The 57,357-nt window shown below is 73.6% G+C and carries 49 protein-coding genes and 1 rRNA gene; 14 read left to right on the top strand and 36 right to left on the bottom strand.

Going from position 1 to position 57,357, the window contains the following annotated elements; translation table 11 throughout:
* Window positions 1-109 precede the first annotated feature (109 nt).
* Both ACIRPP_RS15430 and ACIRPP_RS15425 read right to left on the bottom strand, forming a co-directional pair.
* Complete coding sequence (locus tag ACIRPP_RS15430; protein WP_403642297.1) at window positions 110-1,078, bottom strand: DNA polymerase thumb domain-containing protein; 969 nt, start codon at window positions 1,076-1,078, stop codon at window positions 110-112.
* Window positions 1,075-4,752 (bottom strand): DNA polymerase III subunit alpha, encoded by a 3,678-nt coding sequence (locus ACIRPP_RS15425; RefSeq protein ID WP_403642295.1) that lies wholly within the window; start codon window positions 4,750-4,752, stop codon window positions 1,075-1,077. Before ACIRPP_RS15425 ends, ACIRPP_RS15430 begins: the two co-directional genes overlap by 4 nt.
* Window positions 4,753-4,906: 154 nt before the next feature.
* Between ACIRPP_RS15425 and ACIRPP_RS15420 the strand changes: the two genes are divergently transcribed.
* Complete coding sequence (locus ACIRPP_RS15420; protein WP_403642292.1) at window positions 4,907-5,941, top strand: DUF3533 domain-containing protein; 1,035 nt, start codon at window positions 4,907-4,909, stop codon at window positions 5,939-5,941.
* A 70-nt stretch (window positions 5,942-6,011) separates the two neighbouring features.
* Here the strand turns inward: ACIRPP_RS15420 and ACIRPP_RS15415 are convergent, their stop codons facing one another.
* The 4 genes from ACIRPP_RS15415 to ACIRPP_RS15400 form a co-directional block, all read right to left on the bottom strand.
* Window positions 6,012-7,094: a S1 family peptidase gene (locus tag ACIRPP_RS15415; RefSeq protein ID WP_403642290.1), complete on the bottom strand. Its 1,083-nt coding sequence runs from the start codon at window positions 7,092-7,094 to the stop codon at window positions 6,012-6,014.
* Window positions 7,095-7,370: 276 nt separating this feature from the next.
* Entirely contained in the window at window positions 7,371-8,324 is a 954-nt protein-coding gene (locus tag ACIRPP_RS15410; RefSeq protein ID WP_403643053.1) for a slipin family protein, read from the bottom strand.
* Between the two features lie 222 nt (window positions 8,325-8,546).
* On the bottom strand, window positions 8,547-9,452 hold the full coding sequence (locus ACIRPP_RS15405) for a S1 family peptidase (RefSeq protein WP_403642287.1): 906 nt from the start codon (window positions 9,450-9,452) through the stop codon (window positions 8,547-8,549).
* A gap of 334 nt (window positions 9,453-9,786) precedes the next feature.
* Complete coding sequence (locus ACIRPP_RS15400) at window positions 9,787-10,968, bottom strand: DUF5685 family protein (RefSeq protein ID WP_403643051.1); 1,182 nt, start codon at window positions 10,966-10,968, stop codon at window positions 9,787-9,789.
* 289 nt (window positions 10,969-11,257) lie between these two features.
* On the opposite strand from ACIRPP_RS15400, the gene ACIRPP_RS15395 reads away from it, so the two are divergent.
* Window positions 11,258-11,695: a cell division protein SepF gene (locus ACIRPP_RS15395; protein ID WP_164334598.1), complete on the top strand. Its 438-nt coding sequence runs from the start codon at window positions 11,258-11,260 to the stop codon at window positions 11,693-11,695.
* Between the two features lie 51 nt (window positions 11,696-11,746).
* Here ACIRPP_RS15395 and ACIRPP_RS15390 read toward each other — a convergent pair whose 3' ends face one another.
* Together ACIRPP_RS15390 and ACIRPP_RS15385 are read right to left on the bottom strand one after the other, a co-directional pair.
* Complete coding sequence (locus ACIRPP_RS15390) at window positions 11,747-12,937, bottom strand: acyl-CoA dehydrogenase family protein (RefSeq protein ID WP_403642284.1); 1,191 nt, start codon at window positions 12,935-12,937, stop codon at window positions 11,747-11,749.
* 102 nt (window positions 12,938-13,039) lie between these two features.
* Window positions 13,040-14,707, bottom strand: coding sequence for an MFS transporter (locus ACIRPP_RS15385; RefSeq protein ID WP_403642283.1), 1,668 nt, complete (start codon window positions 14,705-14,707; stop codon window positions 13,040-13,042).
* Between the two features lie 261 nt (window positions 14,708-14,968).
* On the opposite strand from ACIRPP_RS15385, the gene ACIRPP_RS15380 reads away from it, so the two are divergent.
* Both ACIRPP_RS15380 and ACIRPP_RS15375 read left to right on the top strand, forming a co-directional pair.
* Window positions 14,969-16,144 carry a glycosyltransferase family 39 protein gene (locus tag ACIRPP_RS15380; protein ID WP_403642280.1) on the top strand — a complete coding sequence of 392 codons (1,176 nt, stop codon included), beginning with the start codon at window positions 14,969-14,971 and terminating at the stop codon, window positions 16,142-16,144.
* 255 nt (window positions 16,145-16,399) lie between these two features.
* A complete protein-coding gene (locus tag ACIRPP_RS15375; protein ID WP_403642277.1) occupies window positions 16,400-17,398 on the top strand; it encodes a phosphatase PAP2 family protein in 999 nt (332 codons plus the stop codon).
* 86 nt (window positions 17,399-17,484) lie between these two features.
* Here ACIRPP_RS15375 and ACIRPP_RS15370 read toward each other — a convergent pair whose 3' ends face one another.
* The gene (locus ACIRPP_RS15370) at window positions 17,485-17,700 is read right to left on the bottom strand and encodes an I78 family peptidase inhibitor (RefSeq protein ID WP_403642274.1); all 216 of its coding nucleotides are present in this window, start codon (window positions 17,698-17,700) and stop codon (window positions 17,485-17,487) included.
* A 321-nt stretch (window positions 17,701-18,021) separates the two neighbouring features.
* Window positions 18,022-19,011 carry a helix-turn-helix transcriptional regulator gene (locus tag ACIRPP_RS15365; RefSeq protein WP_403642272.1) on the bottom strand — a complete coding sequence of 330 codons (990 nt, stop codon included), beginning with the start codon at window positions 19,009-19,011 and terminating at the stop codon, window positions 18,022-18,024.
* Between the two features lie 387 nt (window positions 19,012-19,398).
* Between ACIRPP_RS15365 and ACIRPP_RS15360 the strand changes: the two genes are divergently transcribed.
* Together ACIRPP_RS15360 and ACIRPP_RS15355 are read left to right on the top strand one after the other, a co-directional pair.
* On the top strand, window positions 19,399-20,190 hold the full coding sequence (locus ACIRPP_RS15360; protein WP_403642270.1) for a hypothetical protein: 792 nt from the start codon (window positions 19,399-19,401) through the stop codon (window positions 20,188-20,190).
* A 77-nt stretch (window positions 20,191-20,267) separates the two neighbouring features.
* Window positions 20,268-20,657, top strand: a complete 390-nt coding sequence (locus tag ACIRPP_RS15355) for a hypothetical protein (protein WP_403642268.1) — start codon at window positions 20,268-20,270, stop codon at window positions 20,655-20,657.
* A 72-nt stretch (window positions 20,658-20,729) separates the two neighbouring features.
* Here the strand turns inward: ACIRPP_RS15355 and der are convergent, their stop codons facing one another.
* The 5 genes from der to aroH all read right to left on the bottom strand — a co-directional run bounded on the left by der (window position 20,730) and on the right by aroH (window position 25,184).
* The gene (der, locus tag ACIRPP_RS15350; protein ID WP_403642265.1) at window positions 20,730-22,220 is read right to left on the bottom strand and encodes a ribosome biogenesis GTPase Der; all 1,491 of its coding nucleotides are present in this window, start codon (window positions 22,218-22,220) and stop codon (window positions 20,730-20,732) included.
* 75 nt (window positions 22,221-22,295) lie between these two features.
* Entirely contained in the window at window positions 22,296-22,943 is a 648-nt protein-coding gene (locus ACIRPP_RS15345) for a lysophospholipid acyltransferase family protein (protein WP_403642263.1), read from the bottom strand.
* A complete protein-coding gene (gene cmk, locus ACIRPP_RS15340; RefSeq protein ID WP_403642260.1) occupies window positions 22,940-23,626 on the bottom strand; it encodes a (d)CMP kinase in 687 nt (228 codons plus the stop codon). The genes ACIRPP_RS15345 and cmk overlap by 4 nt, the downstream gene beginning before the upstream one ends.
* A gap of 113 nt (window positions 23,627-23,739) precedes the next feature.
* Window positions 23,740-24,825, bottom strand: coding sequence for a prephenate dehydrogenase (locus ACIRPP_RS15335; protein WP_403642258.1), 1,086 nt, complete (start codon window positions 24,823-24,825; stop codon window positions 23,740-23,742).
* Window positions 24,822-25,184, bottom strand: a complete 363-nt coding sequence (gene aroH, locus ACIRPP_RS15330; RefSeq protein ID WP_164345106.1) for a chorismate mutase — start codon at window positions 25,182-25,184, stop codon at window positions 24,822-24,824. Before aroH ends, ACIRPP_RS15335 begins: the two co-directional genes overlap by 4 nt.
* Window positions 25,185-25,435: 251 nt before the next feature.
* Here aroH and ACIRPP_RS15325 point away from each other — a divergent pair, with 251 nt between their 5' ends.
* A complete protein-coding gene (locus ACIRPP_RS15325; protein ID WP_403642256.1) occupies window positions 25,436-25,876 on the top strand; it encodes a Rieske (2Fe-2S) protein in 441 nt (146 codons plus the stop codon).
* 22 nt (window positions 25,877-25,898) lie between these two features.
* A complete protein-coding gene (locus ACIRPP_RS15320; RefSeq protein WP_403642254.1) occupies window positions 25,899-26,612 on the top strand; it encodes a DNA polymerase beta superfamily protein in 714 nt (237 codons plus the stop codon).
* On the opposite strand, the gene ACIRPP_RS15315 is transcribed toward ACIRPP_RS15320, so the two are convergent.
* The 9 genes from ACIRPP_RS15315 to ACIRPP_RS15275 form a co-directional block, all read right to left on the bottom strand.
* The gene (locus tag ACIRPP_RS15315) at window positions 26,590-27,627 is read right to left on the bottom strand and encodes a pseudouridine synthase (protein WP_164337513.1); all 1,038 of its coding nucleotides are present in this window, start codon (window positions 27,625-27,627) and stop codon (window positions 26,590-26,592) included. The two genes, ACIRPP_RS15320 and ACIRPP_RS15315, sit on opposite strands and share 23 nt — an antisense overlap.
* On the bottom strand, window positions 27,627-28,304 hold the full coding sequence (gene scpB / locus ACIRPP_RS15310; protein ID WP_403642251.1) for an SMC-Scp complex subunit ScpB: 678 nt from the start codon (window positions 28,302-28,304) through the stop codon (window positions 27,627-27,629). Before scpB ends, ACIRPP_RS15315 begins: the two co-directional genes overlap by 1 nt.
* Window positions 28,301-29,962 (bottom strand): segregation/condensation protein A, encoded by a 1,662-nt coding sequence (locus tag ACIRPP_RS15305; protein WP_403642248.1) that lies wholly within the window; start codon window positions 29,960-29,962, stop codon window positions 28,301-28,303. The genes scpB and ACIRPP_RS15305 overlap by 4 nt, the downstream gene beginning before the upstream one ends.
* An 18-nt stretch (window positions 29,963-29,980) precedes the next feature.
* The gene (locus ACIRPP_RS15300; RefSeq protein WP_403642245.1) at window positions 29,981-30,565 is read right to left on the bottom strand and encodes a hypothetical protein; all 585 of its coding nucleotides are present in this window, start codon (window positions 30,563-30,565) and stop codon (window positions 29,981-29,983) included.
* Complete coding sequence (locus tag ACIRPP_RS15295; RefSeq protein ID WP_164334293.1) at window positions 30,550-31,677, bottom strand: ParA family protein; 1,128 nt, start codon at window positions 31,675-31,677, stop codon at window positions 30,550-30,552. The genes ACIRPP_RS15300 and ACIRPP_RS15295 overlap by 16 nt, the downstream gene beginning before the upstream one ends.
* 424 nt (window positions 31,678-32,101) lie before the next feature.
* Entirely contained in the window at window positions 32,102-33,226 is a 1,125-nt protein-coding gene (ald, locus tag ACIRPP_RS15290; RefSeq protein WP_403643048.1) for an alanine dehydrogenase, read from the bottom strand.
* 118 nt (window positions 33,227-33,344) lie between these two features.
* The gene (locus ACIRPP_RS15285) at window positions 33,345-35,417 is read right to left on the bottom strand and encodes a tetratricopeptide repeat protein (RefSeq protein WP_403642242.1); all 2,073 of its coding nucleotides are present in this window, start codon (window positions 35,415-35,417) and stop codon (window positions 33,345-33,347) included.
* 164 nt (window positions 35,418-35,581) lie between these two features.
* Window positions 35,582-36,208 carry an NUDIX domain-containing protein gene (locus ACIRPP_RS15280; RefSeq protein WP_403642239.1) on the bottom strand — a complete coding sequence of 209 codons (627 nt, stop codon included), beginning with the start codon at window positions 36,206-36,208 and terminating at the stop codon, window positions 35,582-35,584.
* A gap of 110 nt (window positions 36,209-36,318) precedes the next feature.
* The gene (locus ACIRPP_RS15275; protein ID WP_403643045.1) at window positions 36,319-37,986 is read right to left on the bottom strand and encodes a CTP synthase; all 1,668 of its coding nucleotides are present in this window, start codon (window positions 37,984-37,986) and stop codon (window positions 36,319-36,321) included.
* Between the two features lie 464 nt (window positions 37,987-38,450).
* On the opposite strand from ACIRPP_RS15275, the gene ACIRPP_RS15270 reads away from it, so the two are divergent.
* The 3 genes from ACIRPP_RS15270 (at window position 38,451) to ACIRPP_RS15260 (ending at window position 42,433) form a co-directional block, all read left to right on the top strand.
* Window positions 38,451-40,253 carry a glycoside hydrolase family 15 protein gene (locus ACIRPP_RS15270; protein WP_403643042.1) on the top strand — a complete coding sequence of 601 codons (1,803 nt, stop codon included), beginning with the start codon at window positions 38,451-38,453 and terminating at the stop codon, window positions 40,251-40,253.
* Between the two features lie 122 nt (window positions 40,254-40,375).
* Window positions 40,376-40,720 carry a BBE domain-containing protein gene (locus ACIRPP_RS15265; RefSeq protein WP_403643040.1) on the top strand — a complete coding sequence of 115 codons (345 nt, stop codon included), beginning with the start codon at window positions 40,376-40,378 and terminating at the stop codon, window positions 40,718-40,720.
* A 60-nt stretch (window positions 40,721-40,780) separates the two neighbouring features.
* Window positions 40,781-42,433, top strand: a complete 1,653-nt coding sequence (locus tag ACIRPP_RS15260) for a PucR family transcriptional regulator (protein WP_403642237.1) — start codon at window positions 40,781-40,783, stop codon at window positions 42,431-42,433.
* A 27-nt stretch (window positions 42,434-42,460) separates the two neighbouring features.
* Here ACIRPP_RS15260 and ACIRPP_RS15255 read toward each other — a convergent pair whose 3' ends face one another.
* The 6 genes from ACIRPP_RS15255 to ACIRPP_RS15230 all read right to left on the bottom strand — a co-directional run bounded on the left by ACIRPP_RS15255 (window position 42,461) and on the right by ACIRPP_RS15230 (window position 48,853).
* Complete coding sequence (locus ACIRPP_RS15255) at window positions 42,461-43,597, bottom strand: glycosyltransferase family 4 protein (RefSeq protein ID WP_403642234.1); 1,137 nt, start codon at window positions 43,595-43,597, stop codon at window positions 42,461-42,463.
* Between the two features lie 169 nt (window positions 43,598-43,766).
* The gene (locus ACIRPP_RS15250) at window positions 43,767-44,588 is read right to left on the bottom strand and encodes a hypothetical protein (protein WP_403642231.1); all 822 of its coding nucleotides are present in this window, start codon (window positions 44,586-44,588) and stop codon (window positions 43,767-43,769) included.
* A 34-nt stretch (window positions 44,589-44,622) separates the two neighbouring features.
* Entirely contained in the window at window positions 44,623-46,341 is a 1,719-nt protein-coding gene (gene recN, locus ACIRPP_RS15245) for a DNA repair protein RecN (RefSeq protein ID WP_403643037.1), read from the bottom strand.
* A gap of 382 nt (window positions 46,342-46,723) precedes the next feature.
* Window positions 46,724-47,629, bottom strand: a complete 906-nt coding sequence (locus tag ACIRPP_RS15240) for an NAD kinase (RefSeq protein WP_164332989.1) — start codon at window positions 47,627-47,629, stop codon at window positions 46,724-46,726.
* A complete protein-coding gene (locus ACIRPP_RS15235; RefSeq protein WP_403642229.1) occupies window positions 47,626-48,441 on the bottom strand; it encodes a TlyA family RNA methyltransferase in 816 nt (271 codons plus the stop codon). The genes ACIRPP_RS15240 and ACIRPP_RS15235 overlap by 4 nt, the downstream gene beginning before the upstream one ends.
* Window positions 48,442-48,448: 7 nt before the next feature.
* Complete coding sequence (locus ACIRPP_RS15230) at window positions 48,449-48,853, bottom strand: hypothetical protein (protein ID WP_403642226.1); 405 nt, start codon at window positions 48,851-48,853, stop codon at window positions 48,449-48,451.
* Between the two features lie 42 nt (window positions 48,854-48,895).
* Between ACIRPP_RS15230 and ACIRPP_RS15225 the strand changes: the two genes are divergently transcribed.
* On the top strand, window positions 48,896-49,243 hold the full coding sequence (locus ACIRPP_RS15225) for a sterol-binding protein (RefSeq protein ID WP_403642224.1): 348 nt from the start codon (window positions 48,896-48,898) through the stop codon (window positions 49,241-49,243).
* A 48-nt stretch (window positions 49,244-49,291) separates the two neighbouring features.
* Here ACIRPP_RS15225 and ACIRPP_RS15220 read toward each other — a convergent pair whose 3' ends face one another.
* The 4 genes from ACIRPP_RS15220 to ACIRPP_RS15205 form a co-directional block, all read right to left on the bottom strand.
* On the bottom strand, window positions 49,292-50,221 hold the full coding sequence (locus ACIRPP_RS15220; protein ID WP_403642221.1) for an ABC transporter ATP-binding protein: 930 nt from the start codon (window positions 50,219-50,221) through the stop codon (window positions 49,292-49,294).
* Window positions 50,218-51,255, bottom strand: a complete 1,038-nt coding sequence (locus ACIRPP_RS15215; protein WP_164333716.1) for an iron chelate uptake ABC transporter family permease subunit — start codon at window positions 51,253-51,255, stop codon at window positions 50,218-50,220. Before ACIRPP_RS15215 ends, ACIRPP_RS15220 begins: the two co-directional genes overlap by 4 nt.
* A complete protein-coding gene (locus ACIRPP_RS15210) occupies window positions 51,252-52,295 on the bottom strand; it encodes a FecCD family ABC transporter permease (RefSeq protein WP_403642216.1) in 1,044 nt (347 codons plus the stop codon). Before ACIRPP_RS15210 ends, ACIRPP_RS15215 begins: the two co-directional genes overlap by 4 nt.
* Before the next feature lie 119 nt (window positions 52,296-52,414).
* Window positions 52,415-53,443, bottom strand: a complete 1,029-nt coding sequence (locus tag ACIRPP_RS15205; RefSeq protein ID WP_403642214.1) for an HAD-IIA family hydrolase — start codon at window positions 53,441-53,443, stop codon at window positions 52,415-52,417.
* A gap of 72 nt (window positions 53,444-53,515) precedes the next feature.
* Here ACIRPP_RS15205 and ACIRPP_RS15200 point away from each other — a divergent pair, with 72 nt between their 5' ends.
* Window positions 53,516-54,814: a DUF1015 family protein gene (locus tag ACIRPP_RS15200; RefSeq protein ID WP_403642211.1), complete on the top strand. Its 1,299-nt coding sequence runs from the start codon at window positions 53,516-53,518 to the stop codon at window positions 54,812-54,814.
* Between the two features lie 168 nt (window positions 54,815-54,982).
* On the opposite strand, the gene ACIRPP_RS15195 is transcribed toward ACIRPP_RS15200, so the two are convergent.
* Complete coding sequence (locus ACIRPP_RS15195) at window positions 54,983-55,825, bottom strand: hypothetical protein (RefSeq protein WP_403643034.1); 843 nt, start codon at window positions 55,823-55,825, stop codon at window positions 54,983-54,985.
* Between the two features lie 66 nt (window positions 55,826-55,891).
* Between ACIRPP_RS15195 and ACIRPP_RS15190 the strand changes: the two genes are divergently transcribed.
* On the top strand, window positions 55,892-57,145 hold the full coding sequence (locus ACIRPP_RS15190) for a hypothetical protein (protein WP_403643081.1): 1,254 nt from the start codon (window positions 55,892-55,894) through the stop codon (window positions 57,143-57,145).
* Window positions 57,146-57,264: 119 nt separating this feature from the next.
* Here ACIRPP_RS15190 and rrf read toward each other — a convergent pair.
* A 5S ribosomal RNA gene (gene rrf, locus ACIRPP_RS15185) occupies window positions 57,265-57,357 on the bottom strand; the annotation flags it as partial.

Genomic DNA, 57,357 nt, shown 5'->3' with positions numbered 1-57,357 from the left:
AAGTTACGGGCGAGTAGGAAAACCCGGAAGTTACGGGTCGGTAAAAACTATCGCCGTTCACCACCAAACCTCATCGCCCACCTGATATGACGTCACAAACCCGCCCACATCAGGCAGCCAGCGTCCCCGGCATCACCGCGCGGGGACCGAACTTCGCCCGTGCGCGGTCCGCGACCTCCTCGATCCTGCGGACCTTCTCGTCCACCGGGTCGAAGGTGAGCTGGTGGGAGGCGCGTTCGGCCGCGTCGAGTCCCTCGGCGCGCAGGGCGATCGCCCGTACCCGGGCCCGCTGCAGACCGAGCGCCTCGTACAGGCCGTACGCCGTCCTGGTGAGCGCCGCCGAGTGCGCGGTCGGCTCGGGGAGGGTGCGGGTGCGGGTGGTGGCGGACCTGTCCGCGTAACGCACGGTGAGGGTGAGGCTGCGGCAGACCTTGTCCAGGGCGCGCAGCCGGGCGCCCAGTTCCCCGGCGGCGGAGAGCAGGGCGCGGCGGTGCCGGCCGGGGTCCAGTTCGTCGCGGGTGAAGGGGCGTTCGGTGGCCAGTGACCGAGAGACCGCGTTCGGCACGACCCGGCCGCGGTCGACGCCGTTCGCCTTCTCGTGCAGTTCGCGGCCGGCCCGGGCGCCCACCAGCCGCTGGAGCGTGGACAGCGGGGCGGCGGCCACCCGGCCGAGGGTGTCGAGGCCGTACTCGCACAGGGTGCGGGCGGTCTTCGTGCCGACCCCGGGCAGCGCGACGACGGGCCGACCGGCGAGGAACTCGCGTACCTCGTCCCCGGCCACCGCGCGGGTCAGTCCCGGCCGGGCCTCCTGCAGGGCCATGCGGGCCGTCATCGGTCCGGATCCCGCGCCGATCACGCAGTCGACGCCGTGCAGGGCGAGGGCGCGGACCCGGATCACCGAGGCCAGTTCGACGGCGGTGCGGCCGAAGTACCGCTCGGCGCCGCGCAGATCGGCCAGCGCCGTGTCCGGCGGCAGGGCCTGCACGACGGGCGTGAACTCCTCCAGCAGACCGAGCAGGGCGGGCAGGGCGGCCTCGTCCGCCGACGGCAGCTGGAAACGTACGCAGAGGATGGTCATCCCGCACTCCCCGGGCTCTGGTGCCACAACTTCCTTCCCACCGCGGGCCCTTCACCCGCGGGACGCAGATCGGCCCAGGGGTGCATCTCGTACCCCGTGGGCATGCGGATCGTCCGGTCCTCCTCCTTGCCCTCCCGGTCCTCTCCGTCCTCCCGGTCCTCTCCGTCCTCCCGGCCTTCCCTGTCCTCCATCGGGTCCCGGGCCGCGGAGCCGGCGGGCGCCGGGCGGCCGTCCGAACCGGCGAGCCGCCGGCGGGCCGGACCGTCGCCGTCGTCGGCCCCGGTGCCGGTGCCACCCGGCCCGGCCAGCCGGGCGGCGACGCCCTCCAGCCCTTCCTCCCGGCGCACCTCCAGCAGGTCGGCGAGGTTCCAGGCGGCGGAGCCGACGACGCTGAGGCTGCGCGGGCCTCGGCGCTGCACCACACCGCGCACCAGCAGCAGCCAGGAGTGGAAGACGGTGTGGGCGCAGGCGTCGTGGGAGTCGTCGAAGAAGGCGAGGTCCACCAGGCCCGTGCCGTCGTCCAGGGTGGAGAAGATGACCCGCTTGCCGGACCGGATGGGCGGGGTCTGGGTGGCCGCCTTGGCGCCCGCGACCAGCACCGTCTCCCCGTGCCGGGCCTCGCGCAGCCGCCGGGCGGAGGCCACGCCCAGCTCGTCGAGGAAGGCGCGGTGGTCGTCCATCAGGTTGCGCGAGGCGTCCATGGACAGCACGCCCAGTTCGGCGCTGAGCCGCTCCGGCGGGGTGAGGTCGGGCAGCCCCGCCGGGGCGGTCCGCCGGCCGCCGGACAGGGGGAGCTGGTCCCCGCGTCCGCCCCGGGCGCCCCGGTGCAGTTCGGTGAGGTGCAGTTGCAGGTCGCGCCGGTTGGCGCCGAACGCGTCCAGCGCGCCGACCTGGGCCAGCCGCTGGGCGACGGGCCTGCTGGGCCGGGCCCGCTCCCAGAAGTCGAGCAGCGAGGCGTACGGCTGGCCGTCGGCGATCCGCGCGGCCTCGGCCTCGCTGATGCCGTGCACGTCGCAGAGCGCCAGCCGCAGCCCCCACGCCTCCCCGCTCTCCGGCGCCTGGTGACCTTTCACCCCATTCAACCCCTTTGCATCAGACACCAGTTCGATCCGGTGGGTGACTCCCGACTTGTTCACGTCCAACGGCAGGATCGGCACCCCGCGCCGCCGCGCGTCCGCCAGCAGCAGCCGCTTCGGGTACATCCCGGGGTCGTGGGTGAGCAGCCCCGCGTAGAAGGCGGCCGGGTGGTGCGCCTTCAGCCACGCCGACTGGTAGGTGGGCACGGCGAAGGCGACCGCGTGCGCCTTGCAGAAGCCGTAGGAGCCGAACGCTGCCACGATCTCCCAGGTGCGGTGAATCGTTTCTGCGTCGTAGCCCCGGGCCGCCGCGTGCTGCGCGAACCACACCTCGATCCGCCCCTGCGACTCCGGGTCGGACAGCCCGCGCCGCACCCGGTCCGCCTCGCCGCGTCCGCAGCCGGTCATGATCGAGACGATGTCGATGACCTGCTCGTGGAAGACCACCACCCCGTAGGTCCCCTTCAGCGGTTCCTCCAGGTCCGGGTGCGGGTAGCGCACCGGCGCCCGCCCGTGCCGGGCCTCGATGAACGGCCGCACCATGTCGGCGGCGACCGGCCCGGGCCGGAAGAGGGAGATGTCCACGACGAGGTCGTGGAAGGTGGCCGGCTGGAGCCGCCCGACCAGGTCCCGCTGGCCCGGCGACTCGATCTGGAAGCAGCCGAGCGTCTCGGTGGACCGGATGAGCCCGTACGTCGCCGGGTCGCCCTCCGGCACCGCGTCCAGATCGACCCGCTCCCCCGTCGCCCGCTCCACCTCGGTGACCGCGTGCGCCATCGCCGACTGCATCCGCACCCCCAGCACGTCCAGCTTGAGCAGCCCGAGGTCCTCGACGTCGTCCTTGTCGAACTGGGCCATGGGGAAGCCTTCGCCGCTGGTCGGCATCACCGGCGTGCGGGTGAGCAGGGAGGCGTCGGACAGCAGGACACCGCAGGGGTGCATGGCGACCCCGCGCGGGAGCGCGTCGAGGGCCTCGACCAGCTCCCAGAGCCTGCCGTACCGGTCCTTCCGCCCCGCCAGTTCCCGCAGTTCGGGCAGTTCCTCGAGCGCCGCGCGGGCGTCGCGGGCGCGGATGTGCGGGAAGGACTTGGCGATCCGGTCGATCTCGGCCGGGTCCATGGACAGCGCCGCACCGACGTCCCGGATGGCGTGGCGCACCCGGTAGGTCTCCGGCATCGCGACGGTGGCGACCCGCTCGGTGCCGAACCGGTCGATGATGGCGCGGTAGACCTCCAGCCGGCGTGCGGACTCCACGTCGATGTCGATGTCGGGCAGCACGACCCGCTCCTTGGACAGGAAGCGCTCCATCAGCAGCCCGTGCTCGACCGGGTCGGCGTGCGCGATGCCGAGCAGGTGGTTGACCAGGGAGCCCGCGCCGGAGCCGCGCGCGGCCACCCGGATACCGAGGTCCCGCACGTCGTCGACGACCTGGGCGACGGTCAGGAAGTAGGAGGCGAATCCGTGGTGGGCGATGATGTCCAGCTCGTGGTGCATCCGCTCCCAGTAGTCCCGGCGCCCGGCGTAGCCGCGCAGCACCATGCCCGCCGTCGCCCGGGAGGCCAGGGCCCGCTGGGCGGTGCGGCGGCCGGCGCCGACGAGGTGCGGTTCGGGGAAGTGCACGCTCCCCATGCCGAGGTCGTCGTCGGGGTCGACCAGGCACTCGGCGGCCGTGGCCTGCGTCTGCTCCAGGAGCGGGCGGGCCGCGGCGCGCCGGAAGCCCGCGGCCTCCACCATCCGCTCGGCGGCCCGCTCCATGGCGTCCGCGTCCTTGAGCCAGGCCTCGCCGGAGTCCAGCCCTTTGGCCGGGTCGACCGGGACGAGACGGCGGGCGGCGTCCAGGACGTCGGCGACCGGCCCGAGACCGGGGTCGGCGTAGCGGACGGCGTTGCTGAGCACCGGGCGGACGCGCTGTTCGGCGGCGAAGCCGAGGGTGCGGGCGGCCAGCCGCAGGGAGCCGGGGCCGGTGCCGCCGCGGCCGTGCCAGACGGCCTCCAGGCGCAGGGCGTCGCCGTAGACCTCCCGCCAGGGGGCGAGCAGCCGGGCCGCCCGGTCGGGGCGGCCCGCGGCGAGGGCCCGGCCGACGTCGGAATCGGGGCCGAGCAGCACGGTCAGGCCGTCGGCGTGGTTGTCCTCCCAGGGCAGCAGCGGGAGCCCGCCGGGCGGGGGGCCGCCCCGCTCGGACGCGACGCCCGGCCCGGTGGCGTGGGCGGCGGAGACCAGACGGCACAGGTCGGCCCAGCCGCGGGCGCCGTCCCGGGCGAGGAAGGTGACCCGGGGCGCCGAGTCGTCGACGAAGGCACCGCCGCGCACCGGTGTGCGGCGCCGCTCCCTGCGCACCGCCTCGTCCCCGCGGACGGCCGTCGCACCGGCCGGGGACGGAGGGGGCGCCACCGCCAGCTCGGCGCCGAACAGGGGGCGGACGCCCGCCTTCGCGCAGGCCTTGGCGAAGCGGACGCTCCCGGCGAGGGTGTCGCGGTCGGTGAGGGCGAGGGCGTCCATGCCCCGTTCCCCGGCACGCTCGGCCAGCCGTTCCGGGTGGGAGGCGCCGTGGCGCAGGGAGAACCCGGAGACGGTGTGCAGATGCGTGAAACCCGGCACACGCACCTCCCGCACTCGTGAGTCCCGACCGACTCTCGAACATATGTTCCCAGCTACCTCACCCCCACCATAGACCAATTCTCGAATGTATGTGCGACCCCCTTTCGGCCCCTTCCCACCTGCGGGAACGCGCGAACCCCCGGACCGTGGGGGCATGACGCAGACCACCGGCGCCCGCCCCTCTCCCCCCTCGTTCCTCCGGGAGGTGAGGAACGCCGTCACCCCGCGCGCCACGCTCCTCGTGCTCGGCGTGCTCGCCCTCCAGCTGCTGTTCATCACCTCCTACGTGGGCGCCCTGCACCAGCCGAAACTGCGGGACGCGCCCTTCGGGGTGGTCGCGCCGCAGGCCGCCGCCGAGCAGGCGGTGACCCGGCTGGAGCAGCTGCCCGGCTCCCCCCTGGACCCGCGCCCGGTGGCCGACGAGGCGAGCGCGCGGCAGCAGATCCTGGACCGGAAGATCGACGGCGCGCTGATCGTGGACCCCGCCGGCACCACCGACACCCTGCTGGTCGCCACCGGCGGCGGCACCTCGCTGGCCACCGCCCTGGAGAAGCTGACCGTCACCCTGGAGGACGCCGAGCAGCGCTCGGTGCGGGTCGTCGACATGCTCCCGGCCTCCTCCCGGGACGCCAACGGCCTCTCGTCCTTCTACGTCGTCGTCGGCTGGTGCGTGGGCGGCTACCTGTGCGCGTCGATCCTCGCCATCAGCTCGGGCGCCCGCCCCTCCACCCCGCGGCGGGCGGGGATCCGGCTCGGCACCCTGGTGCTGGTCGCGATCGTGGGCGGTTTCGGCGGAGCGCTCCTCGCCGGGCCCGTGCTGGACGCGCTGCCGGGCGGCTTCTTCGCCCTGTGGGGGCTGGGCACGCTGATCACCTTCGCGGTGGGCGCGGCCACGCTCGCCCTGCAGAGCCTCCTCGGGGTGGTCGGCATCGGCGTGGCCATCCTGATCGTGGTGATCCTGGGCAACCCGAGTTCCGGCGGCGCGCTGCCGCCTCCCCTGCTGCCGCCGTTCTGGGCGGCGATCGGCCCGGCGCTGCCCCCGGGCGCGGGCACCTGGGCCGCCCGCTCGATCACCTACTTCGAGGGGAACGCGGTGACCGGTGCCCTGCTGGTGCTGTCGGCGTGGGCCGTCGTGGGCGTCGCGGTCACGATGGGGGCGGCGCTGGCGCACGCCCGCCGGCGGACCTGACGCCCGGCACGCGGACGTCCCGCCCCGCGCAGGCGGGACGGGACGTCGCGGACACGTACGGAACCCGGGATCAGCCGATCTGCGTACCGGTGGCCGACAGGGCCTCCGTCACCGGCTGGAAGAAGGTCGTACCGCCGGAGGAGCAGTCGCCGCTGCCGCCGGAGGTGAGGCCGACCGCGCTGCTGCCCGAGAAGAGCGAGCCGCCGCTGTCACCGGGCTCGGCGCACACGTCGGTCTGGATCAGGCCGTTGACGATGTCGCCGTTGCCGTAGTTCACGGTGGCGTCCAGGCCGGTGACCGTGCCCGAGTGCACCTGGGTGGTGGAGCCGCTGCGGGTGACCTGCATGCCGACCGTGGCCTCGGCGGCACCGGAGATGGCCTGCGTGGAGCCGTTGTAGAGGTTCACCTCGCTCGGGTGGTCCACGTCGGCGGTGTACTTGACCAGGCCGTAGTCGTCGCCCGGGAAGCTGGACGCCGCGTTCTCGCCGATCACGTTGCCGGAGGAGTCCGACCAGGTGGAGATGCCCTCGGTGCAGTGGCCCGCGGTGAGGAAGTGCGGCTCGCCGCCCTTGGTCACGTTGAAGCCGAGCGAGCAGCGCCCGCCGTTGCCGGTGATGGCGTCGCCGCCCACGATGAAGGGCTGGTACTCGCCCTTCGTGCGCTTGAGTTCGGCCTTGGCGCCGAGCCCCTCGACGACCTCGGTCAGCTGGGCCCAGTCGGCCTCGGAGACCGTGCGGTCCGCCGTGACGACGACCTTGTTGGCGGTCGGGTCGGTCACCCAGGCGGTGCCCGGGATGCTCGCGTCCTTCGCCAGGGTGGTGCGCGCCCCCTTCAGTTCGGCCAGGGAGTGCGCCACGACTCTCGCCTCGGCTCCCGCCGACTCGACGGTTTCCGCGGCTGCCTCGTCGAGCACGTTGACCACGAGGCTCTTGCTCTTCGCGTCGTAGTACGTTCCCGCCGCGTCGGCGCCGAGGTCCTCGGCGAGCGTCGAGGCGAGCTTTCCGGCCGCCGTGACCGAGAGGGTCCGGGGCTCGGGGGTGTCCGGCGTCTCACTGGCGTTCGCAGTCTGGAAGGTGACTCCCGCGGCGACCAGGGCGGCGATGCCCGCCCCGGCCAGCGCTGCGCGCCGCCTGGGTATGCGTCGGTGCTTCAACTGACGTCCTCCTGTGGGGGGACGGCCCGGGAGGTTGTGGGGACCTCACGAGCCGGAAGGCGTACGGCCACAAGGGCGGCAGACGAAAGAAGCCGCGCTCGTGCCGGTTGAACGCCGCCTACTATTCCCAGCCCCGGGGGAGCACACAAGGTCGACTTCAGGACGCGCGTACGACAACGACCGCACGCCCCCTATGTCCTGACAGTTCATGGACCCGCAGGACGGTTCGCACTGCAAACATTACGAGCGAGTAACCCGGAGGACCTCAGGGGGTGTCTACTCGTGGCTGGAATTCGACTCTTCGGAGTCCGGTTCCACGCGGGGAGGCACGGCCCGCAGTTGCTCCCGCACCGATTCGGGCACGGCCTCGCGCACCGCCTCGGTCACCGCCTGCACCGCCTCCATCGCCTCCACCGCTTCCACCGTCGGCCGCGCGGCGCGCGGGGTCTCGGGCGCGGCCGTGGGCACCGGCTGCTGGGCGCGTTCGAGGAAGCGCAGCAGTTCCACCGGGAAGGGCAGGACGAGGGTGGAGTTCTTCTCGGCCGCGACGGCGACGACTGTCTGCAGCAGCCGCAGTTGGAGCGCGGAGGGGGTGTCCTCCATCTGCTGGGCGGCCTCGGCGAGCTTCTTCGACGCCTGGAGCTCGGCGTCGGCGTTGATGATGCGGGCCCGGCGTTCCCGGTCGGCCTCGGCCTGGCGGGCCATGGAGCGCTTCATCGTCTCCGGCAGGGAGACGTCCTTGATCTCCACCCGGTCGACGTGCACGCCCCAGCCGACCGCGGGACTGTCGATCATCAGCTCCAGCCCCTGATTGAGCTTCTCCCGGTTGGACAGCAGGTCGTCCAGGTCGCTCTTGCCGATGATGGAGCGCAGCGAGGTCTGCGCCATCTGCGAGACCGCGAACCGGTAGTCCTCGACCTCCACCAGGGCGTCCGCCGCGTCGACGACCTTGAAGTAGACCACCGCGTCGACGCGCACCGTCACGTTGTCCCGGGTGATGCCCTCCTGGGCCGGCACCGGCAGCGTGACGATCTGCAGGTTCACCTTGTGCAGCCGGTCCACGAACGGCACGATCAGCGTGAACCCGGGTCCCCGCTCCTGGGGCCGCAGCCGGCCGAGGCGGAACACCACGCCCCGCTCGTACTGCTTGACGACGCGGGCCGCCGCCATCAGATAGACGGCCCCGGCGGACGCCAGCGCTGCTCCCGCCGTCACCAGTTCCTCGACCATCACGGCCCCCAGGGTCCGAAGTGGCGCATCAGGTGAACCCGCGCCGGTGCCGCCCGGCGCGTCCTGGTGTGTCCCTCGACGGTAACTCCGTGGCCCCTACAGGGGCGAGCCCCCGCACACTGGTTGCGTGCGGGGGCTCGCCGCGTCGACGGCCGCGCTGGGACCCGTGGGGCCGGTGGTACCCGGTCCGCGGTGCGGGACCGGCCCCCGGGGGCCCGCCGGTCAGTAGACGTTGACGCCGTAGGCGCTCAGGGCCTCCGTGACCGGCTGGAAGAAGGTCGTGCCACCGGTGCGGCAGTTGCCGCTGCCGCCGGAGGTCAGACCGTACGCGGTGCCGTTGCTGCCGTACAGCGGGCCGCCGGAGTCGCCGGGCTCGGCGCAGACCGTGGTCTGGATGAGGCCGGAGACGATGTCGCCGCCGCCGTAGTTCACCGTCGCGTTGAGCGCGGTGACCCGGCCGCTGTGGGTGCCCGTGGTGGAGCCGTCACGGATGACGGTGGTGCCCACGCTCGGGGTGGCCGCCCGCGTGATGTCCACGCCGTTGGCGGTGCCGGGCCGGCTGACGGAGCCCGTGTAGCGGACGATGCCGTAGTCGTTGCCCGGGAAGCTGGATCCGGCCGTGGTGCCGATGGCCGTCGTGCGGCTGGAGTTGGAGTACCAGGTGCCCGCGCCGTCGGTGCAGTGCCCGGCGGTCAGGAAGTACTCCGTGCCGCTGCTGCTGCGGACGTTGAAGCCGAGGGAGCAGCGCCAGCTGCTCGCGTAGATGGCGTCGCCGCCCTGGATGAGCTTGCTGAAGGTGCCCGGGGTGCGCTTGATGGTGATCGCGTCGGCGTCGCCCCCGGCCTGCTGCCTGATCTTGTTGATCTCGGCCTGGGAGACGGTGCTGTCGACGGTCACGACGACCCGGTTGGTCTTGCTGTCGACCGCCCAGGCGGTGCCCGGGACGTCGGCCTTCAGCACCGAACCGCTCACACTCTTGAGTTCGGCGGAACTGAAGGTGGTGGGGGTGTCGGCCGCATTCGCGCTGGGGACCGCGAACGCGGCAGCGGCCACGAGGCCGGACGTGACGGCGATCAGCCGGGTGCGTCTCGAGATGCCGCTGCGAGGGGTGGTGCGCTTGATCCTCACTTCTCGTTCCTCCACAAAGGAAGTAGGGGGCCCTCGTGGGGTTGTGGGCCCGTGAGGCGCAGTCAGGGACCGGTCGCCCGGATTCCGGACGTGCCGTGCCCCTGACAAGCGCTGTCGGTGAGTATTCGGCCGAACGACCGGTCGGCACAAGGGTGCCTTTCAGCCGTCAATCTTTGAACCATCTGTGCGACTTGGTCCCCTCACATGCGGTGCGTCACCCGTGGTCACCCCTGTGTCACCGCCTCCGGCCGCGCCGGACGGATGTCCGGAAGTAGCCCCTCCGGATCCGTCCGCGCCCGGCCCGCGCCGGTCCGCGCTCCCGCGCGCCGCCCGGTCAGCAGTCGCAGCCGCAGTCGCAGCCGCCGTCCTCACCGCAGCAACTGCAGCAGTTGCAGCACTCGCAGCAGTTGCAGCAGTCACCGCACCCGCTGCAGTCGTGCCGCGAGCAGACGCCCTCCTTGTACTCGCCGCTCCAGGGGTCGTGGTAACTGCCGCAGCACAACTGGCAGGTGCAGGCCAGCCCCGTCCACACCGCGCAGCCCGCGAGCAGACCGCGCCGGCGCGGCGGCCCGGGCGGCGGCGGGGCGCCCGGACCGCCCGGCGGTGCGTAGGGGTGCGAGGCGTGGACGGCGGAGGCCGTGCCGAAGGCGCGGTCGACGGAGCGGGGCAGCTCGTGCACCAGGAGCCGGTGCACCAGCCGGCTGTCGCCGCCCCCTCCCCCCGGCGCGCCGCTCCCCCAGTCCACCTCGTCCAGCGCGAGCCGGATGCCGTGCACGGCGTCGTCGGCGAGCCGGCGCGCCTCCGGCAGCGGTGTGCCGGTGGCGGCGAGCGGGTTCCAGGCACCCGCCGCGGCGTCGGCCTCCCGGTCCTCGACCGCGTCGAGGAGGTGCGCGAGCCGCCCGAAGAGGCGTCCGGCCTCGGCGAGCGGGTCGGCGTTGTGCGGGCGGCCGGCGAGCACCGCGGTGTGCGCGAAGGCCGCCGCGGTGGCGGTCTCGGTGGGCTCGGTGACGGCGAGGACCGGTGTCCCGGGGCCGGCGAGCGTCTCCAGTCCGGCCTGCCGGTCCACGGCGTCGACGAGCACGGCCGTGTCGAACCCGACGTCCGCGCCCGAGCGGGCTCCGGCCCGGTCCCAGCCCGCCGCGACCCGGCGGGCGGCGAGCGCCACGGGACGGCGGGCCAGCAGCCCGTCCCCGTCGGCGACATGGTCGCGCACCTTGGCCGAGGCGAGGACCAGCGAGACGGCCGCGGCGAGCCGGGCCCCCTCACCGTGCGCGACCGACGCGGTGCGCATGCCGCGCAGCGGGCACGGGCCCGCCGTGCGCCGTCCCGTGTCGGCGCGCTCCGACTGAGCCTCCGTCAGAACCGATATGAGCAGGCCGTCGTAGTTCGTGACGACACGTGCGAGCTGCCCGTGGTCCCTGCGCAGGGCGAGACAGAGTCCGCACAAATGCGCCGTCCACTGGGCCGTGAGCTTCTCCCCCAGCCGGTGCCGACAGGGTCTGACCATTCCGAACACGACGTTCCCCCGTGAGTCGTACGAGCCGGGCTGCGGCATCGTACCGGCCGCTCCTTTCACCCGTACGCGCCGCTCATCACCCGTACGCCGAGAAGAATATTATTTCACTCACAGTCAGCAGCCGTTTACACCAAGACCCTTGGGAAACACGGACTCTCGACGGATTCGCTGTGCACCAGTACCGTCACAAACCCCCCGCGCGGCGTCTATCCACTTGGCGCGCCATCCGCATCATGGATGACCATAGGGATGCGGAAAGCAAGAAAGACCGCTGTGAGAGGAGGCGTCCATGGGATCGGTACGCAAGGCGAGTGCCTGGCTCGGCCTCGTCGACGACAACGAAGACGAGCGTTACTACGACGACGACTACTCCGACGGAAACGACTCCGGGGACGCCTGGGTCACCGATCCGCGGGTCAAGGTGGCGGCCGACGTGGCCGAGGAGAAGGGCCGCCGTATCGGCACGGTCACCCCGGACAGCTTCCGGGACGCCCGCGCCATCGGCGAGCTGTTCCGCGACGGTGTTCCCGTGATCGTGAACCTCACCGCCATGGAGGCCTCCGACGCCAAGCGCGTGGTGGACTTCGCCGCCGGGCTGATCTTCGGTCTGCGCGGGTCCATCGAGCGGGTGTCCAACCGGGTGTTCCTGCTGAGCCCCGCCGACACCGAGGTGGTCAGCGGGGAGCCGGCCGCGCATCGTTCGGACGGCTTCTACAACCAGAGCTGAGGCGGGGCCGCTCACCGGCCCCGCCGTCGCGCGGGTGCGCCGGACGCCGGTTCACCGGAAGGCGTCGAGCCCGGTGAGCGCCTTGCCCAGCACGAGCTGGTGCATCTCGACGGTGCCCTCGTAGGTGAGCACCGATTCGAGGTTCGTCGCGTGCCGCATGACCGGGTACTCGAGCGAGATCCCGTTGGCGCCGAGGATCGTGCGGGCCGTGCGGCAGATGTCGATGGCCTCGCGGACGTTGTTCAGCTTTCCGAAACTGACCTGCTCGGGACGGAGCCGGCCGGCGTCCATGCGCCGCCCCAGGTGGTGGGCGAGCAGAATCCCCTTGTGCAGTTCCACCGCCATGTCGGCCAGCTTGGCCTGGGTCAGCTGGAAACCGCCGATGGGCCGGCCGAACTGCTCCCGCGACGTCGCGTAGTCCACGGCCGTCTCGAAGCAGCTGCGGGCCGCGCCCATGGCACCCCACACGATCCCGTACCGGGCGTGGGAGAGGCAGCTGAGCGGCCCGCGCAGTCCGGTCACCCCCGGCAGCACCGCGTCGGCGGGCAGCCGCACGTCGTCCAGGACGAGTTCGCTGGTGACTGAGGCGCGCAGCGACCACTTGTGCTTGATCTCGGGCGCCGAGAACCCGGCGCTGCCGGTGGGCACGGCGAAGCCGCGGATGCCCTCGTCGGTCTGCGCCCACACCACGGCGACCCCGGCCACGGAACCGTTGGTGATCCACATCTTGCGCCCGGTGAGCCGCCAGTCGGTGCCGTCGCGCTTGGCGTAGGTGCGCATGGCGGCGGGGTCGGAGCCGTGGTCGGGTTCGGTGAGGCCGAAGCAGCCGATGACCTCACCGGCGGCCATCGACGGCAGCCATCGCTGCTTCTGCTCCTCGCTGCCGAACCGGTGGATGGCGTACATGGCCAGGGAACCCTGCACCGAGACCAGTGAGCGGATCCCGGAGTCGGCCGCCTCCAGCTCCAGGCAGGCCAGCCCGTACTGGACGGCGCTCGCGCCCGCGCAGCCGTACCCGTCGAGGGACATGCCCAGCGCGCCGATCCCGCCGAGTTCGCGGGCCAGCTCCCGGATGCCCGGCAGCTCGCCCTTCTCGTACCAGTCGGCGATGTGCGGCAGCACCCGGTCCGCGGCCCAGCTGCGCACGGTGTCCCGGACGGCGAGGTCCTCCGGCTCCAGCAGGTCGTCGAGCCCGAGGGGGTCGGCGGGGTCGAAGGGCGGCAGCTTCGCGGACGCGGACACGGGAACATCCTCCGGGGACGGTCGGCCGGCCGTGCGATCACGGCCCGGGGCGACGTTACGACGCGCTTCCGCGCGCGTCCACCCCGGCCCGGCGCCCACCGGTCAGACCTTCAGCTCGTCGATCCGCGGGGCCGTGGCCCCCCGGGGCGAGGGCAGGTCGGGGGCGGGCCCCTTACCGGCGGGTGCGGCCGGCGCGGGGACGGCCGGGACGGGCTGTTCGGTACCGGCCTCGCAGCTCATGACCCGGGGCAGCCGGAGCGCCATCACGGCGCCCAGCAGCAGCAGACCCGCACTCACCAGCAGGGTCACGTGCAGTCCGTGCACGAAGGAGTGGCGTGCCGCGTGCCGCAGGGCGACCCCGGCGGGGCCGCCGAGCTGGGCGGCCACCTCGTAGGCCTCGCCCAGGGAGTGGCTCGCCGCCGCGGTCGCCGAGGCGGGCACTCCGGGCACGCCGCTCAGGCCGGGCGCGTAGGCGGCGTTCATGACGCTGCCGAGCAGCGCGATGCCGATGCCGGCGCCGAGCTGGTAGGAGGTCTCGCCGATGGCGGCGGCACCGCCGGCCCGGTCCGGGGGCGCGTCGCTCAGCATCGACTCGTACGCCCCGAACAGGGTGGTCTCCAGGCCGAAGCCGAGCAGGACGAAGCCGGCCAGCAGCAGAGGCCAGTTGTCGTGGCCGCCCATCGCGGTCAGGAGCACCACCGCGGCGGCCGTGAGGCAGAAGCCCGCGCTGACCATGCGGCGCGGGCCGAACCGGCGCAGCATCCTGGCGCCCGCGAGCCCCGCGCCCATCGCCGCGAAGGTCAGCGGCAGCAGCCTGAGGCCGGTCTCCAGCGGGGACAGTCCGAGCACCAGCTGGAGGTACTGCGCGGCGATCAGCTGCAGGCCCACCAGGGCGAGCATCGCCAGCACGATGCAGCCCACGGACGTGCTGAACGCGGGACGGGCGAACATGTGCAGGTCGACCAGCGGATGCGTCCGGCGCCGCTGGCGTCGCACGAAAGCGGCCAGCAGGGCACCGCCGGCCAGCAGCGGCAGCACGGTCCACACGCTGCCCGCGGTCTCCGCGCCGCCGAGCCGCTTCACGCCGAGCACCACGGCGAACAGTCCGCCGGCCGCCATCAGCGCGCCGAGCAGGTCCCAGGGGCCGCTGCCGTCGCCCTTCGACTCGGGCAGCAGCAGGCGTCCCACCGGAAGGCTCACCAGCATCAGCGGGATGTTGACCAGGAAGACCGAGCCCCACCAGAAGTGCTCCAGCAGGAAACCGCCGAGCAGCGGCCCGACCGCCGCGCCCACGGCGGCGACGGCACTCCAGATGCCGATGGCGAGCGCCCGTTCGCGGCGCTCCGGGAAGACCTGCCGCAGGATCGACAGCGTGGCCGGCATGATCATGGCGCCGCCGACGCCGAGCAGCGCCCGGGCGGCGATGAGCACCGCGCCGTTGTCGGCGAGAGCCGCCAAGCCGGAGGCGAGCCCGAACAGGGTGTAACCGAGCAGGAGGACGCGTCTGCGCCCGACGCGGTCGCCCAGCGTGCCGAACAGGATCAGCAGCGAGGCGCAGACCAGCGGGTAGGCGTCGACGATCCAGAGCAGCTCCATCGCACCGGGCCTGAGGTCCTCGGTGACGGCGGGCACCGCCACGTGCAGGACGGTGGCGTCGACGGCGACGAGCAGCAGGCTGGCGCAGAGGACGACCAGTACCACCCAGCGGTTGGCACCGGCCCCGGTCGCCCGACGGCGCAGCGCGGAGGCGGCCGTGGTCGTCCCGGACATGTACGTACCTCCCAGATGCTCCCTCGCGTTCGGCGGGCACACGGGGTGGGGGACTCCCCGTGACTCGGCCGGGGAGGAGCGGAAGGTCCCCGGCCCGCGCAACGAATGGCGAGTGACACGTCAGCGTACGCGAGGACGAGCCGGTATCGAGTGGCGGGTCTCTCACACAACCGGCGAATCCGTGTGGCGTACACCACTCTCCCCGGCTGCTCACACGCCCCGCGGGGCGGTGCGGTTCCGTGCCCGGTCGATAATCGGCCCGTGAACGATCTCGACACGCGCGCCGGGCCGGCCCGCCCGGGCCTGCTGCGCCGGGCGGCCCCCGCACTGCTCGGCTACGCGGCCGTCCGCGCCCTGGGCCTGCTGGTGCTGGCCCTGTGGAGCGCGGCGCGCGGGACGAGCGCGTACACGCTGCTGACCGCCCGCTGGGACGCGCTCTGGTACACCCGCGTGGCCGAGCTGGGCTACGGCTACGAGGTGCGCCTGCCCAACGGGGACGTGCACTCCAACCTGGCCTTCTTCCCGCTGCTGCCGTGGCTGGAGCGGCTGGTGGAGGCGGTCTCCCCGCTGTCGTACGCCGACGGCGGCTTCCTGGTGAGCGTGCTGGCCTCGCTCGCGGCGGCCGGGGGCATCTTCGCGGTGGCCGAACGGCTGTACGGGCCGCGGGCCGGGGTGTGCGCGGTGCTGCTGTGGGCGGCGCTGCCCGTCGGGATCGTGCAGTCGATGGCCTACAGCGAGTCCCTGTTCACGGCGCTCGCGGCCTGGTCGCTGTACGCGGTGCTGACCGGCCGCTGGGTGGCGGCGGGCCTGCTGGCGGGGTGCGCCGGGCTGACCCGGCCGGTGGGCCTCGCGGTGGTCGCGGCGGTGTGGGCGGCGGGCCTTGCCGCCCTGCTGCGGGAGCGGCGCGCGGACCCGGCGGACCGGTCCCCGCCCCGGGACCGGGCCGCGGTGCTGCTGGGCATGGCCGTCGCCCCGCTCGGGGCCGCCGGTTACGTTCTGTGGGTGGGCCACCGCACCGGCGGGGGCCCGCTGGGATATCTCGACGTACAGGCGGGCTGGCGCAACGGTTTCGACGGCGGCTACGCCTTCGCGCGTTTCACGGGCGAGAAGTTCACCGCCCTCCCGACGGTCCCCGCGGGCCTCGCACTGGTCGCCGGGGTGGGTCTCCTGCTGTGGCTGTACGGGGTGTGCGTACGGCAGCGGCAGCCGCTCGCGCTGCTGGTGTACGCGGGGGTGGTGACCGCGCTCGCCCTGTGCGCGTCGAGCTACTTCGGCTCCAAACCGCGCCTGCTGCTGCCCGCCTTCCCCCTGCTGCTGCCCCTCGCCCTGGGGCTGGCCCGGCTGCGTACGCCCAGGTCGGCGGCGGTGCTGGGATCTCTCGCGGTGGTGTCGGCGGTGTACGGCGCCTTCTGGCTGAACGGCTCGGGTCCGCCGTGACCGCCCGGATCCGCCGTGGGCGCTCCGGTCCGCCGTGACCTCCGGAGCAATTCCGCGCGGGTCCCGGATGAACGAATTGATAAGCGCGGAAAAACCGTCACTCCAAATGATCAGAAGAAAGAAAGGCCACAGCGTCCGGCCTTTTTGGATTCGCTTGCCGGATAGCCCTTCCTGAGAGGAATCCCACATCACATCGTCATCACAACCCCACTGATTCGACGGGGTTCACCGCTCACTCGCTGTAACGTCGATCGGGTGCGTACCGAACGGAAGCCCACCCGTCTGGACCGGGTGTTCGCGAGGCTGGATCGTGAGCCGGAACGACCGGCCCACATCGACGTGCCGCGCATGAGCCGGCACCGGGTGGTGCTCTTCGGCGCCACCCTGGCCTTCTACCTGGCGATCGTGTGGGCCGTCGTCATCACCTCCTGGCTGGTCCGGCTGGACTGGCAGGTGATGTTCTTCCGCCCCTACCAGCAGTGGCCGGAGCTGCACGCCTTCGTCGACTACTACGTGGTGCTCGGCCAGCGCGGCCCGACCGCCGTGATGGTCGCGGCCTGGCTCGGCTGGCGCTCCTGGCGCCAGCACACCCTGCGCCCGCTGCTCGCGCTCGGGGTCTCCCTGCTGCTCCTCAACGTCACCGTCGGCGCCGCGAAGTACGGCATGGGACGCCTCGGGCCGCACTACGCGACCGAGGTCGGCTCGAACGAGATGTGGCTCGGCGGCGATATATTTCCCAGCGGTCACACCGCGAACGCCGTGGTGACCTGGGGCATCCTGGCCTACCTGGCCTCCACCCCCCGGGCCCGGCGCTGGCTGTCCGCCCTGTCCGCGGTGACCTCGCTCGGCGTGGGGATGGCCACCGTCTACCTCGGTACGCACTGGCTGAGCGACGTCCTGCTGGGCTGGGTCGCGGGCCTGCTGATCCTGCTGGCCCTGCCCTGGTTCGAGCCGATGATCGCGCGCGCCGAGGCCCGCATTCTGGGTCTGCGGGACCGCCTGCGCGAGCGCTGGGGGCTCAGGGCGGGGCGCCGCCGGGCCGTGGGCACGCCGCCGGTGGTGGTCCGCCCGCTCACCGACCGCGAGGGCGCTCCCGTCCCGGCGGGCCGTCCGGCCGCCCGGACACCGGTCTATCTGGCACCCGGTCCGCACACCACGCGCGCCGAGCGCAGCCCGGTCACCCCGGCCGGCAGCAGACGCCCGCCGCACACCGAGCGGCACCCGCGCGGCACCACGTCGGCGACCCGCCCCTGACGGACGGTCCGTCTCCGTGCACCGGCCCCGGCTCGCGCGCCTCACGCGCGGGAGCCGGGGCCGTCGCCATGTCGTCGCCGGGCGCGTCAGCCCTTCCAGGCCCGCGCCACCCGGCCGTCCCGGACCTCGAAGTTCAGCCGGCCCACGCGGTACTCCATGGTGATGATCGCGCCGGGTGGCAGGGCCCGCACGGTGGACCAGCCGCGCTCGCGCGCGCGGTGCTCGGCCCGGCCGGCGTCGAGACCGACATAGGCGTCCGGGCTGTCGTCGGGTTCCGCGGGAGGTGTCGGGAGGGATGCCATACGGTCACGCTATGCCCTGCCCGGTGAGCACGGAAGTCCGTCCCCGGAACGCCTGAACGACACCCGTGGGGGGTCACACTTCTGTCACAGGATCATGACCGGCGTTTGCCCCGACGGCCGTCACACGGACGGGCGGTCCTGTCCCTCCTCCGCAGGTATGCGCACGGAATTCCCGCGCGGCCCGCCGGGCCCTCCCGAAGCGGTGCACCGAATACGCCGCGGAATGCGCCGGACGGCATTTTCACCGCACCCGCACGCGGCCACGCGAAAGGCGATAGCGGAATCACCGCACAGGGAATGCACGCTTTTTTCACACCTTCTTCAGATCTCCGGTGGCCGTGCGGGGCCGCCGCGGGCGAGGGAGCGGGCGAGCCGGTCGCGCGCCGCCCGGATCGCCCCGGTCAGCTCGGCCGGTTCGAGCACTTCGAACTCGAAGCCCAGCATGAGCAGGTGCATCACCATCACCTCCGGGCTCGCCGCCCCGGTGCGCAGGACGCAGCGGTCCGGGCCGTCCGCCCGCAGCGTCCCCGTGCTCGGGGACACGCGCCGCGCGGCCTCCTCCAGCGGGACCAGCAGCCGGAGCACGGCGTGCGTGGCGTACGCGCGCGTGGACACGCCCTGCGAGACGTAGGCGGCCAGATCCTCGGCGGGCGGGTCGCGCGGCACGAAGCGCGGCCCGTGCGGCGGCCTGGGCACGATCCGGTCCACGCGGAAGGTGCGCCAGTCCGCGCGGTCGAGGTCCCAGGCGACCAGGTACCAGCGGTGCTCGGAGCACACCAGCCGGTGCGGTTCGACGGTGCGGCGGCTCTCGGCGCCGTCGTGGTCCCGGTAGGCGAACCGCAGGCGTTCGGCGTCCCTGCACACGTGGGCGAGCTCGGTCAGCACGGCCGGGTCGACGGCGTCCTCGCGCGGCCCGCGCAGCATCGGCACGGTGACGGCGTTCAGGGCGCCCACCCGGCGGCGCAGCCGGTGCGGCAGCACCTGCTCCAGCTTGGCCAGCGCCCGTACGGACGTCTCGCCGATGCCCTCGATGCCGTGTCCGGCGGCGGTGCGCAGCCCCACGGCCACGGCGACGGCCTCGTCGTCGTCCAGCAGCAGCGGCGGCAGTTCGGCGCCCGCGCCCAGCCGGTAGCCGCCGCCGGTGCCGGGTTCGGCGTCGACGGGGTAGCCGAGACCGCGCAGCCGGTCGACGTCCCGGCGGACGGTGCGGGCGCTGACCCCCAGCCGGCCGGCCAGGTCGGCGCCGGACCACTCGCGGCGGGTCTGGAGCAGGGACAGCAGGCGCAGCAGACGTGCGGAGGTCTCCACCATGGGGCCAGTCTGCCGGTCCTCGCGGACGGGTACTGTCCTCGATCCGGTCGGGGCGGGGACGCCGGTCGTGGCACACCTCGACGCGGACCGGCGATTTTCAGCCACCCTCTTCATTCGCCGATTTCCTGATTTGTCGACCTCCCCCCGCCGGGGCCCGCGACCTGCCCGGCCCGCGCAACAGCCGCGCTCCGCGGGGCGGTTGACAAGGAACGCGGGCTTCCGGTCCCGACGGCACCGTGCGGGCCGGATGGTTCGATTCGGTTGCTCCCGGAGCGTGACTCCCGCCACGGATCGCCCGTTGTCTTCTGCATGAGCCGGGGACCCACCCGGACCACGGGCCGGGAGCCACCCGGTCCGGCCACGCACCGCATCCCGAGGGAGCCACCCGTGCCGCGCATGCTCGACGTCAGCGACGAGGTACGCGCCGAGATCGGCGACGAAGAAGCCGACCGTCTGCTCACCGGAGGGTCCGCCCAGGGCGGTTACGACTGCACGTCCTGCCGCACCCCCGGCGACCCGGAGCAGGAGCGCACCAGCACCGTCCTGTTCATCGGCGACGAGACCGCCGTCCTCGCCTTCGCCCACGCCACCTGCCTGCCCTCCCAGGTCGTGCAGGTCACCGAGGACCAGCTCCGCGGGGCGGTGCGGTCCATCTCCGGCGACTCCGCGGCGCCGCCGCAGCAGATCCCGCAGCAGGTCGCCCCGGAGCAGGCCGTGCTCGGGGTGACCAGCGGGCTGGTGCTGATCTCCGGCGAACTGCACCCGGCCCTCGTCGTCGAGCCGACCGCGCCGGTCGCGCGGCCCGGCTCCCTCGGCCCCGGCGACGACTTCCTGCCGCTGCTCGTCGAGCAGGGCTTCCAGCAGGTCGCCGACCTGTCGGCGGCGCCGCACGTGCTGCACGGCTGGTCGGTGCTGCTGGCCGTGGGCCAGCTGCACGCGGTGCTCCAGCCGAACCCCAACGGCGGCCAGCCGGTGGCCTGGTGGCAGGCGCACCAGCCGCTCCAGGTCACCGAGGGCTGGCGCACGGCCGCCAACAAGCACCAGCAGGTCCTGATGTTCGCCGCCCCGGCGGGCTCCATCGGCCGGCAGCCGCGCGAGGACCTGCTGCGCGACGCGCTGGACAAGGCGGCGGCGAACGGCCGGCTGGTCGCGGCGGCCCTGCCGCTCGCCGGCACCTGAGAGGCGCGCGGCAGGGGCGGGCGGCGAAAGCCGCCCGGTGCCCGCATCCCTTGCGGCACCAGGTCGTTTGGAGAGATGTGCACGCATACGACGCTCCCCGCCGCCCCGCCCTCCCCGCCCCCGCACGACCGGCGCAGGACATCCGGAGCGGCCCTTCGGCCACGCCGATCTACGACGCCCTCTACGCCGAGTACGTCAAGTCCTTCCGCTCGCTGCCGGGCGACCGCAGCGGCGAGGAGAAGCTGGGCTTCACCGCCTTCGGGAGCATCCCGCACGGTTCCGGTTCGTACGGCGGACCGGGCTTCGAGTACCCCGGCGGACCGCAGGGCGACAGCTCCTACAGCGCGGGCGCCGGCAGTGCGGGGCAGCAGCCGCAGTGGCAACGCGTCGGACCCGTCGGCCGGCACGCGGGCGGGATGCGGCACGTCCCGGCAGGGCTTCCCCCGGCCCCCCGCAGGGGCGCCTGACCGCAGCACGGCGAAGGGGCGGCCCCTGGGGGCCGCCCCTTCGTCATGTCCGCGCATCCGCGGGCGGGCGGATCACTTGTTGCGGCCGCGCTTCTCCCGCACGCGCACCGAGATGTGGATCGGCGTGCCCTCGAAGCCGAACTCCTCGCGCAGCCGGCGCTCGATGAAGCGCCGGTAGCCCGCCTCGATGAAGCCGGAGGCGAACAGCACGAACCGCGGCGGCCGGGTGCCCGCCTGCGTGCCGAACAGGATGCGCGGCTGCTTGCCGCCCCGCACCGGGTGCGGGTGGGCGGCGACCAGCTCGCCGAGGAAGGCGTTGAGCCGGCCCGTCGGCACCCGGGTCTCCCAGCCCGCCAGGGCCGTCTCGATCGCGGGCACCAGCTTCTCCATGTGGCGTCCGGTGCGCGCGGACACGTTGACCCGCGGCGCCCAGGCCACCTGGCCCAGCTCGGTCTCGATCTCCCGCTCCAGGTAGTAGCGGCGCTCCTCGTCGAGGGTGTCCCACTTGTTGAACGCCAGGACGAGCGCGCGGCCCGCCTCGACGGCCATGGTGACGATCCGCTGGTCCTGCACCGAGATGGAGTCGGCCGCGTCGATGAGCACGACGGCGACCTCCGCCTTCTCGACGGCGGCGGCGGTCCGCAGCGAGGCGTAGTAGTCGGCGCCCTGCTGGAGGTGGACCCGCTTGCGGATGCCCGCGGTGTCGACGAACTTCCAGGTCTTGCCGCCCAGTTCGATCAGCTCGTCGACGGGGTCGCGGGTGGTGCCGGCGATCTCGTTGACGACGACCCGCTCCTCGCCGGCGACCTTGTTCAGCAGCGAGGACTTGCCCACGTTCGGGCGGCCGATCAGGGCGACCCGGCGGGGGCCGCCCACGGCGGTGCCGAAGGTCTGCGCGGGCGCCTCCGGCAGTGCCTGAAGGACCTGGTCCAGCATGTCGCCGGTGCCGCGGCCGTGCAGGGCGGACACCGGGTGGGGTTCGCCGAGGCCGAGGGACCACAGGTAGGAGGCGTCGGCCTCGCCGCTCGGGCCGTCCACCTTGTTGGCGCACAGCACGACCGGCTTGCCGGCCTTGCGCAGCAGCCGGACGACGGCCTCGTCGGTGTCGGTGGCGCCGACCTTGGCGTCCACCACGAACACCACGGCGTCGGCGGCCTCGATGGCGTACTCGGCCTGCGCGGCGACGGAGGCGTCGATGCCGAGGACGTCCTGCTCCCAGCCGCCGGTGTCGACGACCTTGAAGCGGCGGCCGGCCCACTCGGCCTCGTAGGTGACACGGTCCCGGGTGACGCCGGGCTTGTCCTCGACGACCGCCTCGCGGCGGCCGATGATGCGGTTCACCAGGGTCGACTTGCCGACATTGGGGCGGCCTACGACGGCGAGCACGGGCAGCGGGCCGTGTCCGGCGGCCTCGATGGCGCCCTCCACGTCCTCGAGGTCGAAGCCCTCCTCCGCGGCGAGCTCCATGAACTCCGCGTACTCGGCGTCGCCGAGCGCCCCGTGGTCGTGCTCGGGCGCGCCCTCGTGCGCGTCCGAGCCGTCGGGCTGGATGTGGTCGTTCATGAAGTCCGTACCTCGTCGTTCATCGTGGTGGTCGGTGGCGCGCCCGGTCACGGGCACGCCACTACTCAGTGTCGCTCAGCGCCCGGTGAGGCGCCGCGCGTTCTCCAGGTGCGCGGTGAGCTGCTTCTGGATGCGTTCGGTGGCCGCGTCCAGGGCCTTGCGGGTGCGCCGGCCGCTTCCGTCGCCGGCCTCGAACGGGTCGCCGAAGACGACGTCGACGCGGGAGCGCAGCGGGGGCAGCGCCTTGACCAGCCGTCCGGGCCGGTCGGAACTTCCCAGCACCGCCACCGGCACGATCGGCGCCGCGCCGCGCACGGCGAAGTAGGCGAGCCCGGCCCGGATCGCGGCGAAGTCGCCCTCGCCCCGGGTGCCCTCCGGGAATATCCCGAGGGCGCCGCCGTTCTCCAGCACGCTCAGGGCGCGAGAGATCGCGGTGCGGTCGGTGGTGTGCCGGTCCACCTTGAGCTGGCCGATCCCGGTCAGGAAGGGGTCGAGCGGACCGATGAACGCTTCCTTCTTGATCAGGAAGTGCGTGGCCCTGGGCGCCACGCCCATGACCATCGGTCCGTCGATGTTGTGGGAGTGGTTGACGGCGAAGATCAGCGGGCCGGTCGCGGGCACCCGCCAGGCACCCAGCACCCGCGGTCTGAACAGCCCGTACATCAGACCGACGCCGATGCGCCGCCCGACTTCGGCGCCCCGCGCCGAGGGGACGTCGGTCACTTCCCCGCCCGCTTCTCCTCGACGAGGGTGACGACGCACTCGACGACCTGCTCGAGGGTCAGCTCGGTGGTGTCCACCTCGACCGCGTCGTCCGCCTTGGCCAACGGGGACGTCGTGCGGCTGGAGTCGGCCGCGTCGCGCTTGATCAGCGCCTCGCGGGTGGCCTGGACGTCGGCGCCCTTGAGTTCGCCGCTGCGGCGGGCGGCCCGCGCCTCCGGGGAGGCGGTGAGGAAGATCTTGAGGTCGGCGTCCGGCAGCACCGTGGTGCCGATGTCGCGCCCCTCGACGACTATGCCGGTCACCGCCGCGGCGGCGATCGCGCGCTGCAGTTCGGTGATCCGGGTGCGCACCTCGGGCACCGCGCTGACCGCGCTCACCCTGGCGGTGACGTCCTGCTCGCGGATCGGGCCGGCCACGTCCGTGCCGTCGACCGTGATGGCCGGGGCCTTCGGGTCCGTGCCGGAGACGATCTCGGGCTTGCCCGCGGCGGCGGCGATCGCGGCCGGGTCGTCGGTGTCGATGCCGTTGGTCACCATCCACCAGGTGATCGCCCGGTACTGGGCGCCGGTGTCCAGGTAGCTCAGGCCGAGCTGCGCCGCCACGGCCTTCGACGTGCTCGACTTGCCCGTGCCGGAGGGACCGTCGATGGCGACAATCACGGGGCGGGCGGCGCCGTTTTCCACGGAGGAACACCTTCCTGGTGCGCTGGAGAGGGGTGCGGGGGCGCGAGAGGGCCCCGCACAAGGTTACTGGCTCACCGGATGCCCTCCGACCGGCCCGTCGTCCGCGGGACCGGTCACTGCCGGATCGCCCAGCCCCGCTCGCGCAGCGCCGCGGTGAGGACGGGGGCGGCCCTGGGCTCCACGAGGAGCTGCACCAGGCCCGTCTGCTGTCCGGTGGCGTGCTCGATGCGGACGTCCTCGATGTTGACGCCGGCCCGGCCCGCGTCGGCGAAGATGCTGGCCAGCTGGCCGGGCTGGTCGTCGATGAGGACCGCGACGACCTCGTAGACGCGCGCCGCGGTGCCGTGCTTGCCGGGCACCCGGACCTGGCCGGCGTTGCCGCGGCGCAGCACGTCCCGGATGCCCAGGACGCCGTCCTGCCGCTTGTCCTCGTCGGCGGACTCCAGGGCGCGCAGGGCGCGGACGGTCTCGTCCAGGTCGCCGGCGAGGTCGGTGAGCAGGTCCGCGACCGGGCCGGGGTTGGCGGAGAGGATGTCGATCCACATGCGGGGGTCGGAGGCGGCGATGCGGGTGACGTCCCGGATGCCCTGCCCGCACAGCCGGACGGCGGACTCCTCGGCGTCCTCCAGGCGGGCGGCGACCAGGCTGGACACCAGGTGGGGCATGTGGGAGACGAGGGCCACGGCGCGGTCGTGCGCGTCGGCGTCCATGACGACCGGCAGGGCACGGCAGTGCGAGACCAGCTCCAGGGCGAGGTTCAGCACCTCGGTGTCGGTGTCGCGGGTGGGGGTGAGCACCCACGGGCGGCCCTCGAAGAGGTCGGCGCTGGCGGCCAGCGGGCCGGACTTCTCGCGGCCCGACATGGGGTGGGTGCCGATGTAGGCCGACAGGTCCAGGCCGCGTGCCTCCAGTTCCCGGCGCGGGCCGCCCTTGACGCTGGCGACGTCGGCGTACGCGCCGGCGACTCCTTCGCGGATGGCGTCGGCGAGCAGGTCGGCCACGTGGGCGGGCGGTGCGGCGACGATCGCCAGGTCGACCGGGCCGTCCGGGGGCTGGTCGGTGCCGGCGCCGAGGGCGGTCGCGGTGCGTGCCTGCTCCGGGTCGTGGTCGGACAGGTGCACGGTGACGCCGCGCCGGGTGAGGGCGAGGGCGGCGGAGGTGCCGATGAGCCCGGTGCCGATGACGAGTGCGGTTCTCACTGGGCGATGTCCTTGCGCAGGGCGGCCGCGGCGCCGAGGTAGACGTGGGCGATGTCGGAGCGGGGCAGGTCGGACTCGATGTGGGCGAGGATGCGCACGACGCGCGGCATGGCCCCCTCGATGTCGAGTTCCTGGGCGCAGATGAGGGGCACGTCGACGATGCCCAGCTTGCGGGCGGCTGCCGCGGGGAAGTCGCTGTGCAGGTCGGGGGTGGCCGTGAACCAGATGCTGATGAGGTCGTCCGTGGTCAGACCGTTGCGCTCCAGGAGGGCGGTCAGCAGCGCGCCGACCTGCTCCTCCATGTGTCCGGCTTCGTCCCGTTCCAGCTGGACGGCGCCCCGGACCGCTCGTACCGCCACGACGGTGCTCCTTGCTGACGTGCGTATCGGCTGTTCGGTCGTCCAGCCTAGTCACGGCGGGCGGCTCGGGTGTCCGGCGCCCGCCCGCTGAGACGGACGGAGAGACGCGGTGTGTGCGCGTTCGTCCGGATTTGCTTCACCTTCGGATTCTTCGGTGGAAAGATGCACAGGGCGTCGGCCTTTCCCGGCGTACGCGCGTCCCGGCGCCTCCCGCCGGGCCCCACACCCCCCACATCGCACGGAGTGCCGACATGACTCATGACGCGACGCGACGCACGGTTCTCCTCACCGCCGGAGCGGCCGGAGCGACGGCGCTGACCGCCGCCTGCGGCGGGGGCGGGGGCGACGGCGGGGACACCGGTTCCGCCACCGTCACCAGCACCTCGGGCCCGGACGCTCCCGGCGGCCGGGAACTGGTGCCGGCCGGGGACGTCCCGGTGGGCGGGGGCACCGTCCTCAAGGACGAGAAGATCGTCGTGACCCAGCCGACGGCGGGCGAGTTCAAGGCGTTCTCGGCGGTCTGCACCCACCAGAACTGCCTGGTGTCGACGGTGGCGGACGGCACCATCGACTGCCCGTGCCACGGGAGCCGGTTCCGGATCACCGACGGTTCCGTGGAGCAGGGGCCGGCCACCCGGCCGCTCCCCGAGGAGCGGATCACCGTGGACGGAAATTCGATCCGCACGGCGTGAGCGGTCGGCGTACGCTCCCGGGATGCTTCCCGAGACCCTGGTCCGTGACCACACGATCTACGCCTGCGTGATGGGGTCGCGTGCCTTCGGTCTGGCGACGGAGGACAGCGACACCGACCGCCGGGGCGTGTTCCTCGCCCCCACCGCCCTGTTCTGGCGCTTCGAGAAGCCGCCGACGCACGTCGAGGGCCCGGCCGAGGAGCAGTTCGCCTGGGAACTGGAACGCTTCCTCGGCCTGGCCCTGCGCGCCAACCCCGGCATCCTGGAGTGCCTGCACTCCCCGCTGGTGGAGTACGCCGACGCCACCGGGCGCGAACTGCTGGCGCTGCGCGGGGCGTTCCTGTCCCGCCGGGTCCACGGCACGTACACCGGGTACGCCCGCGCGCAGCGGCGCCGGCTGGAGGCCGGCGTGCGCACGCACGGCGCCCCGCGCTGGAAGCACGCGATGCATCTGCTGCGCCTGCTGACCGCCGCCCGCGACCTGCTGCGCACCGGCACGCTCACCCTCGACGTGGGCGAACAGCGCGAGGCCCTGCTCGCGGTGAAGCGGGGCGAGGTGCCCTGGTCCGAGGTGGAGGCCCGGATGACCCGCCTGGAGCGCGAGGCGGAGGAGGCCGTCCACCGCAGCCCCCTCCCGGCGGAACCGGACCGCCGCCGGGTGGAGGACTTCCTGGTCCGCGCCCGCCGCGCCTCGGCGCTCGGGGCGGACGCGCCTAGAGCTCGACCTCCTGCATGAGCATCCCGACCTCGGTGTTGGACAGCCGCCGCAGCCAGCCCGACTTCTGGTCGCCCAGGGTGATCGGCCCGAAACCGGTGCGCACCAGCTTGTCGACCGGGAACCCGGCCTCCGCGAGCATGCGCCGCACGATGTGCTTGCGGCCCTCGTGCAGGGTCACCTCGACCAGGTAGTTCTTGCCGGTCTGCTCGACCACCCGGAAGTGGTCGGCGCGCGCGTAGCCGTCCTCCAGCTGGATGCCGTCCTTGAGCTGCTTGCCCAGGTCGCGCGGGATCGGTCCGACGATGTGCGCGAGGTAGGTCTTCTTCACCCCGTACCGGGGGTGGGTCAGCCGGTGCGCCAGCTCGCCGTGGTTGGTCAGCAGGATGACGCCCTCGGTCTCGGTGTCCAGCCGGCCCACGTGGAAGAGGCGGGTCTCACGGTTGGTGACGTAGTCCCCGAGGCACTGCCGGCCCTCCGGGTCCTCCATCGTGGACACCACACCGGCGGGCTTGTTCAGCGCGAAGAACTGGTAGGACTGCGTGGCCACGGTCAGGCCGTCGACCTTGACCTCGTCCTTCTCCGGGTCGACGCGTCGGCCCTGCTCCAGCACGATCTCGCCGTTGACCTCGACCCGGGCCTGGTCGATCAGCTCCTCGCAGGCGCGCCGGGAGCCGTAGCCCGCGCGCGCCAGCACCTTCTGCAGGCGCTCGCCCTCCTGCTCCGCGCCGGGGAACGTCTTGGGCAGCTTCACCTGCTTCTTCCCGGCGTAGCGCTCGCGGTTGCGCTCCTCGATCCGCGTCTCGTACTCGCGCGAGCGGGCCGGAGCCGGACGGCCGCGGCCCTTCTGCGGCTTCGCGCCGCCGCCCCGCCCGGCCTTCGGCCCGTCCTTGGTGGCGCCAGGTCCCACGTCGTAGCGGCGCTCCTCGGGGCGGGGCTTGCGGGGGCGGCCCTGCCCCTGCTTCTGGTCCCTGTTGTTGCCGGCACCACGGTGGTTACCGCGTCCGCCGCTGTGTCCGCTGCCGCTGCTTCGCATCAAATGTCCGTCGTCGTCGTGTTCGTCTGGGGACCGTCGTCCGGGTCCGGGGCATCCGGATCGAACGACGGCACGCCTTCCTGGGTCTCGGCCTCGATCGCCTCCGCCTCCGGCAGGAACGGCGCGAGCTCCGGGAGCTCGTCCAGACCGCGCAGGCCCATTCGCTCCAGGAAGTAGTTCGTCGTCGTGTACAGGATCGCACCTGTTTCGGGTTCCGTGCCCGCCTCCTCGATCAGACCGCGCTGCAGGAGGGTGCGCATCACACCGTCGCAGTTGACTCCGCGGACGGCGGAGACCCGGCTCCGGCTGACCGGCTGGCGGTAGGCGACGACCGCGAGGGTCTCCAGCGCGGCCTGGGTGAGGCGGGCCTGCTGGCCGTCCAGGACGAAGCCCTCGACGGCCGCCGCGTACTCCGGGCGGCTGTAGAAGCGCCAGCCGCCCGCGACCAGCCGCAGCTCGAACCCGCGGCCCTGGGAGGTGTACTCGTCGGCCAGTTCGGCGAGCGCGTCCGCGATCCGGCGCGTGGGACGCTGCAGTATTTTCGCCAGGTGCTCCACGGTCGCGGGCTCGTCGACGACCATGAGGACGGCTTCCAGGGCGGGCTTGAGGTCGAGGTCCCCGACGGAGGGCACTCCTGCCGCGCCGCCGTGCCCGGCGGTGGTGTCGTCGTCGCTCATGCCGTGCTCTCCTCCTTCTGGCCCTCCGCGGCCTGCTCGGGCGGCCGGTCGAACTCGTCGGTGACGGCCGGGTCGGCGTCCCCGTCGCCCCCGGTCCAGCGCACCGTCAGCTCGCCCAGCGCGCTCTCCTGGTCCAGGGCGACGGCCTGCTCCCGGTACAGCTCCAGCAGGGCCAGGAAGCGGGCCACCACGGTGAGGGTGTCGTCGGTGTCCTCGACGAGCGCGCGGAAGCTGGCCTCCCCGAGCTCCCTCAGCCGCGCCACCACGATCCCGGCCTGCTCCTGCACGCTGACCAGCGGCGCGTGGATGTGGTCGACGTACACCTGCGGCTTCGGCCTGGGCTGCATCGCCTTGACGGCCAGTTTCGCGAAGCCCTCCGCGCCGATGCTGATGACCACCTCGGGCAGCAGCTCGGCGTGGTGCGGCTCCAGGCCGACGGTGCGGGGGTGGCGCCGGGCCTCGGCGTCGAGGCGGTCGCTGAAGATCTCCGCGATGCGCTTGTACGCGCGGTACTGCAGCAGCCGGGCGAACAGCAGGTCCCGCGCCTCCAGCAGGGCGAGGTCGGCCTCGTCCTCCACCTCGGCGGCGGGCAGCAGCCGGGCCGCCTTGAGGTCCAGCAGGGTGGCCGCCACGACGAGGAACTCCGTCGTCTCGTCCAGGTCCCAGTCCGGCCCCAGCGCCCGGATGTACGCCATGAACTCGTCGGTCACCCGGGACAGCGCGACCTCGGTGACGTCCAGCTTGTGCTTGGCGATCAGCTGCAGCAGCAGGTCGAACGGCCCCTCGAAGTTGGCCAGCCGGACGGTGAACCGCCCGTCGTCGGCCTCCTCCCCCGCCGCGGCACCCTCACCGCCGTCACCGATGGCGTCGCCCAGCGGCGCCGGTGACGCGGGTACGGGGCCGTCGGGCCCGTTCCGGGGTGCGACGTCACCGTGCTCCGGCCCCGCACCGTCGTACGGCGCGCCGGGCTCCACAGTCCCGTCCGGCACGGCCCGGGCCGCGCCCACGGTGTGCTGCGTGGCCGCCCGGGCGGGCGCGGGAGGGGGGCCGGGGCGCACGGCCTCCGGCGCGGCGCCGGTGGTGGGGGCGTCGGGTACGGGCCCGGAGCCCGGCGGGCGGTCCCCCACCGGCCCGGTGGCCTGGGCGGGAGCCGTCGCAGCGGCCTCGGTGCCGGCCGGCGTGGCGCCGGTACCCGGACCCGGATCGTCACTGGGGCCGGGGGCCGGGGCGGTGGGCAGCAGGCCGGTGACGTGCTGGTCCGGGCCGGCCGCGCCGACGGCGACCGGTGCCGGTTCCGGCATCCGGGCCGGCGGTGCCTCCGGCCCGGGGGACGCCGCGTCTCCCTCCGGCCCGGCCGGCGTGGCGCCGGTACCCGGACCCGGATCGTCACTGGGGCCGGGGGCCGGGGCGGCGGGCAGCAGGCCGGTGAGGTCCTGGTCCGGGCCGGCCGCGCCGTCGGCGACCGGTGCCGGTTCCGGCATCCGGGCCGGCTGCGGTGTGTGCGGCTCCGGGACCGCCTCGCCTCCCCCCGGATGCGGGGCGTCGGCAGGGCCCCCGGAGGAGTCCGCGACGGGCGCCGCCTCCGGGCCCCGCCCCAGGGCGCGGCGGCGCCGGGGCCGGTCACGCGGGGCGGGGGCGGGAGGGTCGTTCGAGGTCATGGCCCCCGCAGGCTACCGCTAGCGTCCCCGAAGGCGTCGCACGAGGATGCTGGCGTCCCCGCGGGTCTCCAGGTCGGCGAGGACCACGGCGACCGCCTCGCGGACGATCCGGCCCCGGTCGACGGCCAGGCCGTGCTCGCCCCGCAGCACCAGACGCGCGTGCTCCAGGTCCATGAGCTCCTCCGCCGACACGTAGACGGTGATCTTCTCGTCGTGGCGTTCCCGGCCGCTGGGGCGGCGGGCCGCGGTTCTCCCCCGCTTGCGGGGCGGGGCGACGGCGGGAGCGTCCTGGCCCGCCCGGCGCGTGGCGCCCGCCGGGCTCGTGGCGCCCGCCGGGCCCGTGGCCGTGCGGCTGCGGGACTCCCCGGTCTCGGCCTGCCGGGCGTCGGCCGCCGCGTGCTCCGCGCCCTCGCCGTCCCCGCCCTGGGCGGGCACGGACGGGGGCGCGTCCTCGGCGGCCGCGGCCGCGTCGCCCTCCCCCGCCGGTGCGGGGACGCGGGCGTCACCGCCCGCCGGACGCCTGGGCGTGGACGCCTGGAGCGCCATCCCCCCTGTCGTACGGAAGAGTTCGTCGGCTCCGGGCAGACTCACTCGGCGTGACACCGGGCGAGCACCTCCCTGGCGAGCTGGCGGTAGGCGGCGGCACCGACGGAGTTGGACGCGTAGGTGGTGATCGGCTCACCGGCGACCGTGGTCTCCGGGAAGCGGACCGTGCGCCCGATGACCGTGTGGTAGACGTGGTCGTCGAACGCCTCGACCACGCGCGCGAGCACCTCACGGCTGTGCACCGTGCGCGAGTCGTACATGGTGGCGAGGATCCCGTCGAGCTCCAGCTCGGGGTTGAGCCGCTCCTGGACCTTCTCGATGGTCTCGGTCAGCAGGGCCACTCCGCGCAGCGCGAAGAACTCGCACTCCAGCGGCACGATCACCTTGTGAGCGGCCGTCAGGGCGTTCACCGTGAGCAGGCCGAGCGAGGGCTGGCAGTCGATGACGATGTAGTCGTAGTCGTCCAGCAGAGGCTTCAGCGCCCGCTGCAGCGTGGACTCGCGCGCGACCTCGCTCACCAGCTGAACCTCGGCCGCAGAGAGGTCGATGTTGCTGGGCAGCAGGTCCATGTTGGGGACCGCGGTCTTCAGCAGCACCTCGTCGGCCGCCATGCCCCGCTCCATGAGCAGGTTGTAGACGGTGAGGTCGAGTTCCATCGGGTTGACGCCGAGGCCGACCGACAGCGCGCCCTGCGGGTCGAAGTCGACGAGCAGCACCCGGCGTCCGTACTCCGCGAGCGCGGCACCCAGGTTGATGGTCGACGTGGTCTTGCCGACGCCGCCCTTCTGGTTGCACATCGCGATGATCTTCGCGGGCCCGTGGTCGGTCAGCGGGCCCGGGATCGGGAAGTACGGCAGCGGGCGTCCGGTCGGGCCGATGCGCTCGCGGCGCTGGCGCGCCGCGTCGGGCGCGAGCGTGGCCGCGTATTCGGGATCGGGCTCGTACTCGGCGTCCGGATCGTAGAAGTGCCCCTCGGGCAGTTCGTCGTAGTCGGCGAACTGGTTGTGGGACGCGCCACTTCCGTCGCCGGCCATGGCGTTCACGTGATGGCCATCCATGCTCTGGTGTGCAGTGAGAGTCGTCTGCTGACTCTGGTGGGCTGCGAAGGTGCGCACAGCGACGGAGCCGACAGCAGCGAACCCCGCGGGACCCCGGTCCCGTGCAGGCATTCCTGGTTGACCACCCCCGGGAGTAAATGTCGACTCATTCACAAGTCGTCTTACCTCCTTGGTGACCAGGAAACTTCTAGACAGGTCAGCGTGGCACCATGCCGACGGTTGGCGACTCTATGGCGTGTCGGGCGTCCACAGCAACACAATCCGCCGGACCCGGCCCGATGTGTCGGCAATGAAACATCCCTCTGTCAAGGGCGTACGGCCGTCGCACCGCAGGTTTCACCGGTGTGCGAATCGGTTGAAGCGTTACGTTCGAGGCGAGTTGTCCAGGAATCGCAAAGTGACCATACACACATCCGGCCGCACCTTGCCGGACAAGGTGCGGCCGGATGTGGCGCGTTGACGTCGCAGGTTGACCTATCGCCTTTGACGGCGCGTGACTTGGTCGACTTAGCGTCCGGAAATCCCGGCTCCTGGCTCAGACCAGCACGGAGGCGAGCTCGACGTGCTCCATGCCGTGCGCCTCGGCGACCTCCCGGTACACCACCTTGCCGTCATGCGTGTTGAGGCCCCGGGCGAGCGCCGGGTCCCGGCGCAGCGCCTCCACCCAGCCGCGGTCGGCGAGTTCGACGATGTACGGCAGCGTGGCGTTGGTGAGCGCGTAGGTCGAGGTGTTCGGCACGGCGCCCGGCATGTTGGCGACGCAGTAGAAGACGGACTCGTGGACCCTGAAGGTCGGTTCGGCGTGCGTGGTGGGGCGGGAGTCCTCGAAGCAGCCGCCCTGGTCGATCGCGATGTCGACAAGGACACTTCCGGGCTTCATGCGCGAGACCAGTTCGTTGGAGACCAGCGTGGGCGCCTTGGCACCGGGGATCAGCACCGCCCCGATCACGAGGTCGGCCTCCAGGCACGCCTTCTGAAGCTCGTAGGCGTTGGAGACGACGGTCTGCACGCGCGTGCCGAAGACCTTGTCGGCCTCCTTGAGCTTGTTGATGTCCTTGTCCAGCAGGGTCACCTGGAAGCCCATGCCGACGGCGATCTGCGCCGCGTTCCAGCCGGAGACGCCGCCGCCGATGACGACCGCACGGCCGGCCGGCACGCCCGGGACACCGCCGGGCAGCACGCCCCGGCCGCCGTTGGCCCGCATCAGGTGGTAGGCGCCGACCTGGGCGGACAGCCGGCCCGCCACCTCGGACATGGGCGCCAGCAGCGGCAGCGCGCGGTTCGCCAGCTCGACCGTCTCGTAGGCGATGGCGGTGGTGCCGGCCTCCAGCAGGGCGTCCGTGCACTCCTTGGAGGCGGCCAGGTGCAGGTAGGTGAAGAGGGTCTGGTCGCGGCGCATCCGGTGGTACTCCTCGGCGACCGGCTCCTTGACCTTCAGCAGCAGGTCGGCGGTGGCCCACACCTCGTCGGCCGTGTCGAGTATCCGGCCGCCGGCGGCGACGTACTCCTCGTCCGGGATCGACGAGCCGGCTCCGGCGCCGCGCTCGACGACGACCTGGTGGCCATGGCGCACCAGTTCGTGCACGCCGGCGGGGGTGATGGCCACCCGGAACTCGTTGTTCTTGACTTCGCGGGGGATGCCGACCTTCACGTCGATCACGGTCCTCGGTTCAGAGATCAGGGTCATGGACACACAGACCCGGGCACATGCGGGCGCACCGGGAGAGACCGCGGAAGACGGTGCGGCTAGGCCAGTTTAATGAAGGTTTTCTCGCTGTCTAGCCTTCTTTTGCATCAAACTTTGACGCAACTTCTGCGCTTTCGTAGGTTCCGGTCGTCTGTTCCGGAGCTGAACCGTCCTGCGGTGCCTCATCTCCCAGCATCCGCTCCGCCACGCCCCGGTGCACGGCGGCGGACGCGGGGTCCCCGAGGCGTTCGAGCGTGTCGGCGAGCCGCAGGTGCAGTGCGGCCTGCAGCCGCGCGTCCTGGGCCCGTCGGGCCCCTTCGACCGCTTCCCGGCAGGTGCGCAGCGACTCCTCCGGGCGCCCGGCGTACTCCTGCACCCGGGCCAGCTCGCTCAAGGACCGGGCCTGGGCGGCCAGATCGCCGTTCTTGCGGTACCAGGCAACCGCGGCCCGCCAGTTCCGCTGCGCCTCGCCGTAGCGGCCGGCGTAGGTGTGGGCGGCGCCGATCCGGCCGTACAGGCGGGCTGATTCGGCGCGCTCGTCGCGCGCGAGCCGCTCGGTCAGGGCGCGGCCGAACCAGTCGCAGGCCCGGTCGTAGTCGCCCAGCTCCAGGTGCGCGCCGCCCACGGACTCCATCGCCCGGCACGTCGCGTACGGGTCGCGCACCGCGCGGGCGGCGTCCAGCGCGGCCCGGTAGCGGCCCAGGGCGTCGGCGGTGCGTCCGGTCCGGGCGTCCAGGTCGCCCAGGTTCAGCAGGGCCGCCGCCTTCTCCCGGTTCAGGCCGCGGCGCTCGGCCACGTCCAGGACCAGGCCGTGCAGGCCGTACAGGTCGCTCGCGGCGGCCTGGGTGCCGAAGTGCGCCACCATGGCCCGCACCAGCTGGGACATCAGGCGCCGGGCCAGCGTGTCCAGCTCCCCGTCACCGACCGCCACCCGGGCCGAGGCCAGCAGCGCGGGTCTGGTCAGCCGCAGCCAGTCGGCGGCGGCCCGCGGGTGGGGGAAGCGCAGGGAGCGCGGCATGCCGAGCAGCTTCTCCCGGGCGCGGGGGCTGTCCGTCTCGGTGATGGCCCGGCACGACTGGAGCAGCCGCACGGTCCGCTCCAGCATGCGGGCGCGGGCCAGCTGGAGCTCGGCGGGCCGTTCGTGGACCTCGGCGAGTCCGCGCAGCAGGGGATGCAGGCAGCCCGGCACCTCGTACTGCGGGAGCGGCGAGGACACCCGGTGCAGCAGGCCGAGGGAGGCGAAGTCGTCCAGGGTGGTGCGGGCGCTGCTCACCGAGCAGCCGGCGAGCGCGGAGGCGATGTGCGGGTCGGCCAGGCCGGCCGGGGCGAGACTCAGCAGGCGCAGGGTGCGGGCGGCGGGCGCGGGCAGCGCGGCGTGGACCAGCTGCACGGCGCGGCCGACGGGGGTGCCCTCGTCGGTCTCCGCGTGCAGCTGCTTGGCGAGGTCGGCGACGGCGGCCTTGGGCCGGGCGGCGAGCCAGCCGCCCGCCACGGCCAGGGCGGCGGGCTGGCCCTGGCACTGCTCGGCGAGGCTCTCGGCGGCCCGCGGGTCGACGGTGACCCGCACCGAGCCGGCGGCCCGGGAGAGGAGTTCCACGGCGGACTTGGTGTCGAGTCCGCCGAGCGTGCAGGGGCGGACGTCGCTGATCCCGGTCAGCGGGCCCTCGGACACCGCGACGACCAGGCTGTCGGGGCTGTCCGGCAGCAGCGCGTCGACCTGTTCCGCGTCTGCCGCGTCGTCGAGCACGAGGACGGCACGGCGGCCGGTCAGGGCGGCGCGCAGCGCCTCGGTCAGCTCGTCCTCGGCGGCCCCGGCCGGGGCGGGCACCTCAAGCGCGTCGAGCAGTTCGCGCGCCGCGCGCTCCACGGGCACGGGGGTGCCGTCGGGTTCGCTCAGCCGGGCGTGCAGCACCCCGTCGGGGTAGCGGTCGGCGACCTGGCGCACGAGTTCGGCGGCGAGCGTGGTCCGGCCGGAGCCGGGGCGGCCCGCGATGAGCAGCACGCGCGCGCGGGGGGCCTTGCGGCCGGAGAGGGTGTCGAGTCCGGCCCGCTCGATGTCGGCACGGAGTTCCCTCAGTTCGCGGGTGCGGCCGAGGAACCGGTCCGGCACGGCAGCATCCCCGGTGACGCGCACACCGTCCGTGTCCACCACCTGATCCGTCACGGGCCACACTCCCGTCCCACCGCACGCGCAAAGCCCGCCGGGACTCCGGATCGGGCGTTTTCCAGAGCCTAGTTCACGCTCTGCTACGTTCCGTGCGGAGCGCGGCGCACACGTCCCCCGATCGGATCAGCCGATCGTCACACCACAGGGGCCGGCGCCGCGGGTCAGGCGTCGAACGGACGCGCCGGCCACGGCGCCTCGGCCGGACGGAGCGCGTCCAGACCGTCCCCCTCGCGCGCGGCGACCAGCGAAAGGACGCCCACCACCAGGCAGTTGTTGTGCAGGTCACCCGCCAGCACCCCACGCACCAGGTCCGCCACCGGCACCCGGCCGAGCTCCATGTCGGCCTCCTCGTGCTCGACCTCGAAGCGGTCGCCCGCGGCCTCGGACAGCCCCCGGGCGAGGAAGATGCGCACGGCCTCGTCGCAGCCGCCGGGCGTGGTGTAGACGTCGGTGAGCACCCGCCAGTCCTCCGCCTTGACGTGCGCCTCCTCGTACAGCTCGCGCTGGGCGGCGTGCAGCGGGTTCTCCCCGGGCACGTCCAGCAGGCCGGCCGGGATCTCCCACAGCTTGTGGCGCACCGGGTGCCGGTACTGGCGCAGCACCACGACCCGGTCGGCGTCGTCCAGGGCGAGGACGGCCACCGAACCCGGGTGGACCTGGTAGTCACGGCCGACCACGGACCCGTCGGGCATGACCACGTCGTCGGTGCGCACGGAGGTCTTGTTGCCCACGAAGGGGGTCGCGGTCGCCCGGACCTCCCACTCCTCCGGGATGTCCTTGATGGTCATGCCTGTCCTTCCCGACGTACAGCGGTCGCGCGTGTGCCCTGCGTGAAAAACGGGGCCGGGGTGCGCCCCTTTTGAAGGTTCGCACCCCGGCAACCGTACAACCGGGTGTGTTACTTCGAGATCTTCCGCTCCACCGCGGCCTTCACCAGTCCCGCGAAGAGCGGGTGCGGACGGGTCGGGCGCGAGCGCAGCTCCGGGTGCGCCTGCGTGGCGACCAGGTAGGGGTGCACGTCCCGCGGGTACTCCACGTACTCCACCAGCTTGCCGTCCGGGGAGGTGCCGGAGAAGACGATGCCCGCCTTCTTCTCCAGCTCCGCGCGGTAGGCGTTGTTCACCTCGTAGCGGTGCCGGTGCCGCTCCTCGACGTACTCCTTGTCGTCGTACACCTCGCGGACGATGGAGCCCTCGGCCAGCTTGGCCGGGTACATGCCGAGCCGCATGGTGCCGCCCATGTCGCCCTCACCGGCCACGATGTCCATCTGCTCGGCCATCGTGGAGATGACCGGGTGGGCGGTCGCCGGGTCGAACTCGGTGGAGTTCGCGTCGGAGACGCCGGCCAGGTTGCGCGCGGCCTCGATCACGATGCACTGCAGGCCCAGGCACAGGCCCAGCAGCGGGATCCGGTTCTCGCGGGCGTACTTGATCGCGCCGACCTTGCCGAGCACCCCGCGGTCGCCGAAGCCGCCCGGGATGCAGACCGCGTCGACGTCCCCGAGCTGCGCCTGCGCGCCGGCGGGGGTCTTGCAGTCGTCGGAGGTGACCCACTTGATCTTGACGCGGGCCCGGTTGGCGAAGCCGCCCGCGCGCAGCGCCTCGGTGACCGACAGGTAGGCGTCGGGCAGGTCGATGTACTTGCCGACCAGGGCGAGGGTGATCTCGTGGTCGGGGTTGTGGACGCGGTCCAGCAGGTCGTCCCACGTGGTCCAGTCGACGTCCCGGAACGGCAGGTCCAGCTTGCGCACCACGTAGGCGTCCAGGCCCTCACCGTGCACGGTCTTCGGGATGTCGTAGATGGAGCGGGCGTCGGGGCAGGCGACCACGGCCGCCTCGTCGACGTCGCACATCAGGGAGATCTTCCGCTTGATCGCGGTCGGCACCTCCCGGTCGCAGCGCAGCACGATCGCGTCCGGCTGGATACCGATGTTGCGCAGGGCCGCAACCGAGTGCTGGGTGGGCTTCGTCTTCAGCTCACCCGAGGGGCCGATGTAGGGCAGGAGCGAGATGTGCACCACGAACACGTTGTCCCGGCCGACCTCGTGCCGGACCTGACGGACGGTCTCCAGGAACGGCAGCGACTCGATGTCGCCGACCGTCCCGCCGACCTCGGTGATCACCACGTCCACGTCGTCCGTCGCCATGCGCCGGATGCGGTGCTTGATCTCGTTGGTGATGTGCGGGATGACCTGCACCGTGTCGCCGAGGTACTCGCCGCGCCGCTCCTTGGCGATGACCGTCGAGTAGACCTGGCCGGTGGTGACGTTGGCCGAGCCGTCCAGGTTGCGGTCGAGGAACCGCTCGTAGTGGCCGATGTCCAGGTCGGTCTCGGCGCCGTCGTTGGTGACGAACACCTCACCGTGCTGGAACGGGTTCATCGTGCCCGGGTCGACATTGAGGTAGGGGTCCAGCTTCTGCATCACCACACGCAGGCCGCGGGCCTTGAGCAGCATGCCGAGGCTGGAGGCGGTCAGACCCTTGCCGAGCGAAGAGGCGACACCCCCGGTGACGAAGATGTGCTTGGTCGTCGAAGCTGTGCTGTTTCGAAAAGCAGCGGGCGGCATGGCCAAGACGGGGCTCCCGTGGTCGCGGTCTGGAGGGTGCGGTTCGGGGGATGTCTCGCCCACCGGTCCACGGGCTACCAGCGTAACAGCGCCCGGCGGCCCTGGCGCCCGGCCACGCTCCGCGCACGGACGGGCACCCCCCGGATCCCGGGCACCGGTCCCTCACCCGCTGCTCACCCGTTCGGCGCAGCCGCGTTGCCCGGAGCGGCACACAGATCATCTACGTGCGTCGTATCCTGCTCGGACACTCGCTGCCGAGCAGGGCCGGCCGAACGGCACCACCCCCGTCCGTCGCACCGGAACAACCGGAGCTCGTCAGTTCGTTGAGCAACAATTGGCGCTTTGCCCTCGTGGCCGAGCAACTGCTTTGCTTCGTGGCTCAACGACGCATTGCACAAACCCCTTGACCGCACCAAGCGACAGCCCCTTTGCGGGGTGACGTGGCCGTTCGACTGGAGTTGCACGTGGCCGGGCGCATCGAAGACTACGCACTCATCGGAGACATGCAGACCGCCGCTCTGGTCTGCCGGGACGGCACAGTGGACTGGCTGTGCCTGCCCCGCTTCGATTCCCACGCCATCTTCGCCGGTCTGCTGGGCACCGAGGAACACGGCTTCTGGCGGCTCGGCCCCGCCCACGCCGACGACCAGCAGCCCCCTTCCTCCACGCGGCGCCGTTACCGCGGTGACTCGCTGATCCTGGAGTCGGAGTGGGACACCCCGCGCGGCACGGTGCGGGTGACGGATTTCATGCCGCCGCGTGACGGCGCGCCCCAGCTGATCCGGATCGTGGAGGGCGTCTCCGGCCGGGTGCCGATGCGTTCGGCGCTGCGGATGCGGTTCTCCTACGGCCGGGTGGTGCCGTGGGTCCACCGCCACGAGGGCCGCACGGTCGCCGTGGCGGGGCCGGACTCCGTCTGGTACGACACGGCCGCCGACACCTACGGCAAGGACCTGACGACGTACTCGGACTTCACGGTGGCGCCGGGTGAGCGGATGGCGTTCACCCTGTCCTGGGAGCCGTCGCACAAGGAGCCCCCGGCGCTGCCGGAGCCGGAGCAGTCACTGGAGGCCACGGAGGACTTCTGGCGCGAGTGGGTCGAGCACTGCACCTACCACGGCCCCTACCGCGAGGCCGTGATCCGCTCCCTGATCACGCTGAAGGCGCTGACCTACGCGCCCACCGGCGGCATCGTCGCCGCCCCCACCACCTCCCTGCCCGAGGACATCGGCGGGGTCCGCAACTGGGACTACCGCTACACCTGGCTGCGGGACGCCGCGATCACCCTGTCGTCGCTGCTGCGCACCGGCTACCGGGAGGAGGCCCGCGCCTGGCGCGAGTGGCTGCTGCGGGCGGTGGCGGGCGACCCGGAGAACCTGCAGATCATGTACGGCATCGCCGGGGAGCGCGAGCTCGGCGAGGCCGAGCTGGACTGGCTGCCCGGCTACGAGAACTCCGCCCCCGTCCGGGTCGGCAACGGCGCCGCCCACCAGCTCCAGCTGGACGTCTACGGCGAGGTCACCGAGGCCCTGCACCTGGCCCACATGACCGGGCTGGCGCGCAACGACTACGCCTCGCTGCTCCAGCTGAAGCTGATCCACTACCTGGAGAAGCACTGGCAGGAGCCCGACGAGGGCATCTGGGAGGTGCGCGGCCCGCGCCGCCACTTCGTGCACTCCAAGGTGATGGCCTGGGTGGCCGTGGACCGCACCATCAAGCTGATCGAGTCCGGCGAGGTGGACGGCCCGCTGGAGCGCTGGAAGCAGCTGCGCGACGAGATCCACCGTGACGTGTGCGACAAGGGCTACGACAAGGAGCGCAACACCTTCACGCAGTCCTACGGCTCCAAGGAGCTGGACGCGGCGCTGCTGCTGATCCCGCAGGTGGGCTTCCTGCCGCCGGACGACAAGCGGGTCATCGGCACCATCGAGGCGATCCAGCGGGAGCTGTCCACGCCCGACGGCTTCATCCTGCGCTACCCGACGGAGGGCAAGGACGAGGGCGTCGACGGCCTGCCCGGCGACGAGGGCGCGTTCCTCGCCGTCTCGTTCTGGATGGCCGACGACCTGGCGATGATCGGCCGGGTGGACGAGGCCCGCCGGCTGTTCGAGAAGCTGCTGGGCCTGCGCAACGACCTCGGTCTGCTCGCGGAGGAGTGGGACCCGCGGCTGCAGCGCCAGGTCGGCAACTTCCCGCAGGCTTTCAGCCACGTCCCGCTGATCGACACGGCCCTGCGCCTGACGGCGTCCGGGGCGTACGGGGGCTGACGCGCCCCGGTCCCGCGCCGCCCTGTCGGGCCCCGCGCCGCCCCGCGGCCCGACAGGAGGGCACCGCCGCACCTGCCTGGGCTGAGGACAGACGGCAGCCCCACTTTCCGGAAGGGGCGGCCCTGACCTCCCTCCCCACCGCGGGTGCGGCGGTGGCCGCGCTGCGCGAGGAACTCACCGGCCCGGTGTTCACCCCGGACTCACCGGGCTACGACGAGGCACGGACCGTCCACCACGCCATGATCGACCGGCGGGTCGCCGTGATCGCGCGGTGCGCCGGCGAGGACGACGTGGTGCGGCCCGTGCGCTTCGGCCGGGAGCTGGAGCTGCCCGTCGCGGTGCGCGGCGGCGGCGGCCACAGCGTCTCCGGGCAGGGCGCCGGGAACGCCGGCCGGCTGCGGGAGCTGAAGCGGCACTACGACCCGGACAACGTGTTCCGGTTCAACCACAACATCCCGCCCGGCTGACGGCACGCCCGGCGGGCGGCGAGGTGCCCGCGGGGCGTCCGCGCGGGTAGCGTCCGGTCCATGGACAGCGGCGGGAACAGCGGGAACGACGGGCGGGTGGCCCGGGACACCGGCATCACCGTGCGGCGGGCACTGGAACTGCCCGGCCTGCGCAGCGGGCTGCCCGAGGTGGTGGCGGGCACCGGCGGGCTGGAGCGCACCGTGCGCTGGGTGCACGCGGGCGAGGTGCCCAACATCGCCTCGCTGCTCAAGGGCGGCGAGCTGCTGCTGACCACCGGCTACGGCATGGGCAACCGCCCCGCCGACCAGCGGGCGTTCGTGCGCACGCTGGCCGAACGGGGCATCGCCGCCCTGGTCGTGGAGCTCGGCACCCGCTTCACCCGGCTGCCCGCGGCCCTGGTGGACACCGCCCGCGCGGCGGAGCTGCCGCTGGTCCAACTGCACCGCCAGGTGCCGTTCGTGACGGTGACGGAGGAGATCCACACCGAGATCGTCAACGGCCACTACGCGCTGCTCCAGCGCGCCGACGAGGTGCACCGGCGCTGCACCGAGGCGCTGCTGAGCGGCGGCGGGGTGCCGCAGGTGCTGGAGATCCTGGGCGGGTTCACCGGCAACCCGGTCTTCCTGGAGACGGGCGACGGCCGGCTGCTGTACGCGGCGGGAGAGGGCCCCGAGGGCGCCGACCCGCTCCAGGTGTGGGAGGGGCTGCGGGACCGCCACCAGGACGACCCGCCGGCCGGGTCGGTCCTGGTCGACGTGCCCGGCGGCGGCCCGGGCAGCGGCGGCGTGCGGGCGCGGCTGGTGCTGCTGCCGGTACGCAGCCCCACGGCGCCGGTGCACCGCATGGCGGCGGAGCGCACGGCCGACATCCTCGCCGTGGTGCTGATGCAGGCCCGCCAGGAGGAGGAGCTGGCGGCCCGCGGGCGAGGGGACTTCCTGTCCGACCTGGCCGAGGGCCGGGTGGGGCCGGAGGACGCGCCCGCGCAGGCGCGGGTCCTGGGTTTCAAGCCGGGCGGCGGGCCCCTGCTGCCGGTGGTGATGCGGCTGGGCGACGCCCTGTCCCCGCACGGGGGTGGCTGGGCGGTGCTGGCCCGGGCGGTCGCCGAGGAGCTGGCCTCGCTCGGGGTGCCGGTGCTGCTCGGGGTGCGGCCGGTGGAGGGCCGGGTGCCGCTGCTGCTGGGGCTGCGCGCGGAGGCGGACCGGCCGGGGGTCGCGGACCGGGTGGCGGCGGCGCTGCGGGCCGGTGTGGAGCGGGCGGGCATGCGGCGGGCGGGCGCGCCGCCGCCGGTGGTGGTGGTCGGGCCGGCCGGCGGATGGGCCGCCGCGGCGGCCGGGCTGCGGCACGCGGCGGAGACGGCGACGGCGGCGCAGGGCCTGCCGGAGCGGCCCTGGTACGACGCCCGCCGCCTGGACATCGACCTGCTGCTGTGGCGGCTGCGGGACCACCCGGACCTGGCGGCCTTCGTGAACCGGGCGATCGGCCCGGTGCTGGAGCACGACCGCCGCTCCCGGCCGCCGCTGCTGCCGACGCTGCAGACGTATCTGGCGCACGCGGGACGCAAGGCGGAGACGGCGCGGGAGCTGCACCTGAACCGCCAGACGCTCTACAACCGCCTGGCCCGCCTGGGCGAGTTGCTGGGCAGCGACCTGGACGACCCGCACACGGTGCTGGCGCTCAGCCTGGCGCTGCGGGCGCGGCGGCACGTGCCCTGACCCCGGCATCCGCCGGGCGCGGGCGCGTCAGATCAGCGGCAGCGGGCGGGTCAGCTCGTCGTACACGCTGAGCACCTGGGCGACCGTCTCGTCCTCGCTGGGCCAGCCGGCCGCCTGCCGGGCGCCCCGGGCGCGCAGTTCCTCCCGGCGCGCCGGTTCCGCCAGCAGGCGCAGGGCGGCGTCGGCGAGGGCGCGGGCGTTGCCGTACGGGACGAGTTCGGCGGCGTCCCCGACGAGTTCCGGGGTGCCGCCCACCCGGGTCGCCACCAGCGGCACGCGCGCGTGCAGGGCGTCCTGGGCGAACGCGGAGCGCGCCTCCCACCGGCTGGGCAGCAGCGCGATGTCGGCGGCGGCGAGCAGGTCGGTGACGTCGTCGCGCCGGCCGAGGAGGCGCACCGGCAGGTCCTCCTGCTCGATCCGGCGCTGGAGTTCGCCCCGCAGCGTCCCCTCTCCGGCGACGACGACCAGCGGAGGCGGGTCGAGCCGCCGCCAGGCCTGCGCGGCGTCCAGCAGGGTGCGGTAGCCGCGGTGCCGTTCCAGCGCCCCCGCGGCGATCATCAACGGGCGGCCGGTGGCGCCGAGTTCGGCCCGCACCTTGGGCCGCAGCCGGTCCGGGTCCCGGGGGTCGGCGACGGGGCGCGGGGCGGGCAGCGCGACGGCGGCGAGCCGGGCGTCGCGCGCGCCGGTGCGCCGGGCCCGGTCCACCAGGGCGGACGTCGTCCCGAACACCACGGTGGCCGCCTTGGCGACCCGGCGTTCCAGCAGCCGCAGGAAGTGGGCGCGCGGCCCGTCCGCGTGCGCCCGGTCGTGCCAGGTGACGACGAGGGGGGTGCGCCTGCCGCTGAGGGCGAGCGCGGCGCGGAAGGAGGCGTGCAGCCCGTGTGCGTGGACCAGGTCGGCGTGCGTGCAGACCGACCGCAGTGCGGCGACCGAGCCCGGGTCGCTGCTGCGGGGCACGTGCACGTGGGCGGCCCCGGTGCCGCTGAAATCGTAGGTGCGTTCCGCCTCGAAGGGGGCGCACACCGTGACCCGCACGCCCCGTGCGACGAGCCCCGCCGCCAGCGACCGCACGTGCGTGCTGCTGGTGGCGTTGCCCCCGCCCAGCACCTGCACGGTGCGCAGCGGCGACTGGCCGTGCGGTGAGTGGCTGCTCGCGGCGGTCACGTGGCCGGGCTCCTGGTTCGGGTCGGGCGGTCACGAAGAACGTACAGAAGGATCACGCGGAGGGGGTGGACCGCGCGGTTTCCTTCGCGTACTCCGTCAAGGATGCCAGGGCGTACGGGCGTTCCGGACCGGCCGGCCGGGGCCGCCCGGGACACGGCGGACGCCTCTTTCACCCGTACGAGTGAAGGAGGGTGAGGTTCCGGCGGGGCGCGCGCAGCGGGCGGCGCGCCACCGCGCTCACCCGGTCGCCGCACGCCGCGAGGGCGACCAGGGCGGCGGCGTGGGCGGACAGTCCGGCCCGCCCCGACCCGGCGACGATCGCCGCGCCGAGCGCGGCGCCCAGGGCGTGCGCCCCCGCGTCACCGAGCATCACGCGCTCGTCGAGGTCGTCGGGCAGCACGGCCGCGGCGGCTCCGGCAGCGGCGGCGGCCGTCCTGGCCGTCACGGGGTCCCGGCGCGCGAGCCCCGGCGCCGCCAGGGCGAGCACGGCCGTGGCAGCCCGGCCGGGCCGGACGTCGACGAGGTTGACGGCGTGGGCGGTCCCGGCGATCACGATCCCGGCGAGCAGCCGGTCGAGCGGCCGGTCCCGCAGCGCGGCGCCCGCGGCGAGGCCCGCCGCGGAGATCCCGAACAGCTTGACGGCGCCGCTGGTCACCTCGCCGTGCCGCAGCGCGCCGAGGTGGGCCCGGAACCCGCGCCGCGGGTCGCGGGCCCCGGCGACGTCGTCGTACGCGCCGCAGGCGCCGGCCACCAGCACGGCCGCCCCGGCGGCGGGCCGCACGACGCCCGCCCCGACGGCGGCGGCGAGCGCGACGGCCGGGCCCGCGTGCAGCGTGACGGTGCGCCCGGCGTGGTTGCGCCGCTCCCAGAGCGCCGGGCCGCCGGGCGGCCGGGCCCGGAGCGCGGCCGTGCCCAGGCGGGCGACGGCTCCTGCTGAAACGGCGGTGAGTGCCAGTGCTGCGAAGGTCCCGTACTGGGGGCGGCCGGTCATCCGGTCAGCATAGGCACCCTGCCCGGACGGCCCGTCAGACCTCCGCCCGAGCCGTCTCCAGCAGTTCCTCCGCGTGCGCCCGGGCCGTCTCGGAGTCCTCCTGCCCGGCCAGCATCCGGGACAACTCCCGGATGCGCTCCTCGCCTTCAAGCACCTTCACACCGGAGCGGGTGACCGACCCGTCGTCGGTCTTCTCCACCAGCAGCTGCCGGTCGGCGAACGCCGCCACCTGCGGCAGATGCGTCACCACCACGACCTGGGCGGTCTTCGCCAGCCGCGCCAGGCGCCGGCCGATCTCCACCGCCGCCTTGCCGCCGACACCGGCGTCGACCTCGTCGAACAGGTACGTCGGGACCGGGTCCGTGCCCGCGAACACCACCTCCACGGCCAGCATCACCCGGGACAGCTCACCGCCCGACGCGCCCTTGGCGATGGGCCGGGCCGGCGCCCCGGGGTGCGGGGCGAGCAGGAGCTCGACCTCGTCGACGCCCGACGGCCCGTAGGCGACCGTGCGGCCGCCGACCTCGACACCCTCGGGATCCTCGGTCTGCCGGATGTCGAAGGAGACCCGCGCGTGCGGCATCGCCAAGGAGGCCAGCTCGGCCGTCACGGCCGCCGCGAACCGCTCCGCTGCCTCGGCCCGCGCCTCGGACAGCGTCCGGGCCAGCTCGCCCAGTTCGGCGCGCAGCGCGTCGCGTTCGGCGGTGAGCTCGCCGATCCGCTCGTCGTCGCCCTCCAGCTCGGTCAGCCGGGCCGCCGCCTGCTCGGCCCAGGTCAGCACCGCGCCGACGTCCTCGCCGTACTTGCGGGTCAGTCCGGTCAGCGCGGCCCGCCGTTCCTCGACGGCCGCCAGCCGCAGCGGGTCGGCCTCCAGGTCGTCGGCGTAGCCCGCCAGCTCCCCCGCCACGTCGCGCAGCACGATGCCGATCTCGCCGATCCGGTCGGTGAGCGCGGCCAGCGCCGGGTCGTGCGCCCGCACGGCCTCCAGGGCGCGCTGGGCGCCCGCGACGAGCGTCCCCGCGTCGACGCCCTCGGGATCCTCCGGGTTCCCCGCCAGCGCGGCGTGCGCGGCCGCGGCGGCCGACGCCAGCGCCTCGGCGTGGCCGAGGCGCTCGGCCTCCTCCGCCAGCTCCACGTCCTCGCCGGCCCTCGGCTCCACGGCGGCGATCTCGTCGAGCCCGAACCGCAGCAGGTCCGCCTCCTGGGCCCGCTCCCGCGCGCGGGTGGTGATCTGTTCGAGCTCCGCGGAGACGGCGCGCAGCCGCCGGTACGCCTCGGTGTACTTGCCCAGGGGTACGGCGACCGCGTATCCGGCGTACCGGTCGAGCGCCTGCCGCTGCCGCGACTGCTTCAGCAGCCCCTGCTGGTCCGTCTGGCCGTGCACGGCGACCAGCTCGTCGGCGAGCTCGGCGAGCACGCCCACGGGCACGCTGCGGCCGCCCAGGTGGGCCCGCGAGCGCCCCTCGGCGGAAACGGTACGGCTGACCAGCAGCGTCCCGTCGTCGAGCTCGGCCCCGGCCTCCTCGGCGCGCACGACGGCCGCGGCGTCCGCGGGCACGGCGATCCGGCCCTCGACGACCGCGCTGCGGGCCCCGATCCGCACCAGGGCCGCGTCCGCGCGCCCGCCGAGCAACAGGCCGAGGCTGGTGACCACCATGGTCTTGCCCGCCCCCGTCTCACCGGTGACGGCCGTGAAGCCTGGCGAGAGCTCGACGACAGCGTCGTCGATCACTCCGAGCGACCGTATCCGCATCTCCTCCAACACGCTGAAGACCTTACGAGGTCCGGGCCCGCCCGTGCGAGCGGCCCACCCCCGTCACCCACCGGAGCGGACGTCTCCCGGGGGCCCGCAGAACAGCGCGAACACGCACGAACGGGCCGATGTCGGCGGCGGTGCGGAACCACTCCTTCGGGCCGCGGGCATGCCGGGGACCAGGCGCTAGGGATCTTTTGTTTGGATCAGGCCGGATCAGGGAGCGGGGTCCGGTGATGGGGGTACCTCCCATGCCGTTCAGGCAGTGGGGGCGGATCGCAAGGCGGAGGAGGGCGGCAGGGCGGAGCCCTGACAACCGACGACAACGCGGCGAGGCGCGGTGCCGGGGCCCGCGAGCCCGGCCTGACCCGAACGAGAGGCCCTAGTGCGGGGCGCCGCGCCAGCCGGACACCGGGAGGGCGAACTTCGCGACCAGCCGGTCCGTGAAGGAGGCGTGGTGCAGCCGGGCCAGCCGGACCGGCACCGCACCGCGCCGCACCTCGACCCGGGCGCCGGTCGGCAGCTCCACGGTCCGCCGTCCGTCGCACCACAGCACCCCCGGCGGGACGTGCGGCAGGATCTCCACCGCGAGCACCGAGTCCGGGGAGGTCACCAGCGGCTTGGCGAACAGCGCGTGGGCGCTGATCGGCACCATCAGCAGCGCCTCGACCTCCGGCCACACCACGGGGCCGCCGGCGGAGAAGGCGTAGGCGGTGGATCCGGTGGGGGTCGCGCAGACGATGCCGTCGCAGCCGAACCCGGTCACGGGCCGCCCGTCGATCTCCAGCACGACCTCCAGCATCCGCTCGGCGGACACCTTCTGCACAGCCGCCTCGTTGAGCGCCCAGTCGGTGTGCACGATGTCGCCGTTGCGGTGCACGACGACGTCGACGGTCATCCGCTCCTCGACCTCGTAGGCGCGGCTCACCACGCGGTCGACGACCTTGTCGAGGTCGTCCCGCTCGGCTTCGGCGAGGAAGCCGACCCGGCCGAGGTTGACGCCGAGCATGGGCACCCCGGAGGCCCGGGCGAACTCGGCGCCGCGCAGCAGGGTGCCGTCACCGCCGAGCACGATCAGCAGCTCGCAGCCGTCGAGGCTCTGCGGGGTGGCCTCCTTGACGGTCTCCACGTCGCCGGGCAGCGGCAGGTCGCGCGCCTCGTCCTCCAGCACCCGCACGCCGAGCCCGGAGTGCAGCAGTCCCTTGACCACCAGTTCCGCACTGCGGATGGCCGCGGGCCGCCCGGTGTGGGCGAGCAGGAAAACAGTACGAGCTCGGTTCTGGGTCAACGCGGCCCCTCCGCCACAGCACGGTCAACGTCGGCCGCGTCGAGTGCACCAGCCCCGGCCCGCAGCCACAGAAAGTATTCGACATTCCCGGACGGTCCGGGCAGCGGACTGGCCGTCACGCCCTTCGCGCCGAGCCCCAGCTCCCACGCCGTGGCCGCGACGCCGCGCACGGCCTCGGCGCGCAGTGCGGGGCTGCGCACGACACCGCCGCTGCCCAGCCGTTCCCGGCCCACCTCGAACTGCGGCTTCACCATCATCACGAGGTCGGCGTCCGGCCGCGCGCACCGTTTCAGGGCGGGCAGCACCAGCCCCAGCGGAATGAAGGACAGATCCCCCACGACAAGATCCACAGGCTCCCCATCGATCGCCTCGAGCGTCAACTCCCGTACGTTCGTACGGTCCTTGACGGTGACGCGTTCATCGTTGCGGAGAGACCAGGCAAGTTGGCCGTATCCGACGTCCACGGCGACCACGTGGGCCGCGCCGGCCCGCAGCAGGACGTCGGTGAAGCCGCCGGTGGAGGCGCCGGCGTCGAGCGCCCGCCGCCCCTTCACGACCAGCCCGCCGGGCACGAACGCCTCGAGGGCGCCGGCCAGCTTGTGGCCGCCGCGCGAGACGTAGTCCGGGTCCCCGGCGTCCTCGGCGACGACGATCGCGGCGGCGGTCTCCACCTGGGTGGCGGACTTGGTCGCAACGGTCTTGCCGACGGTGACCCGCCCGGCGGCGATCAGCTGCCCGGCGTGTTCACGCGAGCGCGCGAGCCTGCGGCGTACCAGCTCCGCGTCGAGACGGCGGCGTGCGACTCCTGCCACGTTCGGTTCAGCTCCTGTGTCCGTGTGCCGACGGGGGTGCGGGGGGTCCCGGGCGGGCGTCGAGCGCGGTCAGCGCGTCGCGCAGCCCCCGGTGTACATCCTCGTACACCTCCAGGTGGCCGTCCGTGGTGAGGTGGTCGGCGTCGGCCAGCCGCCCGAGCAGGGCGTCCACCTCGGGGGCGCCGGTGTCCACGCGGGGCACGCCCAGCGGCGCGGGCCCGGCGGGGTGGTGGTCGGGCGCGGGACGGGGCTCGGCCGGCTGCGCCCCGGTGTCCCGTTCCGGCGACGCCTGGGGCCCGGTGTCCCGTTCCGGCGACGCCTGGGGCCCGGTGTCCCGTTCCGGCGACGCCTGGGGACCGGCCTCCTGCTCGGGTGCCGGGCCGGCGCCGGTCTGCGGCACTGCGTCGTTCATGCCCCGACGCTACCGCGAACGCCTGCGGTACCGTCGTCCGCGATGGCCACGATCGAGGAGTGCCGTGCGGCACTCGACCAGCTCTCGGACTCCATGAGCGGCGCACGGGGGGACGTGCGCGCGGCCGCCGCGCTGGACCGCTCCGTCAGCTGCCACATCACCGACCTGGACGTGACCTTCACCGGCCGGCTCGGCGGCGGACGCATCCACGTGTACGACACCCACCCCGGCCCGCCGCGGGAGAAGGCGCAGATACGGCTCGCGATGACGGGTGACGACCTGGTGGCCCTGGTCGGCGGCGAACTGCACTTCGCCCGCGCCTGGGGCTCGGGCCGGGTGCGGCTGGAGGCGGGCCTGCGCGACCTGTTCCACCTGCGCAAGCTCCTGTAGCCGGCCCGGCGGCGGGCGCCGGGCCCCTGGAACCGCTCCGCGCAGCGTTCAGGACGCCTTCGCCGTCTCCGCCTTCGCCGTCTCCGCCTTCGTGGTCCGCGCCTTGCCGGCCCGTGCCTCGCGGTCTCCGGCCGCGGCGGAGCGTGACCGGCGCGCCGCCGGAACGATCAGGGGGGTGCCCGTCTCCGGGTCGTCGATGATCTGGCAGCGCAGTCCGAAGACCTTCTCGACCAGCCCCGCGGTGACGATGTCCCGGGGTGCGCCCTCGGCGACGACCTGCCCCTCGCGCAGCGCGATGAGGTGGGTGGCGTAGCGGGCCGCGTGGTTGAGGTCGTGCAGCACGGCGACCAGGGTGCGCCCGTGTTCCTCGTGCAGTTCCGCGCACAGGTCCAGGACGTCGATCTGGTGGTGAATGTCCAGGTAGGTCGTCGGCTCGTCGAGCAGCAGCAGCGGCGTCTGCTGGGCGAGCGCCATGGCGATCCACACCCGCTGCCGCTGGCCGCCGGACAGTTCGTCGACGTGGCGGTCGGCGAGGTCGCCGACGCCGGTGCGTGCCATCGACTCCTGGACGACCCGCTCGTCCTCGGCCGACCACTGGCGCAGGAGACCCTGGTGCGGGTACCGGCCGCGGCCGACGAGGTCGCCGACGGTGATCCCGTCGGGCGCGATGGACGACTGCGGCAGCAGGCCGAGGGTGCGGGCGACCTTCTTGGCGGGCATCGACTGGATGAGCTGCCCGTCGAGCAGCACCCGGCCCTGCTGCGGCTTGAGCATCCGGGACAGCGCCCGCAGCAGGGTCGACTTGCCGCAGGCGTTGGGCCCGACGATCACCGTGAAGGAGTTGTCCGGTATCTCCACCGACAGCTGCTCGGCGATGACGCGCTGGTCGTAGGCGAGGGTGACGTTGTCGGCGGACAGTCGGTTCACGGTGCTCCTTCGGTTGTTCAGTCCGCTGCGGTCGGTGCTCCGCGCGCTCATATCCGGCCCGCCCGGCGCTCGCTCACCAGCAGCCACAGCAGGTAGACACCGCCGAGCACGCCGGTGACCACGCCCACCGGCAGCTGGTCGGCGCCGAACGCCCGCTGGGATATCCAGTCGGCGGTGACCAGCAGGGCCGCGCCCATCCACAGGGACGCGACGAGGTTCGGTCCCGGCGAGCGGGTGAGGCGGCGGGCGAGCTGCGGCGCGGTGAGCGCCACGAAGCCCACCGGCCCGGCGGCGGCGGTCGCCGAGGCGGTCAGCAGCACGGCCGACAGCATCAGCAGCAGTCGCACGCGCTCCACCCGCACCCCGAGGGCGTACGAGATGTCGTCGCCCATCTCCATCAGCCGCAGGCCCCGCGCCTGGGACAGCACCAGCGGGACGAGCACCGCGCACAGGGCGGCCAGCGGCCACACCTGGGCCCAGTCACGGCCGTCGAGGGAACCGGTGATCCAGACGATCGCCCGGGCGGCGTCGACGATGTCCGACTTGGTGAGCAGGTAGCCGTTGACCGCGGTGACGATCGCCGACACGCCGATGCCGACGAGGACGAGCCGGTATCCGTGCACGCCCCGCTTCCAGGCGAGGACGTAGATGGCGAACCCGGTCACGAGCCCGCCGACCAGGGCCCCGAGAGCGACCTGGCCGGCCGAGCCGGAGAACAGCACGATCATGACGAGCGCGCCGGCCGTGGCGCCCTGCCCGAGCCCCAGCACGTCCGGACTGCCGAGCGGGTTGCGGGAGATGGACTGGAACAGCGCACCGCCCAGGCCGAGCGAGGCACCCACCAGCAGTCCGACCAGGACCCGCGGCAGCCGCAGCTCGGTGATGATGAACTCCTGGCCCGCGTCGCCCTCCCCGAACAGGGTCCGCACCACGTCCGCGGCCGGGATCGGGAAGTCGCCGGTACCGATCAGCACGACGCTCGCGGTGAGCGCCGCGAGCATCAGCAGCGCGACGACGACGGTGGCGCGGACGTCCAGCCGGACCGAGAGCCCGCCGGGAGTGCGCACCGCACGGTTGGTCTTCACAGCTGGGCCGTCCTCCGCCGTCGTACCAGAAAGATGAAGAGCGGGCCGCCGATGACCGCGGTGACGATCCCCACCTGGAGCTCCGCGGGCCGCGCCACGACCCGGCCGAGCACGTCGGCGCCGAGCAGCAGCACCGGCGACAGGATCGCCGCGTAGGGCAGGATCCAGCGCAGGTCGGGTCCGGTGAAGGACCGCACGGCGTGCGGCACCATCAGGCCCACGAACACGATCGGCCCGCAGGCGGCGGTCGCGGCCCCGCACAGGACCGTCGCGGCCAGCATGGACAGCGCCCGTGTGCGGTTCAGGTTGGCGCCGAGCGCCTTCGCGGTGTCGTCCCCCATGGCCATCGCGTTCAGCGGGCGGGCCAGCGACAGCGCCAGGGCCGTGCCGGCCAGCAGGAACGGCAGCACCTGCCCGATGGTCGCGTCGTCCGCCGCGGCCAGCGACCCGACCGTCCAGAAACGCATCTTCCCCAGGGCCGCGTCGTCGAGGATCATCACGGCCTGGAGATAGCCGAACAGCGCCGCCGTGATGGCGGTGCCGGCGAGGACCAGCCGCACCGGCGTCGCGCTCCGGCTGCCGCCGAGGAACCACACCAGCGCCCCGACGGCCGCCGCCCCGCAGAACGCGAACCACACGTAGCCCGACAGCGAGGTGACGCCGAAGAAGGTGATGGCGGTGACGACCGCCGCGGACGCACCCGCGTTGATGCCGAGCAGTCCCGGGTCGGCCAGCGGGTTGCGGGTGAGGGCCTGGAGCACCGCTCCGGCCAGGCCGAGGGCCGCGCCGGCCAGCACGCCGAGGAGGGTCCGGGAGAGCCGGTCGGCGACGACGACGTCCCCGTAGGTGTCCGACGCGTGGAACAGGCCGTGCCACACCTGCTCCAGGGACAGCTCCTTGGCGCCGATCGCGATGCTCGCCGCCGCGACGAGGAGCAGGATCACGACGGACAGCGGCAGCCCGACGGCGCGCATCACCCGACGGTTGCGGGGCGCGGGGGCAGGGGCCGCGCGCTGTTCTGGGGGACTCTCGACCAACACGCAGTTAGGTTAGCCTACCCTGCCATTGGATCACGATCCCCGGAACTCCCTTTCCAGGCAAGCCGGACAGGGACCGGCGCGACCGGGCACCGCCCAACCGCCGGGCGGCGCCCCGCCGCTCACAGCCCGAGCCGCGCGAGCGCCTTGTCCGCGTCCAGCGCGCACACACCGTCGCCGGCCGCGCTCCAGGCCGCCGCGCACAACGCGCGCAGCCCGTCCAGGGCGCCGCCGTCCCCGTCCAGTTCCAGCCGGTCGCCCCCCGCCGTCGCCGTCCAGCCGCCGCACCGGAAGCCCGCGCCCGCCGCGACGACCTCCGGCTGGCCCGTCAGCATGCCGCGCAGGTCGGCGTCGACGTACGTCGGCCGGTGCTGCGGCGGCGCGGACAGCAGCCGCGCGCCGTCCGTCACTCCGGTCAGCACCAGCAGCGAATCGACCCCGCCGTTGTACGCCCCCTCGATGTCCGTGTCCAGGCGGTCGCCCACCACCAGCGGCCGCTCGGCCCCGGTCCGCAGGATCGTCTCGCGGTGCATGGGCGGCAGCGGCTTGCCCGCCACCTGCGGTTCGGCCCCGGTGGCGATCCGGACGACCTCCACAGCCGCGCCGTTGCCCGGCGCGATCCCCCGGCCGCTGGGGATCGTCAGGTCCGTGTTGGACGCGAACCACGGCAGCCCGCGGGCGACGGCGTAGCTCGCCTCCGCGAACCGCCCCCACGCGAGGTCCGGCCCGCCGTAGCCCTGCACGACCGCCACCGGATCGTCGTCCGCCGACTCCACCGGCTCCAGACCCCGCTCGCGCAGCGCGACCCGCAGCCCCTCACCGCCCACCACGAGGATGCGGGCGCCCGCCGGCACCTGCTCGCTGATGAGCCGCGCCACCGCCTGCGCGGAGGTGATCACTTCGTCGGCGCCGGTCGGTATGCCCAGCTCCGTCAGATGCGCCGCCACGGTGTCCGGGGTGCGCAGGGCGTTGTTCGTCACGTACGCCAGCCGCATGCCGCCCCGACGGGCGGTGGCCAGCGACTCCACGGCGTACGCGATCGCGTTCCCGCCCGCGTACACCACACCGTCGAGGTCCAGCAGCGCCGTGTCGTACGCCTCGGCCAGGGCCTGTCCACTGCTCTCGGGCCTCGTCCTGACGCTCCGGCTCATTCGGCATCGCTCCTCGTTCGACGGCATTCCCCCGATCATCCCCCATGCCCACGGCACCCGTACGATGCCGGGATGAACACTGCAGGTCCCTCGGAAGCAAAGGCGCACCGAGGCCTGGAACTCACCCCGTTCCGAGGCCTCCGCTACGACCCCGACCGGGTCGGCAGCCTGGCAGCGGTGACATCCCCGCCCTACGACGTCGTCGTCCGCCCCGACGGCCTGCACCACCTCCAGTCGGCGGACCCGTACAACATCGTCCGGCTGATCCTGCCCGAGGCCGACACGCCCGAGGTCCGCAACGCCCAGGCCGCCGACACGCTGAAGCGCTGGCGCGCGCAGGGCGTCCTGACCGCGGACCCGGAACCCGGCCTGTACGTCTACGAGCAGCGCGACGACGAGGGGATGCTGCAACGCGGACTCATCGGCACCCTCCGCGTGTCCGACCCCGAGGAGCAGGTGGTCCTCCCCCACGAGGACGTCATGCCGCACATCGTCGCCGACCGCGCGGCCCTCATGCTCGCCACCTCGGCCAACCTCGAACCCCTGCTGCTCACCTACCGCGGCGACGACCCGGCCCCCGCCACCGCGACCACCGGCCTGATCGAGCGCACGGCAGCCCGCCCGCCGCTGTTCGCGACCACCACGGAGGACGGCTTCCACCACCGGCTGTGGTCCGTCACGGACCCGGCGGAACTGAAGGCGGTCCGCGCCGAACTGACCGTCCATCAGGCCCTCATCGCCGACGGCCACCACCGCTGGGCCACCTACCGCAAGCTGCGGTCGGAGCACCCCTCCCCCAGCCCCTGGGACCACGGGCTCGTGCTCCTCGTCGACACGGCCCGCTATCCGCTGCGCGTCCGCGCCATCCACCGGCTGCTGCACGGCCTGCCCGTCGCGGACGCCCTGGCCGCCCTCGACGGCCTGTTCCGCGTCCGCCGTCTCGACGTGCCGCTGCCGGCCGCCATGGACGCCCTCGCGGAGGCCGCCGCCGACGGCAACGCCTTCCTGCTCGCCGGGAACGGCGCCTTCCACCTCGTGGACCGCCCGGACCCGGACCTGCTGGCCCGCACGGTCCCGGCCGACCGCCCGGAGGCCTGGCGCACCCTCGACGCCACCGTCCTGCACGCCGCTCTCCTCGACCACGTCTGGCGGATCCCCGAGGACTCCCCGGCGCACATCGCCTACATCCACGACACCGCCGCGACGGTCGAGAAGGCGGAACGCGACGGCGGTACCGCCGTGCTGATGCACCCGGTCCGCGAGGAGGTCGTCCGCGACCTCGCCCGCCAGGGCGTCACCATGCCCCGCAAGTCGACGTCCTTCGGCCCGAAGCCCGCCTCGGGCCTGGTGCTGCGCGCCCTGGACCTTTGAGGGGCCGGGGAGCGGGAACACGGGAACACGGGAGGGGGCGGGCCGCTGACGGCCCGCCCCCTCCTGCTCTTCACATTCCTCGCGTTCCTCGCGTTCGTCCCGCGCTCACCCCGACCCGTCCGCGACCGCCCTGAGGGCGGATCGGAGACGGGTCGGGGACGGTGGGCGTCAGGCCCCGGTGTCGCCCTCCGACGGGTCGTCGTCGAGGTGCTTCTCGTCCGACGGGCCGTCGTCCGGGGTCTCGACCGACGGGGCCCCCTCCGACGGGTTCTCCGTCACGTCCCGGTCGGGGTTCACAGGGGCCGGGTTCCGGTCCTGGTGCTCCCCGTCCTCGTCCAGCGCGTCGACGAAGGCCACGCCGTCCAGCTCGGCCAGCCGGTCGGACGCGTCCGTGCTGCCGTCCCGGTCGGCCTCGACGGCCTTCGCGAACCACTCACGGGCCTCGCTCTCCCGGCCGGCGGCCAGCAGGGCGTCGGCGTACGCGTACCGCAGGCGCGCCGTCCAGGGCTGCACCGAGTTGGACGCCAGCTCGGAGCTCTGCAGCGTCACGATGGCCGCGTCCAGCTGTCCCAGGTCACGCCGGGCGCCGGCCGCGACGAGCCGCATCTCGACCTGCCCGGCCTTGTCCAGCTTGTGCACCTCGGGGGCGCCGGCCATGTCCAGTGCCTTCTCCGGCCGCCCGAGCCCGCGCTCGCAGTCGGCCATGAGCGGCCACAGGTCGACGGTGCCGGTCATCCGGCGGGCGGCACGGAACTCGGCGAGTGCCTCGGCGTACTTCTGGTTGGCGTACGCCGCGAAGCCTGCGGCCTCCCGCACGGCGGCCACGCGCGAGGCGAGACGCAGGGCGACCCTGGAGTAGCCGTAGGCACCCTCGGGGTCCTCGTCGATCAGCCGGGCCACCATCACCAGGTTCCTGGCCACGTCGTCGGCGAGCGTCTTGGGCAGGCTCTGCAGCTCCTGCCGTACGTCCTTGTCGATCTCCTCGCCGGTGACGTCCTCGGGGATGGGCAGCCGCTTGATCGGCTCGCGGTCCCGGTCGCGGTCGCGGTCCCGGTCGTCGCGGAAGCGTCCACCGCCGTGCCGGTCGTCCCGGCCACGGAAGCCGCCCGGCCTGCCGCCCCGGTCGTCCCGACGCGGGCCGCCACGGCCGCGGTCGTCACGCCCGCGGAAGCCGCCGCGATCGCCGCCACGGCTGTCGTCCCGGCCGCGGTAGCCGCCGCGGTCACCACGGTCGTCGCGGCGGAAGCCGCCACGGTCGCCGCCCCGGCCGTCCTCTCGGCGGTCTCCGCGGTGATCTCCGCGGTGGTCTCCGCGGTTGTCGTCACGGCGTCGGTAGTCGCCGCGCTCGGGCCGGCTGCCGCGGTCGTCGCGGCCACGGAATCCGCCGCGGTCACCGCCACGGTCGTCGTCCCGGCTGCTCCGGAAGCCGCCGCGGTCTCCCGCGCGGTCGTCGCGGCCACGGAAGTCGTCCCGGCCCCGGGTGTCGTCGCGGCGGAAGCCACCGCGCTCGCCCCGCTCGGCGCGATCACCACGGTCGTCACGGCCGCGGTATCCGCCACGGTCACCGCCCCGACTGTCCTCGCGGCGGAAACCGCCCCGGTCTCCGCCGCGGCTGTCGCCTCGGTTGTCGTCCCGGCCGCGGTACCCGCCCCGGTCGTCCCGGCCGCGGAATCCGCCGCGGTCACCGCGCTCGTCACGGCCCGTCCGGTCGTCACGGCCGCGGAAACCGCCGCCCCTGGGACCACGGTCGTCGTCGCGGCCCCGGTAGCCGCCACGGTCGTCACGGCCGCGGTAGCCGCCACGGTCGCCACCCCGACTGTCCTCACGCCGGAACCCGCCGCGCTCGTCCCGGCCGGCCCGGTCGTCGCGGCGGTCATCGCGGCGGTCATCGCGGCGGTTGTCATGGCGGTCATCGCGGCGGCCGAAGCCCCGGTCGTCGTCCCGTCGGTAGCCGTACCGCTCCCGGTCACCGCCCCGCCGGTGGTCGTCACGGCGATCGTCACCGCCGCCGCCGTAGCCGCCGCGCTCACCACCGCGGTTGTCATCACGGCCACGGTAGCCACCACGCTCGGGCCGGCCGCCGCGGCCGCCGCGGTCATCGCGGTCATCGCGGCGGAACCCACGATCCCGGTCGCCGCCCCGGTCACGGTCGCGGTCCCGGTCGTCGCGGCGGAAGGGAGGACGGTCACCGTCCCTGCGGAATCCGCGGTCCCGGTCGTCACTCCGACGAGGACCGCCGCGCTGGCCGCCACGCTCGGACCGGTCACCACTGTCCCGTCGCCGCTGATCGCGCTCCGGTCGGTCGTCGGGAGAGTTGGTGGACATCGGTGACTCCTGTCTTCGGTACCGCAAGTATCTCGCGCAGCCGGGTACCCAGCGCGCCATAAGCAAATGAAAAAGGACCCCTGGTCCCAGCTGAACGCTGGTGACCAGGGGTCCTTCCAAAGATTGTTCGGCGGCGTCCTACTCTCCCACAGGGTCCCCCCTGCAGTACCATCGGCGCTGTAAGGCTTAGCTTCCGGGTTCGGAATGTAACCGGGCGT

Origin of the sequence: Streptomyces sp. NPDC101219 (assembly GCF_044767675.1) — a bacterium.
Lineage (GTDB): Bacteria > Actinomycetota > Actinomycetes > Streptomycetales > Streptomycetaceae > Streptomyces.
Note: the sequence above shows the minus strand (reverse complement) of the source record. Positions and strands in the feature narration are given on the sequence as shown.

Coding starts and splice junctions, on each gene's coding strand:
- ACIRPP_RS15430 (WP_403642297.1), bottom strand. CDS start 1,078: ATGACCATCCTCTGCGTACGTTTCCAGCTGCCGTCGGCGGACGAGGCC.
- ACIRPP_RS15420 (WP_403642292.1), top strand. CDS start 4,907: ATGACGCAGACCACCGGCGCCCGCCCCTCTCCCCCCTCGTTCCTCCGG.
- ACIRPP_RS15410 (WP_403643053.1), bottom strand. CDS start 8,324: ATGGTCGAGGAACTGGTGACGGCGGGAGCAGCGCTGGCGTCCGCCGGG.
- ACIRPP_RS15395 (WP_164334598.1), top strand. CDS start 11,258: ATGGGATCGGTACGCAAGGCGAGTGCCTGGCTCGGCCTCGTCGACGAC.
- ACIRPP_RS15385 (WP_403642283.1), bottom strand. CDS start 14,707: ATGTCCGGGACGACCACGGCCGCCTCCGCGCTGCGCCGTCGGGCGACC.
- ACIRPP_RS15370 (WP_403642274.1), bottom strand. CDS start 17,700: ATGGCATCCCTCCCGACACCTCCCGCGGAACCCGACGACAGCCCGGAC.
- ACIRPP_RS15365 (WP_403642272.1), bottom strand. CDS start 19,011: ATGGTGGAGACCTCCGCACGTCTGCTGCGCCTGCTGTCCCTGCTCCAG.
- der (WP_403642265.1), bottom strand. CDS start 22,220: ATGAACGACCACATCCAGCCCGACGGCTCGGACGCGCACGAGGGCGCG.
- ACIRPP_RS15325 (WP_403642256.1), top strand. CDS start 25,436: ATGACTCATGACGCGACGCGACGCACGGTTCTCCTCACCGCCGGAGCG.
- ACIRPP_RS15320 (WP_403642254.1), top strand. CDS start 25,899: ATGCTTCCCGAGACCCTGGTCCGTGACCACACGATCTACGCCTGCGTG.
- ACIRPP_RS15315 (WP_164337513.1), bottom strand. CDS start 27,627: ATGCGAAGCAGCGGCAGCGGACACAGCGGCGGACGCGGTAACCACCGT.
- scpB (WP_403642251.1), bottom strand. CDS start 28,304: ATGAGCGACGACGACACCACCGCCGGGCACGGCGGCGCGGCAGGAGTG.
- ACIRPP_RS15305 (WP_403642248.1), bottom strand. CDS start 29,962: ATGACCTCGAACGACCCTCCCGCCCCCGCCCCGCGTGACCGGCCCCGG.
- ACIRPP_RS15295 (WP_164334293.1), bottom strand. CDS start 31,677: ATGCCTGCACGGGACCGGGGTCCCGCGGGGTTCGCTGCTGTCGGCTCC.
- ACIRPP_RS15280 (WP_403642239.1), bottom strand. CDS start 36,208: ATGACCATCAAGGACATCCCGGAGGAGTGGGAGGTCCGGGCGACCGCG.
- ACIRPP_RS15275 (WP_403643045.1), bottom strand. CDS start 37,986: ATGCCGCCCGCTGCTTTTCGAAACAGCACAGCTTCGACGACCAAGCAC.
- ACIRPP_RS15260 (WP_403642237.1), top strand. CDS start 40,781: ATGGACAGCGGCGGGAACAGCGGGAACGACGGGCGGGTGGCCCGGGAC.
- ACIRPP_RS15250 (WP_403642231.1), bottom strand. CDS start 44,588: ATGACCGGCCGCCCCCAGTACGGGACCTTCGCAGCACTGGCACTCACC.
- recN (WP_403643037.1), bottom strand. CDS start 46,341: ATGCGGATACGGTCGCTCGGAGTGATCGACGACGCTGTCGTCGAGCTC.
- ACIRPP_RS15230 (WP_403642226.1), bottom strand. CDS start 48,853: ATGAACGACGCAGTGCCGCAGACCGGCGCCGGCCCGGCACCCGAGCAG.
- ACIRPP_RS15225 (WP_403642224.1), top strand. CDS start 48,896: ATGGCCACGATCGAGGAGTGCCGTGCGGCACTCGACCAGCTCTCGGAC.
- ACIRPP_RS15220 (WP_403642221.1), bottom strand. CDS start 50,221: ATGAGCGCGCGGAGCACCGACCGCAGCGGACTGAACAACCGAAGGAGC.
- ACIRPP_RS15205 (WP_403642214.1), bottom strand. CDS start 53,443: ATGAGCCGGAGCGTCAGGACGAGGCCCGAGAGCAGTGGACAGGCCCTG.
- ACIRPP_RS15200 (WP_403642211.1), top strand. CDS start 53,516: ATGAACACTGCAGGTCCCTCGGAAGCAAAGGCGCACCGAGGCCTGGAA.